We start from the raw sequence: 45,296 nt of genomic DNA, 5'->3' as shown, positions 1-45,296 counted from the left end.
CCGACGGTAACACCGACACCGACGGTAACACCGACACCGACGGTAACACCGACACCGACGGTAACACCGACACCGACGGTAACACCGACACCGACGGTAACACCGACACCGACGGTAACACCGACGCCGAGCGAGAACCCGACGCCGACGCCGAGCGAGAACCCGACGCCAACGCCGAGCGAGAATCCGACGCCGACGCCGAGCGAGAACCCGACGCCGACGCCGGGTGACGGCGGAGTAGAAATTCCGGAGAACCCGGTACCGGGCGGTCCTCCGACCGTGCCGAGTCCGACGCCGGGCGAGAGTCCGGAGCCGACGCCGGTTCCCACGGATTCCGGGTCGGGACCTGATGACCCCGCAGGGCCTGGCGACGAGACGGTCATTCCGGACGAGGATGTTCCGCTCGGAACGCTGCCGCAAACGGGTGAATCCAGCCGCTTCCCTTATTACGCGGCGGGCTTGCTAATCATTGCCGCCGGCCTTATCATTAGGGTACGGCAACAAAGACAATAGACGGTATGACTTGGGAGTAAAGAGGGCCGTCCTCTTTACTCCTTTTCATAGCCTGGGAGGAGAAAACGCCAATGCCGCGAAAAGGCCGGATGCTGCGCATAGGTTCCTATATTCTGATCGCTATTGGTCTTGCGGTTATGCTTTACCCCAGGATCAGCGAGTGGAACGCGGACCGGGAACAGGCCCGGCTTTTGAAAGCAGCCGAGGAGATGGCGCAAAATCCCAGCACTTCCCACGCCCCGGTATCCCCTTCCGACGAATCCGCGCTGAGGGACGGGCTGCAGAATGTCTCCCGCCTTCTGGACGAAGGAGCAGGTGAAGACACCGGAGAGCAATTGACCGAACCGCAGCAGGATCAGGGGAAGGCGGAGCTTCTCGGTGTTGTTTCGATTCCCCGCATAGACGTCAAGCTTCCCATTCTGGAGGGAGCGACAAAAGCGAACATGGAGCGGTCCGCCGTTCATCTTTCCGAAACGACGCCGATTGGGGAGGTCGGAAACGCAGGCATAGCCGCTCATCGGGCGCGAACAAAAGGACGGTTGTTCAACCGGCTGGACGAGGTGCGGGAAGGCGATGAAATTCGGGTGGACGCAAACGGCCAAACCTATGTTTACCAGGTTTACAAGACATCGATCGTGGAGCCGGACGACGTCTCGGTCCTCAACCGCAACCATACCGACCGCCTGCTGACGTTGATTACCTGTGATCCGGTCGTCAACGCCACGCACCGCTTGATCGTTCACGCCAAACTCGTATCTTGAAAATGGAAGAGGGCAGAGGCGGCATTCCAGCTAACGCCGGATTCCGGAGCGGGAATGACACGGACATTTCGAATGATGCCAAAAGCCGGCCATTGAAAAAGGCGGGGTCCTGCCTCGCCCCATGTCTGCAATCCGCCCCCCCCTTCTATGACGTGCATATCAGCCATTACGAACTGAACCCGGGTGAATCCGGGTTTTTTTGTGGTTTTTCCTGTTTCCCGGAATACCGCTTGCCCCGAAAAGAATCCGGGGAAAGCGGGCGCTTAGGAGGCTTGCATATGAGAAGGTAAACGGGGATAGCGTGAAGGAAAATGAAACGGCCATGGGGCCCTTCTGTTCGGTGCCGCTCCACCGCCGTGCGCTAACGGTTGCTACAGCGCTTATTTGCGCAAAAATCGGCCTTTTTTACGGCTAACGGTTGCCACGGCGCCTATTTCGCAAAATCACGGGCCAAAACAAACAAAAAACCGAAAATAAGCCCTGTGGCAACCGTTACAAATTGAAAGCCCCTTTTTTGAAGCAAATAGCCTCTGTGGCAACCGTTAGCCCTCCAAGCTCACCTCCGAGACATCACATACTGTGAAAATTACGGGAAGGAGATTAGCTCGGGGCTAAAATAGCCATCGGACGGCTCAAAAGGAGGCGTATGGGAGAACGAGTCTCAGCCATCGCTACCGTCAAGAGCGGCGACGGCTGCCGTTCCCGCATTTTCAGGCGTGTTTTTATTCGGGTAAAGCATATGTTGAAAAGAGGCTTGCCGACTACCGCCCAGTTAATAGCCCGCCTGTCCGGTAGCAAATGCTTAAACGGGCGGCTATGCTAGCCGGATCGTCTATCAGCCTCTTTCAAGGAATAGATTTGGAGCCGTTTCATCTTCCGTTGTTTTCCGGTAAATAGCGCAAATAGCAGCGCCGCGTAGAATTTAGGCAGCATGAGAGGACTACGATTCTTCCGAAAACCGGAGCAAATGTTTCTGAAAAATTTGACGAAAAGCCTTGATTCTTTCTCATTTTCTGGTAAACTAGTACTAGTAAAAGCTTACACGATAAATGGCAAACCTATCGAAAGGTAGGGACGCAAAGCTACAGGGCCTTCCCCCCGGGGGTGGCAGCCAGCTACCGAATGGACAGGCTTTTTTTGTTGCATTCCATCGGCTTCACATTTATCGGATAAAGCTAACCACGACAAGGCAAACCTGCCGAAAGGCAGGGACGCAAAGCTACAGGGCCTGTCCCCTCCGGGGGTGGCAGCCAGCTACCGAAAAGGGGTTTTATCCATGCGTAAATTCATCCTGCCGTTTCTCTCTGCCATGGTATTGTCTCTCGGTCTTTCCGCATATGCGCCCGCTGCTGAAGCGGCTTCCAGCGCCTCGTGGCTGGACAAGTCCAATCTTCACCGCGGCGTCATTGCTGTAACCTATAACGCCGAAGCTTCGGTAAAAACCAAAGTGATGATCTCCAAAGACAAGAGCACCTACACGTACGATCTGCTGCCGGCCGAAGACAAGCAAGCGTTCCCGCTGCAATCCGGCAACGGCGAGTACAAAGTTTCGATTCTCGAGAACGTTTCGGGCAACAAATACCGTACCCTTTACAGCGACTCCGTCAAGGTTTCGCTGAGCAGCAGCTCGGCGGTTTATCTCAATTCCGTTCAAAACGTAGATTGGAAGAACGCAACGCAAGCCGTCAAGAAAGCAAAGGAACTGACGAAGAACCTGAAGACGGACGAGCAAAAGGCCAAAGCCATCTACAATTACATTGTGGCGAATGTCAAATACGACTACGAGCTGGCCAAAACGGTCAAGGGCGGCTACATTCCGGACATCGACAAAGTATTGGCCGACAAGAAGGCCATCTGCTACGGTTACTCGTCTCTGTATGCGGCCATGCTCCGCAGCGTCGGGGTTCCGACGAAGCTGGTTATGGGCCAATCCTCGCTGGTCGATGAATACCACGCCTGGAACGAAGTTCTCCTGAACGGCAAGTGGGTCATTGTCGACACCACGGTTGACGCCGGCTATAAACAAGGGAACCTGAAAACGTCCTTCGCCAAGAAAGCGTCCGACTATCAAGGGGCCAAAGTTTATTAAGAAGAAATTCCTCGACTACATTTACTGTGCGATAGCGCCGACCATCAAAACCCTTGCCTCCTCACATGGAGCGTGAGGGTTTTTCGAACGTTTTGGACACATTAAAGGAGAATGATCGCAATTCCGCCTCATGTAATCGTTTACCTTTCAAAAAAGGGTGGAAAAACGCGAAAAGTGGCTGAAAATCAGTTGAAACTGGCGGTTGTTTTGCTTATAGTTAGAACTGGACAAACCAATGGTTTCCCAATAATTCAGGATATCGGGGGCAATGACGAATGAAAAAAGGCTTTCTTGTATTAACCATCTTCGTGATGATGATGGGTCTTCTGGCAGCTTGCGGCACCAAGGAAAGCGCAAGTCCTTCCCCGTCGGCGACGGCTGGCGGAGCGGCTGCAACCACGGAACCTTCGGAAAGCGCACCGGCCGGAAACGCCGACTTCAAAGTGGGCATGGTTACGGATGCTGGCACCATCGACGACAAATCCTTCAACCAAGGCACCTGGGAAGGCATTGAAAAGGCAACCTCCGAATTCGGTCTGGAACACAAGTACCTGAAACCTACCGGTACGACGGAAGCCGACTACACCAAGGAAATCGGCAACCTGTACGATGCAGGCTTCAAGTTTATCGTAACGCCGGGCTTCAAATTCGAAACGGCGATCTTCAAAGCACAAGAGAAATACAAAGACGCAAAATTCGTTATCATCGACGGCGCTCCTCACAGCGGCGACAGCAAATACTCCGTTGCCGAGAACACCGTCGCGATTTTCTACGCCGAGCATGAATCCGGCTTCCTCGCCGGCGTCGCTGCCGCTCTCGAGCTGAAGGAAGGCGAAGCGGGCTTTATCGGCGGCATGGAAATCCCGGCCGTTCAGAAGTTCAACTGGGGCTTCCAGCAAGGCGTTGCATACGCAAACGAAAACCTTGGCACGAAGCTGAGCATCAAACCGGAAAACGTCGTTTACCAAGGCAGCTTTGACAACTCCGCCGCTGGCGGACAACTGGCCGCCCAAATGTACGACCGCGGCGTAAAAGTCATCTTCACCGCAGCCGGCGGCGTAGGCGTTGGCGCGATCAACGAAGCCAAAAACCGCGCAGGCCAAGCCTGGGTTATCGGGGTTGACGTTGACCAATACGCGGACGGCATCTACGAAGGCGAAAAATCGGTCATCCTGACCTCCGCTATGAAGAAAATCGACCAATCCGCTTACGACATGATCAAAGCGGAGCTGGACGGCGCGTTCCCGGGCGGACAAACCTTGACGTTTGACGCGAAGAACGACGGCATTGGCATTCCGGAAGAAAACCCGAACCTGAGCGCAGAAACGGTTGCCAAGGTCCAAGAAACCTTCGAGAAGCTGAAGGCTGGCGAAATCACGGTTGCTGCCGAAAAAGGCGACCTGATCAAGTAATTCAGACCGAAGCCAAAAAAAAGACGGGTTCCTCCGTCTTTTTTTTGGCTTGAAGTCGAAAAGGATACCATAACGAAAAAAGGGAGTCGTTGCATGGACTACGTAGTCGAGATGCACAACATCCGCAAAGAATTTCCCGGTGTCGTCGCCAACGACAACATTACGCTGACGCTGAAAAAAGGGGAAATTCACGCCCTCCTCGGCGAGAACGGGGCGGGCAAGTCAACCTTGATGAGCATCCTGTTCGGCATGTACCAGCCGGACCGCGGCACGATCAAGATCCGCGGCAAGGAAATGAAAATCGCCAACCCGAACGTCGCCAACGACCTGGGCATCGGTATGGTGCACCAGCATTTCAAGCTGGTTGAGAATTTTACCGTTACCGAAAACATCATTTTGGGCCAGGAAGTGAACCGGTACGGCGTGGTGCTGGACGTCAAGACGGCCGCCCGCCGGATCGAAGAGCTGTCCAAGCAGTACAGCCTGAACGTAGACCCCTATGCCAAAATTGAAGATATATCGGTCGGCATGCAGCAGCGTGTGGAAATCCTCAAGATGCTGTACCGCGACGCCGAAGTGCTTATTTTTGACGAACCGACGGCAGTCCTGACCCCGCAGGAAATTCAGGAGCTCGGAAAGATCATGAAGAGCCTGATCGCCGAAGGAAAATCGATTATCCTGATCACCCATAAATTGAAAGAAATCAAAGCGCTGGCGGACCGCTGCACGGTCATCCGGCGCGGCAAAACGATCGGAACGGTGGATGTCGCCGATACGAGCGAAGCCCTCATGGCCGAAATGATGGTCGGCCGTCAGGTTTCGTTCCGGGTGGACAAGAAGCCCGCCACACCGGGGCCGACCGTGCTGGAGCTGGACAACCTGTCGGTAAAAAGCGGCAAAAAGGTGCTGGCGTTGAAGTCCTTTTCCCTCGACGTGCACGCCGGCGAAATTGTCGGGATTGCCGGTGTCGAAGGCAACGGACAGACCGAGCTGGTCGAAGCGATTACCGGCCTGCGCAAAATTGAATCGGGCAGCATTTTGTTCGGCGGCAAGGAAATCTCCGGCGCGTCGATCCGCCAGCGCATCCGCAGCGGAATCGGGCACATTCCAGAAGACCGGCAGAAGCGGGGCCTTGTCCTCGACTATACCCTGGAGGAAAACATGGTCCTGCAGGTGTACAACCGGAAGCCGTTTGCCGAACGCGGCCTGCTCCGCAAATCGGCGATTCGCGAGTACGCCAACCGGATTATCAAGAGCTTTGACGTCCGTTCCGGCCAGGGAGCGACCTCCGTGGTGCGTTCGCTTTCCGGCGGCAACCAGCAGAAGGCGATTATCGGCCGCGAAATCGAGCTGAACCCCGATCTGCTGATCGCCGTGCAACCGACGCGGGGCCTTGACGTCGGGTCGATTGAATACATTCACAAGCGCCTTGTGGAGCAAAGGGACAGCGGGAAAGCGGTTCTGCTCATCTCGCTTGAGCTGGACGAAATCCTGAATTTGTCCGACCGCATCGCCATTGTCAATAATGGGGAACTTATCGGTGTGGTCAATGCGAAGGATACCAACGAAAACGAAATCGGACTGATGATGGCCGGCGTGAAGAAGGAGGTAGGGGCATGAAAAACACAGCGGTTTCCCTGCTTGCCGTTCTGTTCGGTCTGATTGCCGGTGCGATCCTGATGCTGGTGACCGGCCACAACCCGATGGATGGGTATTCTTACTTGTTCCAAGGGGGCTTGAAAAACATCCAGCGCATCGGCGACACGCTGGCGACGGCCACCCCGCTTATTTTTACCGGGTTGTCGGTAGCGTTTGCTTTCCGGACCGGTCTGTTCAACATCGGCGCACCGGGTCAAATGCTGATCGGCGGCCTTTGCGCCACGGCGGTCGGCCTGAACTTTGACGGTCCCCGGCTTCTGGTGCTTGTCGCCATGGTGCTTTCGGCCTTTGTCGGCGGCGCCCTGTGGGGGACGATCCCCGGTATTCTGAAAGCCAAATTCAACGTGCACGAAGTCGTGTCCTCCATCATGATGAACTGGATCAGCTACTGGACGGTTTATTATGCGGTGCCGGCTTACTTCAAGGGCCAATACCTGGAGACGGAATCGCAGCCTTTGCCGGAAGCGGCTACCCTGCGCTCCACCTTTTTGTCCGATTTGTTCGACGGCTCGTACATCAACTGGGGGATTATCCTCTCCCTGGCGGGCGTTCTGATCGTGGCGTTTATCATCAACAAAACGACGCTCGGCTATGAGCTGAAAGCCGTCGGCTACAACCGCCATGCGGCGGAATATGCCGGGATCGCCGTCAACCGCGGAATCGTGCTTTCGATGATCATCGCCGGCGGTTTGGCCGGCTTGGGCGGCATTACCCAATATGCCGGCAATGCGTCCAATATCCAGATCGGGATTCTTCCCTCCCAGGGGTACGATGGCATCGCGGTGGCGCTGCTCGGCGCGAACTCGCCCTTCGGCGTGCTGCTGGCGGCCATATTCTTCGGCCTGCTGTACTCCGGACGAGGTTTTATGAACGCCATGACGGAGATTCCGCCGGAGATTGCGGACTCCATCATTGCTATCATCATTTATTTCGCGGCAACCAGCATCCTGATCGAGCGTCTGGTCCGCTGGCTCGTGCGGCGCCGCCGTGCGGAGCGCAAGCCCGAAGAAACCGCGAAGGAAAAGGGAGGAGAAGCTTGAGATGTGGGATACAATCCTGTTGATTTTCCCTTACGCCATCGCCTATACGATCCCTCTCCTCATCGCGGCCCTTGGCGGACTGTTCAGCGAACGAAGCGGCGTCGTCAACATCGGGCTGGAGGGCTTGATGATCATCGGCGCGTTTACCGGCGCCTTCACGGTATTCAAGCTGCAGGACACCATGCCGACCTGGGCGGCGCTCAGCATCGGCTTGCTCGTCGGCTTTGTCGGCGGGGCGTTGTTCTCGCTGCTTCACGCCTTTGCGAGCATTAACCTGAGCGCGAACCAGGTTATCAGCGGGACCGCGATCAATATGGTGGCCGGGGCGCTGACGATCTTCCTGGCCCGGAATATCACCGGCAGCGGGAACATTCGAATTACCCGCGGCTTTACTCAGGAGAACATTCCGTGGCTTGCCGATATTCCGGTTATCGGAGACTTTTTCTTCACCAAAACGTATCCGACCACATGGCTCGCGCTGATCATTCTGGCCGCCTGCACCTTCCTGCTGTACAAAACCTCGTTCGGCCTTCGTCTTCGCGCCTGCGGCGAGCATCCGCACGCAGCCGAAGCGGCCGGCGTCAGCGTCCGGAAGATGCGCTACATTGGCGTTTTGATCTCCGGCGGCTTTTCCGGTCTGGCCGGGGCGATTATTATCGTTACCTATGCGGGCGAGTTTACCGGCACTGTCGCCGGTCTCGGCTTCCTCGCGTTGGCCTCGCTGATTTTCGGCCAGTGGAGACCGCTTGGCGTTTTGGCGGCCACCTTCTTCTTCGGCTTTGCCAGCACCGTGGCGAACGTATCGCAGGCCGTTCCGGCGCTGAACGTATTCCCGCCGATCATCCTCAAGATTTTCCCGTATGTGGTGACGCTACTCGCGCTGATCCTGTTCTCAAAATCTTCCCGGGCCCCGAAAGCGGCAGGGGAGCCGTTCGATTCAGGCAAGCGGTAAGCGAAAATTCCATTATAGGCGCGCGAGCAAGCCTTTGCCGGCATGTGCGCCAGCAAAAAAAGCCGTTTTCGGCCCGGAGTTATCCGGCCGGAGACGGCTTTTGTGCGTTATAAAACGCAGAGGGCGTGGGTTCAAAAAGCGGCGGGTAGCGACCCCAAGCCCAACAGCGCGGGAGGCGGAATGCGCGGCAAGAGCATCTTTGATTAAGCGGGAGCTGGATGTGCGGCAAGAGCATCTTTGGTTAAGCGGGAGGCGGAATGCGCGTCAAGGGCATCCGTGGTTAATGCGGGAGCTGGATGTGCGGGCAAGAGCATCCCCAGCTAAAACGGGAACCGGATGGTGCGGGCAACGCGTCTTTTGCTGCGTCTCCGGTTGGATCGCTCTGCTTCAAGTCCCGGTGCCGAGCGCTTTGCATGCTTTCGCTTCAGCCTCGTTTTCCATTCGCCATTTGGCGGCATGCTGCTCCGTAATCTGCAAAAACTCGCGCAGCGCGGGGGAAAGCCATTTTTTCTTGTGGTAAACGATCTGCGTCATCATCCGCTGAGGGCGGTCGTCCCAGTCAAGCCGCGTCAGTTTGCCTTCCCCGATCTCGTTCCGCACCGTTACCCAAGGCAGAAGGGCGATGCCCAAATCCGCCATGACGCACTGCTTGATCGCTTCAATGCTCCAGAATTCCATCGTCGAATCGGGAAAAATGCCGTGGCTGGCCAAATACTGCTCGAATACCGCCCGGTACGTGCAGCCCGGCTCGGTTTGCAGGATTACCTCGTTTTTGAGGTCGGCGGGGCGCAGCGCCTTCTGTTTTGCCAGCGGATGCCGGGGTGAGGCGACCAGGGCCATGCGCTCTTCGATCAGGTTGATGAGCTCCATGTCTTCATATTCGGTAAACGGCTGCAGCATGAAGGTGATGTCCAGCTCGCCGAGCCGGGTCATTTCACGGATGTCCCAGCACGCGCCCGGACGCAGAATCAGCTTGACCTGCGGAAAGCGGTCGCGGAACTCGCGAATGATGCCGGGTACCCGGAACGTCGCCAAAGACTCGGGGGCTCCGATGGTCAGCGTACCGGAAATATTGGCCTCTTCGCGGACGGCTTCCATGGCCCGTTCATGAACCCGGGCCATCTCCTGCGCGTGGGGCAGCAAACGCTGGCCTGTCTCGGTCAGCAGCAGCTTTTTGCCGATGCGGTCGAACAGCGGGGCGCCGAGCTCCGCCTCCAGCGCTTGAATTTGCGAGGTGACGCTGGACTGGGCATAATCCAGCTTTTGAGCGGCGCGGGTGACGCCGCCGGCTTCCACCACCGCCAGAAAGGTAGCCAGATGACGCAATTCCATGCGTTTTTCTCCTCCTATATCGGGAATATCGATGGAAATGATCGAAAAGTTCCGTTTTACTGATGAACTTATTATCTGCTAAGCTTTGGGAAAATACAAGAAGGGCAGGGAAACCAAATGAACGCTACCCAATCGGCCGGTCTCCGGAAAACCATCGGCTTGCCCCAAGCCGTCGCCCTGTATATCGGCGCGGTGCTCGGCTCAGGCGTGCTGATCGTGCCGGGGCTGGCGGCGGAAACCGCCGGACCTGCCTCCCTGCTGGCCTGGGGCTTTATGACGCTGCTCGTGCTTCCGCTTGCTTTGACAATGGGGCTGTTGTCGGCCAAATATCCCAATGCGGGAGGCGTGTCCCATTTCGTGTCCACGGCTTTCGGGCCCCGGACCGGGGCGCTGACCGGCTGGTTTTTCCTTCTGTCCGTTCCGATCGGCGGTCCCATCGCCGCGCTGACGGGGGCGGGCTATCTGACCGCCGCGCTTGGCTGGGGCGAACCGGCGCGGATCGCCATCGCCGTTCTGATGCTCGGCGCGGGACTCGTCACCAACCGGTACGGCATGAAGCTGGTCGGCCGCGTGCAGCTTGCCGTCGTGGCTGCCATTGCCGGGGTGCTTCTGCTTGCTATCGCGGGCGCGCTGCCGCAGATGGAGCCTGCGCATTTTACCCCGTTCCTGCCGGAGGGGTGGGCGAGCGTGGGGCAGGCCGGGGCGCTGCTGTTCTGGTGTTTTATCGGCTGGGAAGCCGTTTCGCATTTGTCGGAGGAGTTTGCCGATCCCGCCCGGGCGGCGGTAAAAGGCGTGACAATCGCGGCGCTAATCGTCGGCCTGCTGTATTTTCTGACTGCGTTGGCGACCGTAGGCACGCACAGCTACGGGGCGGGCAGCGGCGACGCTTCGCTCGTCCGCGTCATCGCCGGCATGCTCGGCCCCTGGGGCGGCCTGGCTGCCGGGCTAACGGCCGTGTTTATCTGCACGGCGACGATTATTGCCTATGTCGGCGCAACCACGCGGCTTGCCTATTCGCTCGCGCTGAAGAAAGAAGCGCCGCGTTTTCTCGGCGTCTTGTCCCCGCGCTACGCGACACCGACAGGAGGCCTCGTTCTCTTGGCCGTCTGTTTTGCCGCCGTCCTGCTTCTGTATGCAAGCGGCGCGGTTTCGCTGGCCGGCCTGATTCAGCTGCCGAACGCAACGTTCATGCTGACGTACCTGGGCGGCTGCGCGGCGGGAATCAAGCTGCTGAAAGGAAGCCGTCTCGGTGTTTGGTTCAGCTGGCTTTCATTTGCCGCTACGCTCGGCATGTTTCCGTTTGTCGGGCGGGCGGCGCTGTATCCGCTGGCGATTGCCGCGGTTTACGGGCTGTCGGTTTTTCTGCGCAGCGAGCGCTTCAAACCGCCGGTGCCCGCTATGTTCCGTCCGGAGGAAGCCGAGAGGCCGGGGCGGGTTTGGATGCTGACCGAGGAGAAGCAGGAGGAATCCGCCGACACGGGCAAGGGCGCGGCCACCAATGCAAACATGGGCGCGGCCACTGGTACGGCTGCCGGGGCGAGCATGGGCGCGGCCACCGATGCGAACATGGGCGCGGCCACTGGTACGGCTGCCGGGGCGAGCATGGGCGCGACCACCGATGCGAACATGGGCGCGGCCACTGGTACGGCTGCCGGGGCGAGCATGGGCGCGACCACCGATGCGAACATGGGCGCGGCCACTGGTACACATACCCACGCGGACATCGGCGGAGATTTTAGCGCGGTAACCGGTGAGGGCGACAAGCCGGGAAGGGCTTTGGAGGGCAATGCCACACCGCGCTTTGAGGTCTACCACAATGAGTCGCACTCCGAAAAAAACCGCTCGATCGGGTAAATGAAGGGAACAGGGAAGAGAATGGGATAGAACCCGGACAGCGAAAACTATGCTGGTTCGCCTCTCTTTGAGAGCCGCATCATGCGGCGTATAAAACCATTCGCAATTATGGAGTCCGAGCTCTTGATGTCGCGGGCAAAATTGGGAGAACATCCTCATCCCGAAGCCAAGGCCGACTCATCAAAATACCTGGCAGAGGGAGTGCTTTCTTTTGCATCACATTCAGCCGGGTCTTCTTTTCATTGGAAAAGGCGATGGCATAGTCATTGGAGGGAAGCCAGGTTTCTGCGAGTCGTCTGAGCCGCCCATGCTCCTTCACTCCGTACCATTTGCAGCTGAATCCAGCTGATTTTTTGCAGACGACTCGCGCCTTCTCCGTTTTAACCCCTTATTCTACTGTAACGGTTGCCACAGGGCTTATTCCCGCAAAAAAGGCACTCCGAAAATTCTAACGGTTGCCACGGGGCTTATTTCGAAAAAAACGGGCTAGAACAGGCAAAATTACAAAGATAAGCGCTGTGGCAACCGTTACAGTTTCCAAAACCTCTTTTTCGGGCAAATAAGCGCCGTGGCAACCGTTAGCCGTCCATTTCCGCAGGGATTGGTTGCGGTAAGCGATCATTCGCCGCACATTCCACTTACTTCTGTTAGATACGGTAGTCATTTTCGGCGCTTTTGAACCTTTGAAGCTGTCAAAAAGAACCGGACATTTTTTGTCCTGCGCCTCGTCCGGGCCAAACCGGCCGCGCCGTTCCGAAAGGAAACGGTGCGGCCGGTTTTTTATCTTGATGGAATGTTCCCGCAGGCTGCATGCGGCAGGTTAACGCTAATGCCGGAGGCGTATAGCGGACGGAAATGCCGGAGTCCGTCGGGACGCGGGGGATACGCCAGACTGGGTATGCGGGGGCCCCGTTCGCCGCGTCCACGCCGTGCGGTGCTCCGCCCAGTGCCTGCACCATGCGCAGCCCCGCCTGGTCCTGCACCCGCGCCGTGGCACATACCGGCAAGCCCGGTGTCTGCGCTATGCGCAGCACTGCCCAGCGCCCGCCTCCGCGCAGGTGCACGTACCGCAAGCCCGGAGCCCGCCCCCGTGCCGGTGCACGTATACCATCTGGCTTCAGCGTCCAAGCCCAGCGCCGCCAGTACCGCCCGGCACCTGCGCCGTGGCGCGTAGTGTCCAGCGCGGCCTCCACGCCGGCCCCCCGCCCGGCGCCCCCGGGAAAACCGGACAGAATTTTCCGGCCGCTCCGCCGCAAAAAATGTCTCTGGTCCGCCTGCTCCGGCGGGTTTATTCTGACCTTGCGGAGAGGACCGGCAGATCGTGCCGGAAGCGGTTACAACATGCGTCGACGGCTTCTCTCCGCTTCGCCAACCTACATCGGACGACAAAGGAGGACGGGGCACGTGAGCTGGTGGCAGGCCAACAAGCTTCGCTTGATTCAAACCAATCTCCGGGAAACGGACGCGGCGATGGACGTCGATCGGCTGATGGAAGAATTGAAAGCGTTTCACACGAATGTGCTGATGATGAATGCGGGCGGCATTTTCGCCTTTTACCCCTCCCGGCTGGAGCATCAATACGTGACGCCTTATTTGAAGAAGGACTTGCTGGGCGAGGCGGTGGAGAAGGCGCACCGGAATGGCATGCGGTTCATCGCCCGGTTCGATTTCAGCAAAGCGCACGAATCGCTTTTCGCGGCGCATCCGGAATGGTTTTACCGGACGCGGGAGGGAAAGGAAGTCAACTACAACGGCATTGTCCACACCTGCCTGAACGGAGCGTACCAGCAGCACAAATCGCTGGCGTCCATCCATGAGGTGCTGGACCGGTATCCGGTGGACGGCATTTTCTTCAACATGTTCGGGTACCAGCATTGGGATTACAGCGGCAACTATTACGGCCCCTGCTATTGCGAAAGCTGCAAGCGCCGTTTCCGGGACATGTACGGCGAAGACCTGACCGCCTACGACGGACCTGACCACCCGCTTCATGCCCGGTACCGGGAATTTCAGGAGGTCACGTCCCGCGAAATCCTCGAGCGGATTCACGATTCCGTGAAGGCGAAGCACCCGGATGTGGCGATCAGCACGTATCACCCGCACAAGGTGGACATCGTCCGCAAGGAGTCGAACACGTCTCTGACCCGGCCGCTTCCGCTGTGGCTTTACTCGGCGTCCGAAAATGTCGCCTCCATCGAAGACAGCTTTGCCGGCAAGCTGGTCAGCAACTGCAGCATCAACGCGATCGACCTGACCTACCGGTTCACCGGCGTTTCCCGGCACGAGAACGACATTCGGCTCTACCAAAGCATCGCCAGCGGCTCCGGCCTCGACTTCTGCATCATCGGCACCTTCGAGGGATATCCGGACCGGGCCAATTTCGCTTCGGCCAAGGACATTTTCCGGTTCCACGCCGAGCATGAAAAGCTTTACGGAGACCTGGAAACGGTGCCCGATCTGGTGCTGATCAAGCCGCGCGCGCCGGGAGCCGCCCACGAATATTTCGGCGTGTACAAAATGCTGAAGGAAGCGCATCTGCTGTTCGCCGTGGTGCTCGAAGAGCAAATGACGGCGATGCGGAAGACGCTCGAAAGCGCAGGCGTCGTCCTGCTGCCCGGCATTCCGCGGCTTAACCGGGAGCAGACGGAGCTGCTCGCGCAGCTGCAGGAAAACGGGACGGGGGTAGCCGCCACCGGCTGCGCTCTGCTGGACGACCCGGAAGCGCTCGGCCGTCTGTTCGGCGCCTTCTCCGAAGGGGAGGCCGACGACCGCTTTGCCGCTTACTTCGATGTCTCGGACCGCGCGCGGTTTCCCGGTCTGCCGGACCGGGACTGGATCACCGCCGCCGGCGGGGTCGCGCATGTCGCGTTCGATCCGGCCGATGCGGACGCGCTCCTGCTGCCTTACATCGAGCCGTCCTCCTTCGGGCCGCCGGAGCGGGCCTACGGCCATCGTCCCGGCCGCCGGTACGGGCTCGGCATTGTGCGCCGGGGCAAAGGACGAGGCGCGTACTACCCGTGGAACCCGGGTGCGCAGTATTACCGGCACGGCTTTGAGGATCATCGCCTGGCGGTGACCGACGTGCTGGAGCAGCTGCTGCCGGAAGGGCCGTCGGCCGCAACGAACGCCCCCGCTTCGGTGGAGCTGTTCGTCCACCGTCTGCCGGGCGGCCGTATCCTGATTCAGCTGCTCAACCTGTCGGGCTTTAACGGATCGACCTACCGGGAGCCGCTGCCTGTCTACGACCTCGAAATCACGCTCCGGCTCAAAAAACGGCCCTGCCGGATCTACTCCGTGCGGACCGGCAAAGACGCCTGGTGGAAGCCGGCAGAGCAAGGGCTAGCCCTGGCCGTGCCGGTACTGCGCCAGTATGAAGCGTATGTCGTGGAATGCGACGCCCCCGGCAAACGGGAAGGAGGACAACCGAAATGAAGATGGAACTCGCGGCGGACCGCCCCGCCGCCCTGCGCCGCTCCGGAGGCCTGTGGGCCCGGATGAAGCAGCACTGGGCCATCTACCTGCTGCTGCTGCCCGGGCTGCTCTACTTTTTGCTGTTCAAGGTGGTGCCGCTTTGGGGCCTGCTGATGGCGTTCAAGGATTTTAACCCGTACCTCGGCTTTTTCAACAGCGAATGGGTGGGCTTCAAGCATTTTGCGCAGCTTTTTGCAGACCCCAACTTTTACACCATGCTGCGGAATACGCTGGCGATCAACCTGATCGGACTTATTTTTCATTTTCCGCTTCCGATTCTTCTCGCGCTCATGCTGAACGAAATCCGGCACGAAAGCTTCAAGCGCATCAACCAGTCAATCGTCTACATGCCGCACTTTCTGTCCTGGGTTGTGGTCGCGAGCTTGACCTTCTTCCTGCTGTCCACGGACGTGGGGGTCATCAACAAGCTGATCGCAAACGCGGGCGGCGACCGGATCTCGTTCCTTTCCGAGCCGAACTACTTCTGGGGCCTTCTGACCGCCCAGAGCATGTGGAAGGAAGCCGGCTGGGGCACGATTATTTTCCTGGCGGCGATGGCGGGGGTGGACCCGCAGCGCTACGAGGCCGCCGTCGTGGACGGCGCCGGGCGCTTCCGGCAAATCTGGCACATCACCCTTCCGGCGATCCGGCCGACGATCATCATTCTTCTAATTTTGCGGCTCGGCAATTTCGCGGATACCGGCTTTGAGCAGATCCTGCTGATGATGAACCCGCTCGTGCGCTCCGTAGGCGAAGTGTTCGATACCTACTCGTACACGTACGGCATCCTTCAGGGAAAAGTCAGCGTCGGGGTAGCGGTGGGCTTGTTCAAAGGCTTGATCGGGCTCGCGCTGATCGTCACGTCGAACAAAATCGTCCGCAAGCTTGGCCACGAAGGGATATATTGACTGCCGTCCGCCAAAACGGATGTGTTAGGATAGAGGAGGCATACTCATGAGCTTTGTGGTGCACAGGAAACGGCTGACGGTGTTCGACTGGATCAACTACAGCCTGATCGCCTTGTTTTCGCTGGCCTGCCTGTTTCCTTTCCTGTACGTCTTCAGCGTGTCGTTTACCGACCCGGAGGTGTACGTGCCGCTTAAATTTTATCTGCTTCCGGAACAATTCTCGCTGGAAGCGTACCGGTACATTCTGTCGACCAACAGCTTCCTGAACGCTTTGAAAAGCACGGTGTTCATAACGGTCGTCGGCACCATCCTGAACGTGGTGGTTTCGTTTATGATGGCGTACGCCTTGACCAAAAAGACGATGCCCGGCCAAAAATGGATCATGAGCTTCGTGGTTTTCACCCTGGTTTTCAGCGCGGGGATCGTGCCCAATTACCTGCTGGTCAAAGAGCTTGACCTTATTAACTCCTACTGGTCGATGATCTGGCCGTCGCTCACAAACGCGTGGAGCCTGATCGTGATCAAAAGCTTTATGGAATCCCTGCCGTCCGAGCTGGAGGATTCCGCAAAAATCGACGGCTGCACCGACCTCGGCGTGTTCACGCGGATCATCATCCCGCTGTCCATGCCGGCCATCGCCACCTTTACCTTATTCTTCGCCGTCGGACACTGGAACGCGTACTTCAACGCCCTGATCTATTTGTCCGATTCGGAAAAATGGACCCTGCAGCTGCTCATCAAAACGCTGGTCATCGATTCCAACTCCGTCGCCGTGGCGCAGGCGGGGGCGAGCGACGAAGCCGTCGTTCCGCAGGAAACGATCCGCATGGCCTCGATCGTGCTGGCGATGCTGCCCATCCTGCTGGTCTATCCGTTCCTGCAAAAGCACTTTGCCAAAGGCGTCATGCTCGGTTCCGTAAAAGGCTGAGGGACGCGCGGAGGCCGGGCAGGCGTTCCGGACGTTTTTTGCAGGCGAAGGAAGGGCCGCCGCGCGACTTGTGAAAGCGCTATCCGAAAACCGGACGTTTCTTGCACCCGGACGGCAAGCGCATAATCTGTCCCTGTTCTGCCTGAATGCGCTTTCGTAAGCTGAAGGCGCAGGACAAGCACTCAAACCGCAAGAGACAACCAAAAGGGAGGACGAAACAGATGAGCAACTGGAAAAGAGGCTGGTCGGTCGGCATGTCGCTGGTGATGGCGGTCACCCTGCTCGCGGGCTGCGGCGGAGGAGGCTCCGATTCGGCGGCGGATACGAGCACGGGGGGCGGCGCTCCGGCGGAGGACGGCAAGCCGCTTGAGATCAAAATGTTTGCGGGGCTGTACAACGAAATTCCCGACATGAACAACACGTACTGGACCGAGTGGGAGAAGCGGACCAACACCAAGCTCGACATTGAATGGGTGCCCTCGGGCGACCTGGACACCAAGCTGGACCTTCTGCTTGCCGGCGGCGATATGCCGGAAGTGGTCGCCTACCAGAACCAGATCCGGCCGACGCTGATTACGGCCATCCAGAACGGGGCGTTTTGGGACCTTACGCCTTTCCTGGGCGATCTGAGCGAATACCCGAACCTGAAAGCGAATCTGGCGCCCGACGCGCTGAAATATTTGTCCGTGGAGGGCAAAATCTATGCGGTGCCGCGCTCCCGCTCCCGGATCGACGGCGGCCTGAAGATCCGCCAGGACTGGCTGGAAAAGCTGAACATTCCGGTGCCGGAAACGCTGGATCAATATAAGGAAGCGCTGAAAACAATGGTGGACAGCGACATGGACGGCAACGGCCAGCGCGACACCATCGGGCTTCTGTACATCAACAGCCCGCCCGCCGGCCTGCAAGCGGCCTTCGGCGCCTACAACCCGACTTACAATGACGAGGGCGGCTTGATCAGCCCGGGCCTGACGCCGCAGTACACCTCCCTTGTGGAATGGCTTCGGGGGATGTACGCCGACGGCCTGATGTCCCAGGAGTATGCGGTTATGAAGGAAAGCCAGGCGGAGGAGCTGTTCAAAACAAACCGCGCCGCTTCCTACGGACGTCCGATCTGGTGGGATTACGAATGGGAGCAGGCAATGAAAAAATCCGGCCAGCCGGACGCCAAAATCCTGAACGTGACCCTCAAAGGACCGAACGGCGATTGGGGCGTCGGCCTGGAAACCGGTGTGGCGGGAGGCTTCTACATCTCCAAGAAAGTGCCGGAAGCCAAAGTGAAGCAAATCCTGAAATACTTCGACATGACCGCGTCCCAGGAAATGACCGACTTTGCCTACTACGGCATTGAGGGCGTACATCACAACGAAGTCGAAGGACAAAAGGTGCTGACCGACCAGGGCGTGAAGGAAGTCAATACGACGAGCAAGGGCGCGGGCGTGCTGGCATACGCCAAGTGGGGCAAGGTTACAAGCGCCGCGGGCGACAAAGCCTACAACGACGCCAAAATCAAGGAAGTCGAAAATTACGACGAAATCGGCAAAATTGACCACTACCGCGTCATCACGTCCCAAGCCTGGCGGGATACCTGGCCGAAGTACAGCGATGAGCACACCGCCATGATCACCAAGGCGATCGTCGGCCAAATCACGATGGATGAATACCGGGCTTACGTGGAACGGATCAACAACCAGCCGGACATCAAGCAGGCGTTTCTGGATATGGCGGAAGCCTACAAGCAGTTCATGGGCGAGTAACGCCGCCGGGGAAGACGGCTCCGGCTTGCGCGGTCCGCACCGACCGGGCGCGCAAGCGGGCCGATTACAGACAGGACGGGTAGCCGGAGGGCCGCAAGCGGGCGCTCCGGCCGCCGCGTCCTTCCATGCGGAGGAGACGACATGACGCCGAAGAAGCCGGATTTGCCCTGGTGGCGGCAGCCGCTCAGGGTGATTCAGCCCAACATGCAGGTGAGAGATACCGGCCGCATCGATCCTGAACGGCTGGCGGAGCAGCTTCGCGAAATGGGCGCGAATGCGATGGTGTTCAATACGGGCGGCATCTACGCCTGGTATCCGACCAGGGTGCCCTATCACACGGTCAATCCCTATCTGCCCCCGGATACGGATCTCCTGGGCGCTATCATTGCCGCCTGCCATAAGCGGGGCATCCGTTTTATCGCCCGTTTCGATTTTAGCAAGGCGGACGACGCCGTTTATTTGCGGCGGCCGCAGTGGTTCGCCCGCCAGGAAGGCGGCGAGCCGGAAATTATCGGGGCGAAACGCCCCGGCCCCTGGCCGATGCTGCTGTCGACCTGCATCAACGGCGGGTACCGCAACGAGGCCGTGGCCCGGCCCGTGCTGCGGGAAGCGCTGGAGCGGTACGACATCGACGGCGTGTTTTTCAACGCGCCGGGGTACGTGTTCTGCCGCTGCGCGCGCTGCCGGGAGAAGTACCGGGAGCTGTACGGCAAGGAGCTGCCGGAGACGCGGGCGGAGCTGGAGCAGGGGTTCGCCTCCGTTTGCTTTGACGACAACACGGCTTATTGGCACCGGCTGATCAAGGAGCAGCGGCCGGAGGTGCCGATGATTCTGTACTACAACATGCACCGCGACAACCTGGAGGAGCGGGTGAAGCGCACCGATCTTTTGTGCACGGAGCCGCAGGATGTTTTGTCTTTGGGCGCCGCCCGCATTCCGGAGTTCTGGCAGCCGGCCCTCAGCATCAAGGTGGGGCGCTCGGTGCCCGGCCGTCCCGCGCCGTTCGGCATCGTGCATTCCTGCCCGGGCATGGACTGGCGGCACACCGGGCTGCCGACGGCGGAATACCGGTTCTGGCTGGCCCAGATTCCGGCCAACGGCGGGCAGATCTGGCACTCGCTGACCGGCGTGCCGGACACGATCACGGACAAGCGGATTTTGGGCACCGTGAGCGAGCTGAACGCAAACGCCGCCAAGGTGGACGGCTTCATGGCGGGAGCCGAGCCGCTTGCCGAGGCTGCGCTGCTATGGAGCGCGAGCCGTTCGGCGGAAAGCTGGGCGGATGCGCTGATCAACCGGCAGATTTTGTTCGACGTGCTGCTGCCGGAGCAGCTGCGGGGCGAAAAGCTGTCGCCTTACAGGGCGGTGCTGCTGCCGGAGGGCGTTGCATACACCGAAGCCTTCGTTAAAGAGCTGACCGCGTATGTGCGCGGCGGAGGCCGGCTGCTGGCGGAAGGCGGACTGCCGTGGAGCATTCCCGGGCTGCGCGAATTGTTCGGCGTCGCGGGAGAGGTTCACGAGAGCGAAGCGCTGCTCGCCTCCTACCTCCGTTTTGAGGGAGCGGACAATCCGCTCCAGGCGGGACTGGAGGAAACGGAGCTGATCGCCCACCGCGGGCAGGTCGCGTACTGCGAGCCGGCGGAAGGCGTCCGCGTGCTGGCGACGCTCGTTCCGCCGTTCTCGCCGCTCGAAAGCGTCGGCGCTCCGCCGGAGCGGGCGTCGCTCCCGGCCGCTCAAACGGATCTGCCGCTGGCGCTTGAGTGCGGTGGCGAAGGGGGGCGGACGCTGTATTTCCCCTTTTCCCTGAGCGGGCTGCTGCACGAATTCCGGCTGGACGAGCATTACCGACTGTTCGCGAATGCGGTCGACGGCTGCCTCGGCGGAGAGCGCCGGGTTCGGGTGACGTCGTACCAAGGCTTGCAGCTGACGGCCTTCCGCACGACGGACAGCCTGCTCCTGCACTTCGTCAACGGGGCCGGCCGGCGGCCGCTGACGACCACGCTGCCGCTTCACGGCATCGAGGTGCGCGTCCGCTTGGACGGGGCCGTTCCGGCAGGCCAGCCGGAGCGGCTGATCGGCGGAGGCCCGCTTCCGGCTGAGGAAGAGAACGGGATACTTCGGTTTACGCTTCCCCGGCTGGATGTCTGGGAATGCGTCCGTTTGCCGCTCGCGCAGAGCGGAAAGATAAAGGCGGATATCCCGGCCTGCGAATAGGGCGCGGAGATCATCGGGCCACGCGAAGGCTCGCCGCTCTGCTGCATGCCCCGGGTTGGCGGTGCCGCGGATGAACCGGCCGGGGAAGGCGGGCGGCAAAGACCGTCCGGGCTTGCTATAATAGAGAAGGTGCGGCACCGTGCGCGGCAAGCGCGCCGCGCCTTTGGGCAGTCCGTGAGAACGGAGGGATGAGCATGAGACGCGCGCTGACCGCAATGAAATCCTTTTTTCTCCGGCTTCTGCCGGCCAATACATACCTGAACCGCCTGATCTGGCTCGGCTGCCTGTCCGTGGCGATTCCGGTCGTGCTGGCGGGCAGCGCCTATTACCATTTTTCGATGACCAAGCTGACCGCGCAGTTTCAGCAGAACAACCAGGATTCCCTGAGCCTTTTGAAGGACCGCGTGGAGAACATGCTGACCAACATCGAGCACGAATCGCTGCAGCTTGCGAGCGGTCCGCTCGTCCGGTCCGCCCTGGACAACCCGTCGTACGGCACGGACTATTTTCAGCAGATGGACCTGCTCAATCTTTTTCAGCTCCACAAGAATACCAACGGGCTGATCGAAGAGATTGTGTTTTATCACGCGGCGGACGGGTTGACGCTTTCCCATACGTACGGGCTGGCCAAGCTGGACCGCTTTTACGCCAAGGCCGATATTGAAGCGGCGCTGAAACGGGAGGACGGCCCTGCGGGCTGGACCTATCTCCCGGCCTCCGGCCCCAACGGCTATTTGTCCTACGTCCGGTATTTGCCGGTTATGACCATGAGCGAGCCGCGCGGTTTGCTGATCCTCCAGGTGAAGGCGTCTTCGCTGCACAGCCTGCTGAACAGCTATACCGTCAGCCTGGAGAAGCAAACGCACGCCATCCTGGATTCGCACGGCCGGCTCATCGTGGAGACGGGCGGCGGCCTGGCGGGCAGCGGCGCCGAACGGGATGCCGTGCTGCGGTCCGTCGCTGCGGACGAAAGCCATTCCGGCCATTACGTGCTGAAGGGCGAAAGCGGCGGGCAGCTTGTCGCCTTTTACAAAACTGCGATGGGCCGTACCTACGTCTCCGTGCTGCCCGAGAAGGAAATGATCCGCCAGCTGGATTGGATTCGGGTGCTGATTTTGCTGTCCGTTTCCATTTTTCTGCTGATCGGCATCCTGCTCACCTGGTTATCTTCGCGTCTGGCGTACAACCCGATTCAAAAGCTGATCCACTATGGGGAGAACCTGCGCAAAGGCGGGGAGGCGGAGGCGGCGAAAGGAAACGAGATTGAGTTTATCCGTTCTTCGCTGACGTATCTGAATGAGCAGGCGGAATCGCTAAACCGGTACATCAGCGGCATTCAACCGGACCTGCGCGAACAGTTTCTGCTCAAAATGCTCCAGCCCGGCGGCGCGCGCAGCGCGAGGCTGCTGGAGGAGGGACGGGCGAAGCATCAGATTCCGCCCGGCGGCCGGTTTGCCGTGCTGGTGGTGAAGGTGGAAAACCTGCTGAAGGACCGGCGTTTTCTGCCGAATGAGGGGCCGGTTATCGTATTCGCCGTCAAAAATGTCATGACGGAGCTGCTGGCCCGCGAAGGGATGCCGGAGGGCTACGTGGTGGACAAGGACAGCCGCGAGGCCGTGGCGATTCTGCGGCTTCCGGAGGAGGGCGCGCCGCACGAGCTGCGTCAGGCCGTCTCGCGCTACGCCCAGGAAATCCGGAATGCGCTCGCCCGCTACCTGTCCTTTTCCGCCTCCGTCGGCATCGGGCGCACCGTCGAGCTGGTGCAGCTGGCCGATTCCTATAAAGAGGCGCAGCTTGCGCTCCAGTACCGGCTGTTTCATGACGCCAACACCGTGCTGTTCTACGAGGATATGATCCGCATCGAGCGCAATCCGGTGTTCATGTATCCGCGCGAGCTGGAGGAGAGCATCGTGGAGTTTCTGTGGAGCGGCGATCTGCCGCAGGCGGAGCAGGCGCTGCGTGATTTTTCCGGACGGGTCCGCGCGGCGGAGTCGTACAATATCATTTTTCAGTGCTACCATGTGCTGCTGTCGGCGATTATCCAATCGCTGGAGGACAAGGGACCGGGCGTACTGGAGCTGCTCGGGGACAATCTGTTCGACCAGTTGAAGGAAAACCAGACCTCGGGCGAGGTGCACGACTGGTTCATCGGCGTGCTGTTTCCGCTGTACCAGGAGGTCAGCCACGAAATCCGCACCAAGTCGGCCCGGCTGCTGGTCCAGCGGGTGTGCAGCCACATCTCGAATCACCCGGACGGCAACCCGAGCTTGTCCGAATGCGCCGAGCTGGCGGGGGTAAGCCCGTCCTACCTCAGCCGCCTGTTCAAAAAAGAAACCGGCACGTCGTTCATCGAATACGTGATGAGCTACAAAGTGGAGCGCGCCAAGCAGCTGCTCCGGGACACGGACCACACGGTGACGGAAATCGCCGAAATCGTCGGGTACTCGGAACGAAATTTGAACCGCGCGTTCCAGCGCTTCGTTCAAATGTCTCCCAAGCAGTACCGCATGTCGAACCGGTAGCCGCGCAGCCGGGATCGCTTGATCGATACCGGCTCCGGGGACTCGGAACGCATAAGGGATACTGGCGGGGGTAGCGCAGCGGACTCGGAGCCGCTTATAGCGATACTCGTCGAGCCGGCCCCCCAAAACCATAGATCGAGGAGGAGTTTTGCATGGCACTCAATCCGCAAGAAACCCGCGTCGGCTTTATCGGCATCGGCGTCATGGGCAAAAGCATGGCCCGGCACATCAAGGAGGCGGGCTACCCGCTGCACGTGTATACCCGCACGAAAGAAAAGGCGGAGGAACTGCTCGCAGAGGGGGCGGTTTGGCATGATGCGCCCGGCGAGCTGGCGAAGGAATGCGACGTGATCATCACCATTGTCGGCTATCCGAAGGACGTTGAGGAAGTGTATCTCGGCGGGGACGGCATTGTCGCGAACGGCAAGCAGGGCGCGTACTTGATCGACATGACCACCTCCAGCCCGCAGCTGGCGGAGCGCATTTACCGCGCGGCGGCGGACAAGGGCATGCACGCGTTGGACGCGCCCGTTTCGGGCGGCGATGTCGGCGCAAAGAACGGCAAGCTGTCGATCATGGTTGGCGGCGACAAGGAGGCGTTCGAGGCCGTGCTCCCGCTGCTGGAAAAAATGGGCACCAACATCGTGCTGCAGGGCAAGGCGGGTGCAGGGCAGCATACCAAAATGTGCAACCAGATCGCCATCGCTTCGAACATGGTGGGCGTGGTGGAAGCGCTCGTGTACGCCCGCACGGCAGGGCTGGACGCCGAAACGGTGCTCAAAAGCATCGAAACCGGGGCGGCAGGCAGCTGGTCGCTCAGTAACCTCGGCCCGCGCATGATCGCCGGCAACTTCGAGCCGGGCTTTTACGTGAAGCACATGATCAAGGACATGGGCATCGCGCTCCAAGCGGCCAAGGAAATGAACCTGGATACGCCGGGCCTGGCGCTCGCTGAGTCGTTGTACCGGAAGCTGGCCGACCTCGGCTACGCGGACAAAGGAACCCAGGCTTTGTACAAGCTGTGGGATAAATAAGCGAAGCTTCACGGGCAGGGGAACCCGGGCTTGGCACTTTGCATAAACTGTAGGACAACTAGGTGAACTCGCTAAGGAAGGCACGCGGACGGAATAGCGCTGGAAACAGCGCTATTTTTGTTTCGTGAAAAGTGCCGCGGATGGCGGACGCTCCCGGATGTCATGTTACCGGCGGTTGGGGCGGATGCTCGTTTTTAGCGTGCGGTCCGTGTAAAAGTGCGGCGGCAGGGCGCTCGTTGCTCAAGGCCGGAAACCTCCGTATTTGCGGTGAGAGTGTCCCGCGCCGGGAGTCTGACGGGCCGGCAGGGTTGACGGAACGGCGACTCTGGATGGCGGACCGGCACTGCTTGGCGGACTGACACTGGTTGACGGACTGAAACGGCTAGGTGGACCGTTCTCGATTATGGCGGACTGGCACTGGTTGACGGGCTGAAACTGACTGACGAACTGATACCGGTTAGCGATTGACACTAATTGACGGAATGACATTGTCTTACGGATCGGCACTACACAATGGATCGGCACTGCACCACGGACCGGTATCGCATGATGGATTGGCATTGCATGATGGATCGGGCTGCATGGCGGACCGGCATTGCACAACGGACTGGCCTCCATGGCAGACTGGTATCGCATGACGATCCGGCACTATATGATGAACCTGGCTGCATGGCGGACTGACACTGCACAACGGACCGACACTGCTCGTGGGTTGCGCTAACGGTTGCCACAGAGGCTATTTGCCCAAAAAAGAGGGCTTTTAAAATGTAACGGTTGCCACAGCGCTTATTTTCGATTTTTGGCGTAGTTTTGGCCATTTTTCGCGAAATAGGCTCTGTGGCAACCGTTAGAGAAAAAACAAGGCGGTTTTGGTGTCAATAAGCCCTGTGGCAACCGTTAGAGGACTGATCACCGCCTGCGCGCCCCCGATTTCCTTCCACCAGACGCTCGACAGGTAGGACACGGAAAAGGTAGACAAACGTACATAGGGGAAGGGCCGTTCGTCTCAACGCTCTCCGCCAAACCCCGCCGCTTTCAGCAGCCGGAGGAGCTGGGTCGTCGTCTCGCGCATCCGCTCGCGGGCGTGCGCGGATTCCATGGCCTGCTCCAGCGGGCCGGGACCGTCCGCGATCGAGAAAAAGGCCGTGACGCCGCGCCCGTTCAATGCGGCCGCTTCCCTGGCCACGCTGCCCGCGAGCGCGATCACCGGCACGCCGTGACCGGCCGCGAGGCGGGCGACGCCAAGGGGCGCCTTGCCCCGAGACGTCTGGCCGTCCAGCCGGCCTTCGCCTGTAATGGCGAGCTGCGCACCGCGCAGCTGCTCGTCCAGCCTGAGGGCGGAGAGAACCAGCTCCGCCCCGGACGTCAGCTCTGCGCCGAGGAACCCGGCAAAGCCCGCACCGAGCCCGCCGGCAGCGCCTGCGCCCGGAAACGCCGCGATCTCCCGCCCAAGGGCGGCGCGGGCGATTTCGGCGAACTGCCGCAGGCCGCGGTCCAGGAGGCGGACCGTCACCGGATCGGCGCCTTTTTGGGGGGCGAAGACCGCCGCCGCCCCTTCGGGCCCGTGAAGCGGATTGTCCACGTCGCAGGCGACCCGGAACGTGCAGCCCGCCAGCTCCGGCAGCGCGCCGCTTCCGTCGATCCGGACGATGCGGGCGAGTGCCCCGCCGCCTCTTCCGGCGGGCCGTCCCCGGCTGTCCAGAAAACGCCAGCCGAGCGCTTCCAGCATCCCCATCCCCGCGTCATTTGTCGCACTGCCGCCGATGCCGACGATAAAGTCCCGGCAGCCTTGCCGGATCGCATCGCGGATCAACTCGCCGACGCCGTAAGTGGTAGCGAGCAGAGGATTGCGCTCGCCGGGCGTCACAAGCGGCAGCCCGCAGGCGGCGGCCGCCTCAATGACGGCCGTCTTGCCTCCACCCATTATCCCGTACATCGCGCGGACCGGTTCCCCCATCGGCCCCGTGACATCCGCCTGACACAAATGGCCGCCGCTGCCTATCACGAGAGCCTCGACCGTTCCCTCACCGCCGTCCGCCAAAGGAAAAACCGCCACCTGGGCATCCGGAAAGACCTCGCAAATTCCCTTCTCCGCCTCACGCCCCGCTTCCCGCGAAGTGAGCGAGCCTTTAAAGGAATCGATAGCCACCACAATTTTCATTCTCCAGCCCCCTAGTTGTTAATAGGGAGAGTATATAGCGAGAAAGTTGATCAGTGTATGGTTTAGGGACTGAAAACAACAACGATTATTGGTAAACCGAACAAGAAGATGAGGAAGCCATTATTTCACGGTCAAAAAAGCATGGCAAACCAGAAGCCTATGAGGTGATGCGTAGCGGATCGGAGGCCGAGAAGGAGAAGTATGAGGGAGAGCCGCGAGGAAAAGTGTGGCGGATCGAGGGCCTGAGAAAGAGAAGTATGAGGGCGGAGCCTGTGAGGAGAAGCATGGCAGGTCGGAGCCCGAGAAGGAGAAGCGTGCGCCAAAGCCTGAATAGGAGAAGTGTGCCAGGCCTGGCCAGTGAGATGAAGTTTGCTAGGCATCCTGGAAGAAGTAGCTTCGCAGACAGGGGGCGTGAGGAGGGCGATGCGACTGGCAAGTGGGCGGCAGCCCGGCCGGTCCCGGCTTATGAGCCGAGGGCCGGCTTCATCTTCGGCTGGCACTCACTTCTTTTCCTTCAGCCGGAGCGCCAGATAAAGCTCGACGGACTGTTCGTAGCGGCGCGGGTCCAGGCCGGTTTTGGCGGCGATCTTGTCGAGCCGGTATTGCAGGGTGTTCTTGTGAATGAACAGAGCGGCCGCCGTTTCTTTCAGCGACAGGTTTTCCCGAAAATAGACCGCCAACAGCCGCCGTTCCGTCTCGTCCAGAACACCGATTACCGCCGTGGCAAAAGAATCCCGCGCGGGGCGGGGGAGCTGGCTCGCGAGAAGATCCAGGCCCGCTTTGCCGTATTCATGCACGGCCAGCCCGCGGTCGGCGGCATGGCGAAGGGCCAGGGCGGCTTCCTCGTAAGAAGCGGCCAGCGTTTCCCAAGGACGGGGAAGGCCTGCACCGGCTTGAATCCGGCCGGGCGGGAAGCGCTCCAGCGTTTCCTCCAGCCGCCGCCGAAACGCGGGGTAACGCTCCTCTTCGCAAAGGACGACGTATCGGTCCGGAAAAAGATAAAGGTGGAGCCGGACCAGACCGTCGCGAACCCACTCCCGTACCGCTTCCGGCAGACCTTGCCCTCCATTCTCCGTGCTTCCGGGGAAGGCGGCCGTTCCGCTTGACACTTTGCGGTCAACTGGCGAAACTTCCGGCCATATGCCGGCTGATTCGCTGTCCGGTCCTCCGCGCTCCGCCCGGCCGTCCGGCGCATGACCGTCCGGTCCTCCGCGCTCCGCCCGGCCGTCCGGCGCATGACCGTCCGGTCCTCCGCGCTCCGCCCGGCCGTCCGGCGCATGACCGCCGGCCCCGGCGTCCTCCAGCAAAACCGCGACAGCGCGGCGGCTTTCGGGAGCGATCCCCGCCCGGCGCAGCGCTTCCCGGAGCACCCGGCCGTCATGCGTTTCCCCGAAAAGCAGCATCCGCGCCACAGAAGCGCGAAACTCGTTCCGGGACTGCCGCTCCTCCCACTGCCAATGCTCGCGGACAAGCAGCTCCGTGGTTTTGGTCAACAGATACCCGAGCGGCCGGCATTCCGAGGGGTCGCCCGTCAAACCGATGGCGCCCAGCCGGACCCCGTCGAACTGAACGGGGTAGTTAATGCCGGTCCTTGTCCCGAGGAACCCGTCCGGTTCCTGCACCTCCAGGGGCGCCCCGGTGTCGTAGGCCCGTTTTCCCGCCTCGTGAAACGTTCCGATCCGGCCGGGCGCGGTGCTGGCCAGGACCATGCCGTCCGGTCCGATAAAATTGACGTCGTGGCGGACGACGCCGCGGGCGGCTTCAACGATGCGCCGGGCCAGGGCGGGGGTGATGCGGTAACGGGTTTCCATGTCGGATGGTCTCCTTCCGGGTGCTGCGATTTTTGCGGCGATTCGTGGGAACAGCTTGGGGACAGGGAGATGGATGCGGCGATTTTTCGTACATTTCGGGTTTGCGCCCATCCGTTCCGGTTAAACAATGGGAGAAACCGCTTCAAATTCAAAAAACTGGACGGCGGCCGCCTCGGCCGCGGCCGGGTGGCCGATGAAGGAACCGCCCGCAACCTGAAACGCGACGCACTCGATCCGTCCAAGGAGCATGCCACCGACATCGAGCCCGGCACCGAATACCGGATCGAGGTGACCCGCGTGCTGAAAGGCGACGTCCCGGAAGGGGAAGTGCTTGTCGCCGTTCCCGGGGGAAGCTACGGAGAGCGGAAGGAAGACCTTCGGGCCGAGCTTGCTCCGAATGAGGAATACATCTTTACCGCTGCGCCCGCCGATCAGGGGCACCCGTATTATAAAGGGCAAAATGAGCCCTTTGTGTTCCAGCTGACCGAAAACCGGATGACGGCGGTCACAAGCGTCGAAGAGCACAAAACGGCGTTTCAGGAAAAGGATATGACGGAGGACGAGTTCCTCGCCATGTTCGATTCCTGACCGGAGACGTACAGTTTCAGCACCGCCTCCGCCTGCCGTTGCACGGCTTCGCGGAGCTCCGCCGGCTCCAGCGCTTCCGCCTCGGCCCCCAGGCCAAGAACGATGCCGCAGGCGGAATCCAGCGCCTGAAACTCCACCTTGGCGGTCAGCCGCCCGTCCGGCCCGTCCGGTACGGCAGTCCCGCTCAGGGCGGTGTAGCGCATCCGCCTCAACCGCTCCAGCGCGGAAGGTGTGAGCGAAAGCACCGCCGGGTAAGAGGGCAGAGCGGACTGAAACGCCTGCTTCGATTGCTCCCAATAAGCGGCCAGGTCGAATCCGTTCGGCCGGAGGGCCGCTTCTTGATGTTTAAAGGCCGAGGTGATCCGCGACACCCGGTAACTCCGCGTTTCTCCCGCTTCGTTTGCCGCCGACAGATACCAGACCGTCCCCATGACGACCAGCCCGAGCGGATGGACGGTTCGTTCCTTCGTTTCTCCGTCTCTGGGATAACCAATGGTTAACTGCCGCTCCTCCCAGACCGCTTCCCGCACCACCGGCAAAAAAGGGAACGCCTCATCCGACTTGCGCCATCCCGCTCCGTCGACATGGACCCGCTCCCGGAAAAAGTCCGCATCCCGCTGCAAGGCCGGGGGCAATGCCGCCAGCAGCTTGAGCAGCGCCGCCTCCGAAGCATGGCCGAGCCCCGCTTCTTTGGGCCGCTGCAGGGCAAGGGAGAACAGGAACGACGCCAATTCTTCCTTCTTGAGCCCGGTCAGCGTGGTGCGAAACCCGTCCACCAGCGCCCAGCCGCCCTCCGGGCCGCGTTCGGCATAGACGGGGATGCCCGCCGCTCCGAGCGCCTCCATGTCGCGCAGAATCGTCCGCGGGGACACCTCCAGCCGCCGGGCCAGCTCGCTCCCGGTCAGCTTTCCCTCCCGTTGCAGCATAAGAACAATTGACAGCAGCCGGTCTGCCCGCATGGCGCACGCTCCTTTTTATGGATACCTCGATTATATACGACAATAGGTGTCTTATACAGCCGGTATGCTGAAAAGGAGCGCAAAAGACGGCCGGAGCGCCGGCCCGCAGCGCGCAGGCGAATAACAGCGGAAAAACCAAAAAGAAAGGGAGCGTGGGTTTGATGAAAAAGCCATTGGAGGGGCAAATCGCGGTTGTGGCGGGGGGCACGCGCGGAGGCGGCCGGGGGATTTCCGTCGCCCTTGGCGAAGCGGGCGCAACGGTTTATGTGACCGGCCGAAGCACGAGCGGGAACCGGTCCGACATGGACCGTGCGGAAACCATTGAGGAAACTGCGGAACGGGTTACCGCCGCGGGCGGACATGGCATTCCGGTCCGGGTCGACCATACCGACCGGGAAGAGGTCCGGGCACTGTTTGAACGGATCGCCGGCGAGCAGAACGGCAGGCTTGATCTTCTCGTGAACAATGTTTGGGGCGGAGATCCCCTGACCGAATGGGGAAAAACCTTCTGGGAGCACAGCCTGGACGACGGCCTGCTCATGCAGCGCCGGGCCGTCCTGAGCCGCCTCATCACCGCCTACTACGCCGCTCCTCTGATGATAAAGCGGGGCAAAGGGCTGATTGTGGAGATCACGGACGGCATCGGCTACCGCTACCGGGGCAACCTGTACTACAGCCTCGCCAAAATTTCCTCCGTTCACCTGGCGGCGGGCATGGCCGAGGAGCTTCGTCCGCACGGCGTGGCGGCGGCGGCTGTCACGCCCGGTTTTCTGCGCTCGGAAGCGATGCTGGATCACTTCGGCGTAACGGAGGCGAACTGGCGCGATGCGGGCGAGCAGGAGCCGCATTTTCTGCAATCGGAAACGCCGCTTTTTGTCGGCCGGGCGGTGGCCGCGCTCGCCGCGGACCCGAACCGCGGCCGGAAATCGGGCCAGAGCCTGAGCAGCTGGGGCTTGTCCGACGATTACGGGTTTACGGATGCGGATGGCGCCCGGCCGCATTGGGGGAACTACGCGAAAGCAAACGGGCTCCCCTTGGAATAGAAAGCTTCGGTCAAGCTAGTCCCACGGTCCGGCGTGCCATTAACGGCACGCTGGTTTTTCACGTTTTAAATGTTAATTAATATCACACAAATCATCAATAAACATTTCATTACAGCCATATTAGGGAATTATATTTATCACATCGATAAGAAAATTGATATTTCGGAACATCCCTTGACTTTTGGAATAACTATTATGTAATATAAGCTAACACATTTATCGAATACCAAACCGGGAGAGGAGGATGGGAACATGGCAACGAGCGAAAAGGAAATCGGCGCGGCGACTAGCTTGCCCCGCGATTGTACATTTACGCCGCAGGATTGGTCGGTGCTGTCCCAGTACTGGTTTCCCGTCGCCATAGCGGAGGAAGTGCAGGACAAACCGGTAGCCGCCAAGCTGCTGGACGTAAAGCTGGTCTGCTACCGGAGCGGGGACCGGATCGTGGTAGCCCGCGACCTTTGTTTTCACCGGGGGGCTCCTTTGAGTCTGGGGTGGGTGGAAGACGGCGAAATCGTCTGCCCTTACCACGGCTTTCGCTATAACTGCGAGGGCAAATGCACGGCGGTTCCGGCACATCCTTCCAATAAAATCTCGCCCAAGCTGAAGCTCATTGTCTACCCTTCCGTGGTGCGTTACGGTCTGGTCTGGACGACTCTGGCGGGCTCGGAGCCGGACCTGCCGGAATTTCCCGGCTGGGGCGAAGAGGGCTACGCCAACGTGCTTCCGCCCGTCTTCGAGATTGCCGGCTCGGCCGGCCGGCAGATGGAAGGGTTTCTCGACGTCTCGCATTTCGCGTTTGTCCATACGGACACGTTCGGCGACCGCAACAACGCGGAGGTGCCCCCCTATAAGGTGGAGCCGGAAGGCAAAGGGCTCCGGGCCGAGTACTGGAGCACCGTCAGCAACTATGCCAAGGGACAGGAAAACCGGGCGCCGGAAGGCTTCCTCTGGCTGCGCGAGTTTCGGGTGTTCCCGCCGTTCGCGGCGATGCTGACGGTTCATTTTCCGGAGGAGCAGAAGCTGCACATTCTGAACTGCGCCTCGCCCGTTTCGGCCCGCTACACCCGGCTGTTTTGTCCGATAACGCGCAACTTCGACCTGGACGCGCCCGCCCAGGCGACGATAGACTTCAACCTGCATGTTTTCGACGAGGACCGGGCGATGGTGGAAGCGCAAACCCCGGAGGACCTGCCGCTCGATTTGCAGGCGGAAGCCCATATTCCCGCCGACCGCACCTCCATTGCCTATCGGCAGCTGCTGAGCCGGATCGGCCTCGGCCGGATTTATACTTCTTAATGAAGGAGCAGGCGCGAGCGAAAGGGGGTACGGGATGCTGACGCTTGAGCGGATCAACGAAAGCGGCCGGGAAGCGTTTCTGGGCGAGCTTGGCTGGATTTTCGAGCATTCCCCCTGGGTGATGGAGCGTGTGTGGGGAACACGGCCGTTCGCTTCTCTGGAGCAAATGCGCGAGCGGATGGAAGGGGCCGTGCGCGGCGCATCCCCGGAGGAGCAGCTCGGCCTGCTGCGGGCGCATCCCGATCTGGCGGGGCGGCTGGCCATGACGGACGCTTCCGTAAAGGAGCAGCAGGGGGCGGGGCTGGACCGGCTGACGGCGGCGGAATACGAGGCGTTTACCGTCTGCAACAAGGCGTACACGGAGCGGTTCGGGTTTCCTTTTATCATGGCGGTCAAAGGACAGAACAAGGATGCGATTCTCGCGGGCATGCGCGAAAGGCTGAAAAATTCCGCCGGGGAGGAGCTGGACACGGCGCTGGCGGAAGTGGTGAAGATCGGCTTTTTTCGCTTGTGCGGGCGGATGGGTTTGGAGAAGGAATGAATTTAATCGAGGGCGGAGGATGGCCATGGGAGAGCAAAAGGGAAACGAACGGGTGCTGTATTACGGAAAAGACGACGTGCTGGTGTACCGGACCTACGCGAAACCGCTGCGCCGGATCACGCCGATCCCGGAGTCGGGCTATACGGGAGACGAAAACGTTATTTTCGCCTTGAACGTGCGGGTGGAGGTGCGCGGGGACGCGTTTCTGCCTTCCTTTACGGAAGGGGAGAATTCGATGGTGGTCGCCACCGACTCGATGAAAAACTTCATTTTGCGCGAAGCGGCGTCGTTTGACGGGGATACCGTCGAAGGATTCCTTTTTTATATCGGCGGCAAGTTTTTGAAGCGGTATGCCCATATGGAATCGGTCAAGCTGTCCGCCGACCGGCTGACGTTTGCGACGCTCCAGGTAGCGGCTGAAAACGGCCTGGCGGACAGTCCGCTGGTGTACCGGCACGCGCACAACGATCATCCGTCGGCCATGGTGGAGGTGGCGCGCGGCGGGGACGGGACGGCAGTCGCCGGACACGAAAGCATGGTGTCGGACCTTCAGCTGATCAAGGTAAAAGGCAGCTCGTTTGCCGGCTTCGTGCGCGACGAATACACGACGCTTCCGGAGGCCTCGGACCGGCCCTTGTTCATCTGGCTGAACATCGGATGGCGGTATGAGGATGCTTTTGACGGCATCTCCAGCGAAAACGGCCGCTACGTCGCGGCGGAGCAGATCCGCGATATCGCCCACAACGTCTTTCACGAGAAAAAAAGCCCGTCCATCCAAAACCTCATCTACGAAATCGGGCAACGCGTGCTGACTCGCTTTCCCCAGCTGGCCGTTGTGCGCTTCGAATCGAACAACCGCACCTGGGAAACGATTGTCGACAAAAACGGGGAGTCGGACGCCGCAGTCTATACGGAGCCGCGTCCGCCTTACGGCTTCCAGGGCTTTACGATGACGAAGGCGGACCTGAAGCCGTGAGCGGGCGGCTGACCACCCATGTGCTGGACCTGTCGCGCGGCGCGCCGGCGGAAGGGATGAAGGTGGAGCTTTGGGTGCTGGCGGATGCCGAGGCGGCGGGGGCCGGCTGCTCCGAAACGGACACCCCGCGCCTGCTGCGCACAGCCGTTACGAACCGTGACGGGCGGCTGGACGCCCCGCTCCTGGAGGGCGAGACGCTGCGGCCCGGCCGGTACCGGCTGGTTTTTTACGCGGGGGATTATTTCCGGCCGGGAGAGAAAGGAACGGGGGCAGGACCGGTTTTTCTGGACCGGATTCCAATCGAGTTCGGGGTTGCGGACGGCGCGGAGCATTACCACGTTCCGCTGCTTGTCGCTCCGGGGGGCTACAGCACATACCGGGGAAGCTAAATAGCAAAGGGAGGGAGCCGGCATGCCGGAGTTGTTTGACACCATTATCCGCGGCGGGCGAGTCGTGCTTCCGGTCGGAGAGGAACGGCTGTGCATCGGCATCCGGGACGGCCGGATCGCGGCGCTGGCGGAAACGCTGGACGAACGCGGCACCGACCGTGTGGTCGACGCGGCCGGTTTGATCGTGATGCCGGGCATGGTGGACGTCCACGTCCATTTCAACGAGCCGGGGCTCGGGGCATGGGAGGGCTTTGCCACCGGCTCGGCGGCGCTGGCGGCCGGCGGCTGCACGACGTACGTCGACATGCCTCTGAACGGGCAGCCGCCGACCACGACGCTGGCTGCGCTGGCGCTGAAGCGCGAGCGGGCGGAGGGCGAAAGCCATGTCGATTACGCCTTCTGGGGCGGGCTTGTGCCCGGCAATCTGGAAGAGCTGGCTGCTTTGGCGGAGGCGGGCGTGGCCGGCTTCAAGGCGTTTTTGTCCGATCCCGGCGGCGAAGGCGAGGATATCTTCCGCCAGGTGGACGACGCGACGCTGCGGGAGGGCATGAAGCGGATCGCCGCGCTTGGCGGCGTGCTGGCGCTGCACGCCGAAAGCGAGCCGATGGTGGCGCGCCTCGGCGGAGAGGCGCGCCGCGCAGGCCGGACCGGTCCGCTTGATTTTGCCGATTCCCGTCCGCCGGAGGCGGAGCTGGAAGCGGTCCGGCACGCGCTCGGCTATGCCCGGGAGACCGGCTGCGCGCTGCATTTTGTTCACATCAGCAGTCCCTTGTCCGTCGCGGAGATCGCCGGGGCCAAGGAAGCGGGACTGGATGTGACGCTGGAAACCTGCCCGCATTACCTGGTGCTGACGCGCGGCGACCTGGAGCGGCTCGGGCCGAAGGCCAAGTGTGCGCCGCCCCTGCGCAGCGTGGCGGAGCAAGCCGGGCTCTGGGCGGACGCGGCGGCGGGCCGGATCGACATGATCGCCTCCGATCATTCTCCGTGTCCGCCGGAGCTGAAGGAAAGCCCCGACTGGTTCCGCGCCTGGGGCGGCATCGCGGGGGCGCAAAGCTCGCTGGAGCTGCTCCTTGACGAGGGCCACCTGCGGCGGGGCATCCCGCTTTCCCGGCTGGCCCGGCTGCTGTCGGGCGAACCCGCCCGGCGCTTCGGTCTGGCCCCGCGCAAGGGCGCGATCCGCATCGGGGCCGACGCCGACCTGGCGATCGTAGATTTGAGCCGTCCTTACACACTGACGGAGGACGACTTGTACGACCGCCACAAGCAAAGTCCCTATGCCGGCCGCCAGTTCGGCGTGCGGGTCGTGGAAACGATTCTGCGCGGCGAAACCGTCTACCGGCTTGGAGAGGGGCTGGCCGCAAGGAAACGCGGCATCCAATTGAGGCGGGTGGAGGGGACGATGCGTCCGGCCCGGGACATCGGGACAAGACCCGGCGGTACCGGCGAGCCGGGGGCGAAAGCGGTGTTCGGAGGGAGTATCTAAAAGAAACTGCCATAAAGGGTTTCGCAGCACTTACGGGGAAACCCGCGCAATACCGCGACACGGTTTTTGCGGGACAGGAGGAGGAAGGATGGGGCAATTGGCGAAACGAAATCCGGCTGAGCAGCCGCCGGCCGGCCGGGCGGACCTGCCGCTTCTTGGCAAATGGGTCGGAGAAACCTTATGCTGGCTCGCAGGCTTCGGGGCGGATGCGGCGGGCGGCGTGACGCGGCTTCTTTACGACAAGGCATGGCAAGCGGCGCAGGAGGCGCTGGCCGAGCGGATGCGGCGGCTCGGGCTGTCCGTCTGGTACGACGAAGCCGGGAACCTGCACGGGCTTCTGGCCGGAACGGACCCGGAGGGCGGCACAATCCTGACCGGCTCGCATATCGACACTGTGGTGCACGGCGGACGCTATGACGGAGCCTACGGGATCGCGGCCGCGCTGACGGCGGTGCAGCATCTGGTGGAACGGCACGGGCGGCCCCGGTGCGGCATCGAGGTCGTGTCCTTCTGCGAGGAAGAAGGAAGCCGTTTTCCGCTGACGTATTGGGGCTCGGGCAACCTGACCGGCCTTTATTCGGCCGGCCGCGTTCCCGATATCCGCGACGCAGCGGGGGTTTCCCTGCGGGATGCGATGGAAGCGGCCGGCTTTGGTCCCGGCAGCCGTGCGCCTGCGCGGCGCAGCGCCCTGCGGGCCTTCATCGAGCTGCACATTGAGCAGGGCGAGGTGCTGGAGCGGGAGAAAAAGCAGATCGGCATCGTTCGGGGCATCGTCGGGCAGAAGCGGTTCAGCTGCGAGGTGAAGGGGGCGGCCAACCATGCCGGGACGACGCCCATGAAGCTGCGGTGCGATGCGCTCGCCGGAGCGGCAGAGATGGTTGTTTTCGCGGAGGAAAGCGCCCGGGCGTTCGGAGAGCCGCTGGTTGCGACGGTTGGCAGCCTGGAGGCGAAGCCAAACCTGTCCAACGTTATTCCGGGCGATGTTTCCTTTTCACTGGACGTCCGGCATTCGGACAGCGGGGAGCTCGCTGTCTTTTGCGACGCGGCGCTCGCCCGCTTTCGCGAAATCGCCCGCCGGCGGGGACTGGAGTTCCGCGCCGCCGAATGGATGAATGCCAAGGCGGTGCGGCTGGACGGCGGGCTCATGGAGCGGATTGGCGAGCTGTGCGGCCGGCTTGGACTGGAGAGCCGCGAGATGTTCAGCGGGGCGGGGCACGACGCCCAGCTCCTACAGGCCGTCTGCCCGACGGCGCTGGTTTTTGTGCCGAGCCGGGGCGGCGTCAGCCATTCGCCGGAGGAATACACCTCCCCGCATGAACTGGCCGCCGGGGTGCTGGTCCTGACCCGGCTGCTGCACGAGTTGGCGTACGAAAAGGAGGGAGCGCTGTGATGCCTTACCGCGACCTGTCCCCTTCGCCGCGGACGATCATGACCCCGGGGCCGGTCGAGGCCGACCCCCGTGTGCTGCGGGCAATGAGCATGCCGGTGCTCGGCCAGTTCGATCCCGAGTTCACCGGGCTTATGAACGAGACGATGGAGATGCTCCGGGCGCTTTTTCAGACGGACAACCAGTGGGCGTATCCGGTCGACGGCACGTCCCGCGCGGGACTGGAGGCGGCGCTGACGAGCCTGATCGAGCCAGGCGACCGGGTGCTGGTGCCGATCTTCGGGCGCTTCGGCCATCTGCTCGCAGAGATTGCTGAGCGCTGCGGAGCCGAGGTAACTGTCATGGAACGGCCGTGGGGGGAAGTCTTCGATCCGGAGCAGGTGATTGCCCGCCTGAAGCGGGAACGGTTCGATCTGGTCGCGCTGGTGCACGGCGAAACGTCGACGGGGCGGATGCAGCCGCTCGCGGACATCGGCCGGGCCTGCCGTGAGCTGGATGTTCTCCTGGTGGCGGATGCCGTGGCGACGGTCGGCGGAACCGATGTGCCCGCGGACGATTGGATGCTGGACGCCGTGATCGGCGGCACGCAGAAATGCTTGTCCGTTCCGGCGGGCATGGCGCCGCTCACGTACAACGCCCGGGCGGAGGCGAAGCTGCTCCGGCGCAAGCGCATCGAACGCGGCCTGCGCGATCCGGCCGCCGGTCTCCTGCCGGAGCCGCCGGGCGCCCGCATCCGCAGCAACTACCTCGACCTGAGCCAGCTGCAGGATTACTGGAGCCCGGCCCGGCTGAACCATCACACCGAAGCGACCTCCATGCTGTATGCGCTGCGCGAGGGGCTGCGTCTGGTGCTGGAGGAAGGGCTGGAGCGGCGGTTCGCCCGCCACCGGGAGAACGGGCGTGCCTTGGCGGCGGGGCTTATGGCCATGGGGCTTCAGCTGTTCGGCAGCCCGGCCTGCAAAATGCCGATGGTCGCCTGCGTTGAAATCCCCGCCGGAGTGGACGGAGAAGCGGTGCGGGCGCAGCTTCTGGGGAGGTTCGGCATCGAGATCGCCAGCTCGTTTGGCCCGCTCAAAGGGAAGATCTGGCGGATCGGCACAATGGGCTACAGCTGCAGCCGCAAAAACGTGCTGCACACGCTGGGCGCCCTGGAGGCCGTTCTTCTGCGCCAGCGTGCCCCCGTTCACGCGGGCGAGGCGGTGCAGGCGGCTCTGGATGTATACGACGAATACGACACGGCGGGAGCGGCGACGAAAAGTCCGCAGGCAAAGAGCGTTTAGCAGGTATAGGGATAGGTTGATTGGCGAAGAAGCCGGAGGTTTCGGGCACTGCTCTTACAGGCAGGGCTGGGAACGACGGCTTTTTTGGCGTGGGAAGCAAGGTCCGGGAGGCTGGATACGGACGGATTGTGCAAGGGCGTTTTTTTACAAAAGAAGGAAACATCCGCTGCCGGATCGAATATTCTTTCCTGTTCTGGTTTTGCACCGCCATGGAAGGGAAGTAGAAGAGATGCGGAGCATGAAAAAGACTGCCGGATTGCTGGTGGCCATTGTTCTCTGTGCAGCCGCTGCGGGCACGGTCTGGTTTTTCTATCCGGGGACGATCGAATTGGATGCCGCCGGGGTGAAGTATCGGCTTGGGGCGGTAAATGCAGCAGAATCGGAGCCGGTCCGCATTCGCATGGAAGGCGAGCTGCGAAACCGCCTGAAAGGAAAGCGGGTTTTTCAAGGTGCGTTCTCCATGGAAGGAAAAGAAGAGCTTTTTCCAAGCAGTCAGGTTCGCATTTCTTTTGATTCCCACGGCGAAGGAATGCTGTTCCGCCATTTTCCGGGCAGGGTGAGCCATGTCAGGGAGCTTGCCGGATAAGTTTATCTCAGCCGCGCTGAGCCTTATGAACTTTGCATCACGCTATTTGAGCCAAAGGGAAAAGGTGCCTCATGGAGCGGAGAGAACGGCCTGATGGTCGCCGCACCCGCTGACGGACGGGAGAGGGACTGGCCATTGCCAACCGTCTGATGGAGGCTATGCTGCTGCCGGGCAAAAAACTGGAGTGAGGAGAGGGGCTGCCGGGTGCTGCCGGTGTGCTGCCGGGTGCTGCCGGGTGCTGCCGGTGTGCTGCCGGGTGCTGCCGGGTGCTGCCGGTGTGCTGCCGGGTGCTGCCGGGTGCTGCCGGGTGCTGCCGGTGTGCCGCCGGTGCCGCCGGACGCCGCGGAGCTTCTCCGAAGGAAGGTTGAATCTTGCCGTCCGAACCCGTAAGCTAAAGAAAAAGGCCGGAGCTTGAAGGCCTCAGCCATAGGAAGAGGAACGAAATGAAGAAAGTAACGCTGCAAACGATTGCCGACCGGCTTCAGGTGTCCAAGGCGCTCGTGTCTAAGGCGCTTGCCAACGACCCCGCCGTGAACGGGGCGACGCGGGATGCCATCTGGAAAACCGCTATCGAGCTGGGATACCGGATCAAGCCGGCTAAAAAAACCTCATCCGCCCGCCGCCGGGGAGCGGTGGCCGTGGTGATGCCCGGCGCTTATTTGGGCGACATCGAATATTGGGGCAAGGTGATCCAGGGCATCCACGATGAGTTGAACGCGCAGGGGCTGGACATGCTGCTTCAAGGCGTGGACGTTTCGCTGCCGTCCTCCGAAGGGATGCCCGCGGCGGTGCGGGAGGAACGGGTGGACGGCGTCATCGTGCTCGGCCATCTGCCGATAACGTATGTGGCCTGGCTCAAGACCGCCGGGACGCCGTTTGTCCTGGTGGATGCAAATGCATTGGACCCCGAGGTGGATCATGTGCGCGCCAACAACCGGGAAGGCGCGTCCGAAGCGGTGGACGGCTTGCTTCGCCGGGGCTTCCGAAAACTCGCGTTCGTCGGCGACACCGGGTCCGCGCTCAGCTTTGCGGAGCGCAAGGAAGGCTTCGAGCAGGCGGTGCGCAGCTTTCTGGCCGCCCGCCCGGGGGAAACGGTGGCCGTGGGCTTTGTGGGAGGCATCGGAGTCAGCGCGGAGGGGAACTACCGGCGGGCCTCCTTTGCCCCCGGCCTGCGGGCTTGGCTGGACGGAGAGCACTCGGCGGCGGAGGGGGATGGCGCGTTGGTCTGCGCCAACGACTACATCGCGGGCGAGGCGCTCGGCCTGCTGGCCGAATGGGGCGTGCCGTGCCCCGGCCGGGTTTCCGTCTGCGGCTTCGACGACTTGGCTTGGGCCGAACGGACCGTTCCGAAGCTCACCACCGTGAGCGTCCCCCGGAACGAGCTTGGCAAAAAAGCGGTTCGCCTTGTCTGTGCCCGCATGGAGGAACCGGAGGCGATGGCCGAGCTGGTCTTGCTCCCGACCCGGCTGGTGGAGCGTCAATCGGTACGGAGCGCGGCTCCCGAGCCGGAATAGGCCGTCGCGGTACATTCCGGGGCGAGATAGTTTGGAACGGATGGTATTCGATTCAGGCAAATGGATGCTGTGCACTTCAAGCAACGAATTCTGTAGCGTTTCGGAAATGGAAAGCTGCACACTCCGGGCAAACGAATGCGACAGGCTTCGAGAAATGAAAGCCGCGTACTCTGGGCAAACGAATGCTGTCGCGTTTCGGAAATGGAAAGCTGCACACTCCGGGCAAACGAATGCCGGACGCTTCAGGCAAACCAATCACTTAGCGTTGAAAAGGAGCAGCATCGCATCGCCACAACAAAACCTTCCGGTCGAAGCGGGAACGCGGAGACGGAAGGTTTTTCTGCGTTTAGGCGAGAGGCCGGCAGGCGAGTATGAAAGGGAACCGGGCCCAGACTCTTATTCGCATCGAGCCATGAGCGGAGTCTTTTTTCGGAATAGAGAATCGAAAGGAGCCAATGCCGATAGTGTGACGAGCAGATTAGATTTCGAATATAGCAACGGCAGAATAGACTCTGGACAGAACTGCGGGCGGATTGGATTCTGGAAAGAACAATGGCAGATTAACCTCCGGACAGATCTCCAAGTAGATTAAAACTCGGACAGATCTGCAAGTAGATTGGACTCCGAATAGAGCGGCATCAGATCGGACTTCGGACAGAATCAGGGACAGATAGTTGCCGGGGGTAGCCGCGCATGAACACAACCGAATAGCGCAGCAAGGGAGGCCTTCGGATAGAAAGATGCAAAAATACATTATTATGGAGACGAAAAGGCTGAATTGCATAGAAAATGTTGCATTTATACATCATTCTCAGCAGGTTGGGGCAAATATGGCTTTTACCAATGAAAAATCCTGCACAATCGCAGCATTTTCGGCTAAAGACGCTCCAGCTCATAAAAATCCTGCATTTTTGCAGCATAAGGCGCCTCCTTTGCAGCTGCAGCCGGAGTTAACCGCAGTCAAACTTTTTCAGCGGCATAATGCCAGGTAAATTGTATGGCTCCCAGTGGGCAGCAGCAGGAGTCGGCAAGCAAAGCACTGCCTTCCCCGGCAGGTCGGGAAAACCGGCACGGCAGTTCCTGCTGCTGCAATCCCGATACCAAGCTTCGTTATCGTTTAATACCTGTGAGGACGTGGGGCGCTAACGGTTGCCACGGAGCTTATTCACGCCGAAAGCTTGCTTTTTTTTCGCTAACGGTTGCCACAGAGCCTATTCTGGAAAAAAGGAGCAAAACCGCGCCAAGAAACGAAAATAAGCGCTGTGGCAACCGTTACAAATTGACAACCCCTCTTTTTGGGGCAAATAGCCCCTATGGCAACCGTTAGCCCATCGATTCATCCCCCAGTGGGCAGCAGCAGGAGTCGGCAAGCAAAGCACTGCCTTCCCCGGCAGGTCGGGAAAACTGGCACGGCAGTTCCTGCTGCTGCAATCCCGATACCAAGCTTCGTTATCGTTTATCCCGAGCGCACAGATACAGATACGGAAAATGGGGGCTCTCTTTTTTTGCGGGCCGGACAATCATCCATCGATATCAAAAGTTGAAAAAAATATAATTTTATTGAATTAACTATTTGAAATTCGCTTGTGCCGTGTATAATAAAAAGGAAACCCGCGCATCGCGCGGCATGAACAGGCTTAGCAGAAAGGAAGAACAGCATGGAGCATTCCCTTTCCAAAGAACGGTGGGAGCTGAAGGGGTATTGGCCCTGGGTTCCTTTTAAAGGCACAAGCATGGAAATCGGCGAAGAGCTGCTCGGCGTCACGGAATGGCTTCCGGCGACGGTTCCGGGCGGCGTTCACGAGGATTTGTTTCGCGCGGGGCTGATCGAAGACCCGTACCGCGATTTGAACAGCTTGCACTGCGAATGGGTGGAAAACCGCTGGTGGGTGTACCGCTGCGAGTTCCCGAATCCGGGTCTTTCCGGCGAGCGGGTGGAGCTGGTCTGCAAAGGATTGGATTATGAGGCGGATCTTTTTCTGAATGGGACGCGGCTTGGCGGGCACAAAGGCATGTATCATCCGGCGGTGTTCGATGTGACGGACCTTCTGGCGAAGTCGGATACGCTGAGTTTAACGGTCGTGCTCCGGCAGGCGCCGGACGAGATGGCGCAGATCGGCAAAACCTCGGAGACGTTCACCCAGAAGAGCCGCTTCAACTACAAATGGGACTTTTCCACGCGTCTGGTCAATGTCGGCATCTGGGACGATATTGTGCTGCGTGCGCGGCAGGCTTTTTCGCTGACGGATGTCGCGCTCCACACGGATGTTGAAGACGGCGAGGGCCGGCTTCGCCTTTCCGCTGCGGCGGAAGCCACCGCAGGATGCCCCGCCGAAGCGGCGCTGCGCGCGAAAGTTCGCGTAACCGGGCCGGATGGAGAAGATGCCGCTTCCTGGGAATCGGAGATTGCGCCCGGAGAACGGTTTACGGCGGAACTGGCGGTGCTGAACCCCCGCCTTTGGTACCCGAACGGGTACGGCGAGCAGCCGCTTTACCGGGTGGAGCTTGATTTGGCCGAAGCGTCCGGCGGGGAGGCACACGACCGCTGGTCGGGAAAAACAGGCATCCGGCAGCTGCGCTACGAACAAAACGAGGGCAGTCCGGAAGACGCCCTGCCGTATACGTTCGTGGTAAACGGCCAGAAAATTTACATCAAGGGAGCCAACCTGACGCCGCTTGATCACCTGTACGGCAATGTGGGCCCCGAGCGTTACGAATGGATCGCGCACCTGGCGAAGACGGCTAACCTGAATATGCTGCGCGTCTGGGGCGGCGGCATTATCGAAAAGCCGTATTTGTACGAGCTGTGCGACCGGCACGGCATTCTCATCTGGCAGGAGTTTATCCAGTCGAGCTCCGGGGTGGACAACATTCCTTCGAAAAAGCCGGAATTTCTGGCGCTGCTGCGCGAAACGGCCCGAGCTGCGCTCGCCGACCGGCGGAATCATGTGTCGCTGGCGGTCTGGAGCGGCGGCAACGAGCTGATGAGCGCCCCGGACACGCCCTCCACGCTGGAGGACGAAAACCTTGCCATGCTCAAGGCGCTGGTGGAGGAATACGACCCCGGCCGGCTGTTCCTGCCGACCTCGGCGTCGGGTCCGGTCCAGTACATCACGGAGAAAAAAGGCGTCAGCCACGACGTCCACGGCCACTGGAAGTACCAGGGCGACCCAGTGCACTATGAGCTGTACGGTAACGCGGACAGCCTGTTCCACAGCGAGTTTGGCGTGGACGGCGTGAGCGCCGAGCGCAGCCTGCGGAAGTTTTTGTCCGAACCGCATCTGAAACCGCAGACCATGAAAGAAAGCCTGGTTTGGCGGCACCACGGGGAATGGTGGGATACGTACGAGCGGGACGAAGCGCTTTTCGGTAAGCCGGAGTCCCTCGCCGCCTTCGCCGGAAACAGCCAATGGATGCAGGCCGAGGGGCTGCGCTTCATCTTGGAAGCGAACCGCCGCCGCAAATTCCGCAACAGCGGCAGCATCATCTGGCAGCTGAACGAGCCGTGGCCGAACGCGTCCTGCACCAACCTCGCGGATTACTACCTGGATGCCAAAATGGCGTATTACTGGGTGCGCGATGCGTTCCGGCCGGAGCATGTTTCGCTGGATTACCGGAAGCTCGGCTATCGTCCCGGCGAAGCCTTCGCCCAGCCGGTTTGGGTACACGCGGCCGGAGGAGCCGCGGAGGCTGCGGTCCGGGCCGAGCTGCTGGACGGAACCGGAACGCTCCACGGCGAGCGGACCTTCCGGGGCCGAACCGAACCGGACCGGGCGCTTCGCGTCGGGGAGCTGGCATTTGCCGTGCCGGAGACGCCGAACGGGCTGTTTTTCGTCCGCCTGACGCTGCAAACGGAAAACACGGAGCGGGCGGAAAACCTGTACATCTTCTCAACGTACGAAGGACCGCTGTACAGCCCGGCTTTGAAAATGAAGGGCGGGAAGCTGGAGCAGGAGCCTTTGGGCGAATGGACGCGGGTGGCGGCGAACGGAACGGGGGACCCGGTATGGCAGGGGACGCCGGAGGCCGAAAAAGACACGAAGGCCGTGCACAGAGCGGGGACGCCGGGAACCGAAAAAGACACGAAACCCGTGCATAAAGCGGGAGCTACGGAAGCCGGAAGCGGAGCCGCGTTCCTGTACAAGCGGACGTTCCGCGTGACGAATGCCGGAACGGAAGCCGCGCTGCATGTCCATCCCGAAGAAACGACGGACCGTTACTGGATGACGGCGGACAACGCGTACCGGACGCTTTTCCCGGGTGAATCCATGACGGTAACCGTTCAATGCCGCGAACGCGCGGGCGGCTTGTTTGAACAGGGCGAGCGGGAGAAGGGCGCAGCTCCCGAGCCGGTAATTGGCTTCTTCGCCTTTGGCCGGTAAAACCGCCGGAAGACAACGAAACGGACCGACCCAAGCAGCTTGTCTGCCGGGGGACGGTCCGTTTTGCGGTTGGGGGATGGCAGCGGAGGTGCGTATCGGCTTGGTCCGCTGCGCCCCCGAAGCCGGTCAATGCGGTTCGCGCTTCAAAATCGGAACAGATCGCGGCTGTCCGCATTTGGTTGCTTCTTTTGCCGAATCGCCCGCACAATTTCTTCGCTGTACGCCAATCGTTTGTAGCTTAAAACTGCGAGATAGATAAGAACGGCCAAAATCAACAGCAGCAAGATTGAAATTAAATGCAGGTAGGACCCGGTCGCCATCTTTTTTCCCCTCACTTAAAGAAAGAGTCATCCTGTACCGGTCGGTCCAGGATGATTGTTCCTTCGGCAGAAAGGGGACCGTTTCCTCTACCCTGAAAAAAACGCAGCTTCATAGTCTGTGGTGCCCGCCA

At 60.8% G+C, this 45,296-nt stretch carries 32 protein-coding genes, 1 pseudogene and 2 riboswitches; of the genes and pseudogenes, 28 read left to right on the top strand and 5 right to left on the bottom strand.

Annotation, left to right across the window (positions count from 1 at the left end):
- The 7 genes from AC6I6H_RS17580 to AC6I6H_RS17550 form a co-directional block, all read left to right on the top strand.
- Window positions 1-513 (top strand): LPXTG cell wall anchor domain-containing protein (locus tag AC6I6H_RS17580; RefSeq protein ID WP_497955301.1); only part of this gene is annotated, 513 nt, incomplete at its 5' end.
- A 71-nt stretch (window positions 514-584) separates the two neighbouring features.
- Window positions 585-1,274, top strand: a complete 690-nt coding sequence (locus AC6I6H_RS17575; RefSeq protein WP_497955300.1) for a class D sortase — start codon at window positions 585-587, stop codon at window positions 1,272-1,274.
- Window positions 1,275-2,315: 1,041 nt separating this feature from the next.
- Window positions 2,316-2,397: riboswitch (cyclic di-GMP riboswitch) on the top strand.
- A gap of 55 nt (window positions 2,398-2,452) precedes the next feature.
- A riboswitch (cyclic di-GMP riboswitch) is annotated at window positions 2,453-2,536 on the top strand.
- A 14-nt stretch (window positions 2,537-2,550) separates the two neighbouring features.
- Complete coding sequence (locus AC6I6H_RS17570) at window positions 2,551-3,363, top strand: transglutaminase domain-containing protein (RefSeq protein WP_497955299.1); 813 nt, start codon at window positions 2,551-2,553, stop codon at window positions 3,361-3,363.
- Window positions 3,364-3,638: 275 nt separating this feature from the next.
- Window positions 3,639-4,775 carry a BMP family lipoprotein gene (locus tag AC6I6H_RS17565; RefSeq protein WP_497955298.1) on the top strand — a complete coding sequence of 379 codons (1,137 nt, stop codon included), beginning with the start codon at window positions 3,639-3,641 and terminating at the stop codon, window positions 4,773-4,775.
- Window positions 4,776-4,868: 93 nt separating this feature from the next.
- Window positions 4,869-6,395 carry an ABC transporter ATP-binding protein gene (locus tag AC6I6H_RS17560; RefSeq protein WP_497955297.1) on the top strand — a complete coding sequence of 509 codons (1,527 nt, stop codon included), beginning with the start codon at window positions 4,869-4,871 and terminating at the stop codon, window positions 6,393-6,395.
- Entirely contained in the window at window positions 6,392-7,474 is a 1,083-nt protein-coding gene (locus tag AC6I6H_RS17555; RefSeq protein WP_497955296.1) for an ABC transporter permease, read from the top strand. Before AC6I6H_RS17560 ends, AC6I6H_RS17555 begins: the two co-directional genes overlap by 4 nt.
- Window position 7,475: 1 nt before the next feature.
- Window positions 7,476-8,426 (top strand): ABC transporter permease, encoded by a 951-nt coding sequence (locus AC6I6H_RS17550; RefSeq protein ID WP_497955295.1) that lies wholly within the window; start codon window positions 7,476-7,478, stop codon window positions 8,424-8,426.
- 387 nt (window positions 8,427-8,813) lie between these two features.
- Here AC6I6H_RS17550 and AC6I6H_RS17545 read toward each other — a convergent pair whose 3' ends face one another.
- Window positions 8,814-9,758: a LysR family transcriptional regulator gene (locus AC6I6H_RS17545; RefSeq protein WP_497955294.1), complete on the bottom strand. Its 945-nt coding sequence runs from the start codon at window positions 9,756-9,758 to the stop codon at window positions 8,814-8,816.
- A gap of 117 nt (window positions 9,759-9,875) precedes the next feature.
- Between AC6I6H_RS17545 and AC6I6H_RS17540 the strand changes: the two are divergent.
- The 8 genes and pseudogenes from AC6I6H_RS17540 to AC6I6H_RS17505 all read left to right on the top strand — a co-directional run.
- Window positions 9,876-11,177: pseudogene (locus tag AC6I6H_RS17540) on the top strand (APC family permease); the annotation flags it as partial.
- Between the two features lie 1,839 nt (window positions 11,178-13,016).
- Window positions 13,017-15,044, top strand: coding sequence for a family 10 glycosylhydrolase (locus AC6I6H_RS17535; protein ID WP_497955292.1), 2,028 nt, complete (start codon window positions 13,017-13,019; stop codon window positions 15,042-15,044).
- A complete protein-coding gene (locus AC6I6H_RS17530; RefSeq protein WP_497955291.1) occupies window positions 15,041-15,991 on the top strand; it encodes an ABC transporter permease in 951 nt (316 codons plus the stop codon). Before AC6I6H_RS17535 ends, AC6I6H_RS17530 begins: the two co-directional genes overlap by 4 nt.
- A gap of 46 nt (window positions 15,992-16,037) precedes the next feature.
- Window positions 16,038-16,919 carry a carbohydrate ABC transporter permease gene (locus AC6I6H_RS17525; protein WP_497955290.1) on the top strand — a complete coding sequence of 294 codons (882 nt, stop codon included), beginning with the start codon at window positions 16,038-16,040 and terminating at the stop codon, window positions 16,917-16,919.
- 221 nt (window positions 16,920-17,140) lie between these two features.
- The gene (locus AC6I6H_RS17520) at window positions 17,141-18,676 is read left to right on the top strand and encodes an extracellular solute-binding protein (protein ID WP_497955289.1); all 1,536 of its coding nucleotides are present in this window, start codon (window positions 17,141-17,143) and stop codon (window positions 18,674-18,676) included.
- A 141-nt stretch (window positions 18,677-18,817) separates the two neighbouring features.
- Window positions 18,818-20,890: a hypothetical protein gene (locus AC6I6H_RS17515; RefSeq protein WP_497955288.1), complete on the top strand. Its 2,073-nt coding sequence runs from the start codon at window positions 18,818-18,820 to the stop codon at window positions 20,888-20,890.
- Between the two features lie 194 nt (window positions 20,891-21,084).
- Complete coding sequence (locus tag AC6I6H_RS17510) at window positions 21,085-23,412, top strand: helix-turn-helix domain-containing protein (RefSeq protein ID WP_497955287.1); 2,328 nt, start codon at window positions 21,085-21,087, stop codon at window positions 23,410-23,412.
- Window positions 23,413-23,564: 152 nt separating this feature from the next.
- The gene (locus AC6I6H_RS17505) at window positions 23,565-24,446 is read left to right on the top strand and encodes an NAD(P)-dependent oxidoreductase (RefSeq protein WP_497955286.1); all 882 of its coding nucleotides are present in this window, start codon (window positions 23,565-23,567) and stop codon (window positions 24,444-24,446) included.
- A 1,006-nt stretch (window positions 24,447-25,452) separates the two neighbouring features.
- On the opposite strand, the gene AC6I6H_RS17500 is transcribed toward AC6I6H_RS17505, so the two are convergent.
- Both AC6I6H_RS17500 and AC6I6H_RS17495 read right to left on the bottom strand, forming a co-directional pair.
- On the bottom strand, window positions 25,453-26,607 hold the full coding sequence (locus tag AC6I6H_RS17500) for a glycerate kinase (RefSeq protein ID WP_497955285.1): 1,155 nt from the start codon (window positions 26,605-26,607) through the stop codon (window positions 25,453-25,455).
- A gap of 500 nt (window positions 26,608-27,107) precedes the next feature.
- The gene (locus AC6I6H_RS17495; protein WP_497955284.1) at window positions 27,108-28,418 is read right to left on the bottom strand and encodes a CdaR family transcriptional regulator; all 1,311 of its coding nucleotides are present in this window, start codon (window positions 28,416-28,418) and stop codon (window positions 27,108-27,110) included.
- Between the two features lie 69 nt (window positions 28,419-28,487).
- On the opposite strand from AC6I6H_RS17495, the gene AC6I6H_RS17490 reads away from it, so the two are divergent.
- Window positions 28,488-29,006 carry a hypothetical protein gene (locus tag AC6I6H_RS17490; RefSeq protein ID WP_497955283.1) on the top strand — a complete coding sequence of 173 codons (519 nt, stop codon included), beginning with the start codon at window positions 28,488-28,490 and terminating at the stop codon, window positions 29,004-29,006.
- Here AC6I6H_RS17490 and AC6I6H_RS17485 read toward each other — a convergent pair.
- A complete protein-coding gene (locus AC6I6H_RS17485) occupies window positions 28,955-29,965 on the bottom strand; it encodes a helix-turn-helix transcriptional regulator (protein ID WP_497955282.1) in 1,011 nt (336 codons plus the stop codon). The genes AC6I6H_RS17490 and AC6I6H_RS17485 overlap by 52 nt on opposite strands.
- Before the next feature lie 161 nt (window positions 29,966-30,126).
- On the opposite strand from AC6I6H_RS17485, the gene AC6I6H_RS17480 reads away from it, so the two are divergent.
- The 12 genes from AC6I6H_RS17480 (at window position 30,127) to AC6I6H_RS17425 (ending at window position 44,845) form a co-directional block, all read left to right on the top strand.
- Entirely contained in the window at window positions 30,127-31,008 is an 882-nt protein-coding gene (locus tag AC6I6H_RS17480) for an SDR family oxidoreductase (protein WP_497955280.1), read from the top strand.
- Between the two features lie 252 nt (window positions 31,009-31,260).
- On the top strand, window positions 31,261-32,307 hold the full coding sequence (locus AC6I6H_RS17475) for a Rieske 2Fe-2S domain-containing protein (RefSeq protein WP_497955279.1): 1,047 nt from the start codon (window positions 31,261-31,263) through the stop codon (window positions 32,305-32,307).
- 34 nt (window positions 32,308-32,341) lie between these two features.
- The gene (gene uraD / locus AC6I6H_RS17470; RefSeq protein WP_497955278.1) at window positions 32,342-32,848 is read left to right on the top strand and encodes a 2-oxo-4-hydroxy-4-carboxy-5-ureidoimidazoline decarboxylase; all 507 of its coding nucleotides are present in this window, start codon (window positions 32,342-32,344) and stop codon (window positions 32,846-32,848) included.
- Window positions 32,849-32,873: 25 nt separating this feature from the next.
- Window positions 32,874-33,824: a factor-independent urate hydroxylase gene (pucL, locus tag AC6I6H_RS17465; protein ID WP_497955277.1), complete on the top strand. Its 951-nt coding sequence runs from the start codon at window positions 32,874-32,876 to the stop codon at window positions 33,822-33,824.
- Entirely contained in the window at window positions 33,821-34,213 is a 393-nt protein-coding gene (uraH, locus tag AC6I6H_RS17460; RefSeq protein WP_497955276.1) for a hydroxyisourate hydrolase, read from the top strand. Before pucL ends, uraH begins: the two co-directional genes overlap by 4 nt.
- 22 nt (window positions 34,214-34,235) lie before the next feature.
- Window positions 34,236-35,696 (top strand): allantoinase AllB, encoded by a 1,461-nt coding sequence (allB, locus tag AC6I6H_RS17455; protein ID WP_497955275.1) that lies wholly within the window; start codon window positions 34,236-34,238, stop codon window positions 35,694-35,696.
- An 88-nt stretch (window positions 35,697-35,784) separates the two neighbouring features.
- On the top strand, window positions 35,785-37,086 hold the full coding sequence (locus AC6I6H_RS17450; protein ID WP_497955274.1) for a Zn-dependent hydrolase: 1,302 nt from the start codon (window positions 35,785-35,787) through the stop codon (window positions 37,084-37,086).
- Complete coding sequence (locus AC6I6H_RS17445; protein WP_497955302.1) at window positions 37,086-38,363, top strand: pyridoxal-phosphate-dependent aminotransferase family protein; 1,278 nt, start codon at window positions 37,086-37,088, stop codon at window positions 38,361-38,363. Before AC6I6H_RS17450 ends, AC6I6H_RS17445 begins: the two co-directional genes overlap by 1 nt.
- Before the next feature lie 16 nt (window positions 38,364-38,379).
- The gene (locus tag AC6I6H_RS17440; RefSeq protein ID WP_497955273.1) at window positions 38,380-38,949 is read left to right on the top strand and encodes a hypothetical protein; all 570 of its coding nucleotides are present in this window, start codon (window positions 38,380-38,382) and stop codon (window positions 38,947-38,949) included.
- Window positions 38,950-39,392: 443 nt separating this feature from the next.
- Window positions 39,393-40,463, top strand: a complete 1,071-nt coding sequence (locus tag AC6I6H_RS17435; protein WP_497955271.1) for a LacI family DNA-binding transcriptional regulator — start codon at window positions 39,393-39,395, stop codon at window positions 40,461-40,463.
- Between the two features lie 740 nt (window positions 40,464-41,203).
- A complete protein-coding gene (locus tag AC6I6H_RS17430) occupies window positions 41,204-41,455 on the top strand; it encodes a hypothetical protein (protein WP_497955270.1) in 252 nt (83 codons plus the stop codon).
- 666 nt (window positions 41,456-42,121) lie between these two features.
- Entirely contained in the window at window positions 42,122-44,845 is a 2,724-nt protein-coding gene (locus AC6I6H_RS17425; protein ID WP_497955269.1) for a glycoside hydrolase family 2 protein, read from the top strand.
- 143 nt (window positions 44,846-44,988) lie between these two features.
- On the opposite strand, the gene AC6I6H_RS17420 is transcribed toward AC6I6H_RS17425, so the two are convergent.
- On the bottom strand, window positions 44,989-45,165 hold the full coding sequence (locus AC6I6H_RS17420; RefSeq protein ID WP_497955266.1) for a hypothetical protein: 177 nt from the start codon (window positions 45,163-45,165) through the stop codon (window positions 44,989-44,991).
- Window positions 45,166-45,296: the final 131 nt, after the last annotated feature.

The sequence above is a fragment of the Gorillibacterium sp. sgz306347 genome (assembly GCF_059735245.1).
Note: the sequence above shows the minus strand (reverse complement) of the source record. Positions and strands in the feature narration are given on the sequence as shown.

What these genes read in the sequence shown, in the direction of transcription:
- AC6I6H_RS17445 (WP_497955302.1), top strand. Translation starts at nt 37,086, where the DNA reads ATGCCTTACCGCGACCTGTCCCCTTCGCCGCGGACGATCATGACCCCG.
- AC6I6H_RS17490 (WP_497955283.1), top strand. Translation starts at nt 28,488, where the DNA reads ATGGATGCGGCGATTTTTCGTACATTTCGGGTTTGCGCCCATCCGTTC.
- AC6I6H_RS17530 (WP_497955291.1), top strand. Translation starts at nt 15,041, where the DNA reads ATGAAGATGGAACTCGCGGCGGACCGCCCCGCCGCCCTGCGCCGCTCC.
- AC6I6H_RS17520 (WP_497955289.1), top strand. Translation starts at nt 17,141, where the DNA reads ATGAGCAACTGGAAAAGAGGCTGGTCGGTCGGCATGTCGCTGGTGATG.
- AC6I6H_RS17425 (WP_497955269.1), top strand. Translation starts at nt 42,122, where the DNA reads ATGGAGCATTCCCTTTCCAAAGAACGGTGGGAGCTGAAGGGGTATTGG.
- AC6I6H_RS17525 (WP_497955290.1), top strand. Translation starts at nt 16,038, where the DNA reads ATGAGCTTTGTGGTGCACAGGAAACGGCTGACGGTGTTCGACTGGATC.
- pucL (WP_497955277.1), top strand. Translation starts at nt 32,874, where the DNA reads ATGGGAGAGCAAAAGGGAAACGAACGGGTGCTGTATTACGGAAAAGAC.
- AC6I6H_RS17510 (WP_497955287.1), top strand. Translation starts at nt 21,085, where the DNA reads ATGAGACGCGCGCTGACCGCAATGAAATCCTTTTTTCTCCGGCTTCTG.
- AC6I6H_RS17575 (WP_497955300.1), top strand. Translation starts at nt 585, where the DNA reads ATGCCGCGAAAAGGCCGGATGCTGCGCATAGGTTCCTATATTCTGATC.
- AC6I6H_RS17505 (WP_497955286.1), top strand. Translation starts at nt 23,565, where the DNA reads ATGGCACTCAATCCGCAAGAAACCCGCGTCGGCTTTATCGGCATCGGC.
- AC6I6H_RS17550 (WP_497955295.1), top strand. Translation starts at nt 7,476, where the DNA reads ATGTGGGATACAATCCTGTTGATTTTCCCTTACGCCATCGCCTATACG.
- AC6I6H_RS17560 (WP_497955297.1), top strand. Translation starts at nt 4,869, where the DNA reads ATGGACTACGTAGTCGAGATGCACAACATCCGCAAAGAATTTCCCGGT.
- AC6I6H_RS17570 (WP_497955299.1), top strand. Translation starts at nt 2,551, where the DNA reads ATGCGTAAATTCATCCTGCCGTTTCTCTCTGCCATGGTATTGTCTCTC.
- AC6I6H_RS17480 (WP_497955280.1), top strand. Translation starts at nt 30,127, where the DNA reads ATGAAAAAGCCATTGGAGGGGCAAATCGCGGTTGTGGCGGGGGGCACG.
- AC6I6H_RS17420 (WP_497955266.1), bottom strand. Translation starts at nt 45,165, where the DNA reads ATGGCGACCGGGTCCTACCTGCATTTAATTTCAATCTTGCTGCTGTTG.
- AC6I6H_RS17475 (WP_497955279.1), top strand. Translation starts at nt 31,261, where the DNA reads ATGGCAACGAGCGAAAAGGAAATCGGCGCGGCGACTAGCTTGCCCCGC.
- AC6I6H_RS17500 (WP_497955285.1), bottom strand. Translation starts at nt 26,607, where the DNA reads ATGAAAATTGTGGTGGCTATCGATTCCTTTAAAGGCTCGCTCACTTCG.
- AC6I6H_RS17515 (WP_497955288.1), top strand. Translation starts at nt 18,818, where the DNA reads ATGACGCCGAAGAAGCCGGATTTGCCCTGGTGGCGGCAGCCGCTCAGG.
- AC6I6H_RS17430 (WP_497955270.1), top strand. Translation starts at nt 41,204, where the DNA reads ATGCAAAAATACATTATTATGGAGACGAAAAGGCTGAATTGCATAGAA.
- AC6I6H_RS17545 (WP_497955294.1), bottom strand. Translation starts at nt 9,758, where the DNA reads ATGGAATTGCGTCATCTGGCTACCTTTCTGGCGGTGGTGGAAGCCGGC.
- uraD (WP_497955278.1), top strand. Translation starts at nt 32,342, where the DNA reads ATGCTGACGCTTGAGCGGATCAACGAAAGCGGCCGGGAAGCGTTTCTG.
- AC6I6H_RS17435 (WP_497955271.1), top strand. Translation starts at nt 39,393, where the DNA reads ATGAAGAAAGTAACGCTGCAAACGATTGCCGACCGGCTTCAGGTGTCC.
- AC6I6H_RS17485 (WP_497955282.1), bottom strand. Translation starts at nt 29,965, where the DNA reads ATGCGGGCAGACCGGCTGCTGTCAATTGTTCTTATGCTGCAACGGGAG.
- AC6I6H_RS17450 (WP_497955274.1), top strand. Translation starts at nt 35,785, where the DNA reads ATGGGGCAATTGGCGAAACGAAATCCGGCTGAGCAGCCGCCGGCCGGC.
- AC6I6H_RS17555 (WP_497955296.1), top strand. Translation starts at nt 6,392, where the DNA reads ATGAAAAACACAGCGGTTTCCCTGCTTGCCGTTCTGTTCGGTCTGATT.
- allB (WP_497955275.1), top strand. Translation starts at nt 34,236, where the DNA reads ATGCCGGAGTTGTTTGACACCATTATCCGCGGCGGGCGAGTCGTGCTT.
- AC6I6H_RS17495 (WP_497955284.1), bottom strand. Translation starts at nt 28,418, where the DNA reads ATGGAAACCCGTTACCGCATCACCCCCGCCCTGGCCCGGCGCATCGTT.
- AC6I6H_RS17565 (WP_497955298.1), top strand. Translation starts at nt 3,639, where the DNA reads ATGAAAAAAGGCTTTCTTGTATTAACCATCTTCGTGATGATGATGGGT.